At 41.3% G+C, this 56,550-nt stretch carries 61 protein-coding genes, 4 pseudogenes, 1 riboswitch and 1 other annotated feature (2 of these 67 running past the window's edge); of the genes and pseudogenes, 52 read left to right on the forward strand and 13 right to left on the reverse strand.

Going from position 1 to position 56,550, the window contains the following annotated elements; all coding sequences use genetic code 11:
- Positions 1–185, reverse strand: the beginning of a protein-coding gene (locus ACTHRG_RS12855; RefSeq protein ID WP_076260042.1) for a DMT family transporter. It extends 757 nt beyond the left edge of the window; the window shows 185 of its 942 coding nt (coding positions 1–185); its start codon is at positions 183–185; its stop codon lies off the left edge, out of view.
- A 208-nt stretch (positions 186–393) separates the two neighbouring features.
- On the opposite strand from ACTHRG_RS12855, the gene ACTHRG_RS12860 reads away from it, so the two are divergent.
- Together ACTHRG_RS12860 and ACTHRG_RS12865 are read left to right on the forward strand one after the other, a co-directional pair.
- Positions 394–870 carry an Lrp/AsnC family transcriptional regulator gene (locus ACTHRG_RS12860; protein ID WP_076260039.1) on the forward strand — a complete coding sequence of 159 codons (477 nt, stop codon included), beginning with the start codon at positions 394–396 and terminating at the stop codon, positions 868–870.
- A 294-nt stretch (positions 871–1,164) separates the two neighbouring features.
- On the forward strand, positions 1,165–1,368 hold the full coding sequence (locus ACTHRG_RS12865) for a ChaB family protein (protein ID WP_035325486.1): 204 nt from the start codon (positions 1,165–1,167) through the stop codon (positions 1,366–1,368).
- A 36-nt stretch (positions 1,369–1,404) separates the two neighbouring features.
- Here ACTHRG_RS12865 and ACTHRG_RS12870 read toward each other — a convergent pair whose 3' ends face one another.
- Positions 1,405–1,872: an SRPBCC domain-containing protein gene (locus tag ACTHRG_RS12870; RefSeq protein ID WP_076260036.1), complete on the reverse strand. Its 468-nt coding sequence runs from the start codon at positions 1,870–1,872 to the stop codon at positions 1,405–1,407.
- 147 nt (positions 1,873–2,019) lie between these two features.
- Here ACTHRG_RS12870 and ACTHRG_RS12875 point away from each other — a divergent pair, with 147 nt between their 5' ends.
- The 3 genes and pseudogenes from ACTHRG_RS12875 (at position 2,020) to ACTHRG_RS12885 (ending at position 3,372) form a co-directional block, all read left to right on the forward strand.
- Complete coding sequence (locus ACTHRG_RS12875; RefSeq protein ID WP_076260033.1) at positions 2,020–2,211, forward strand: hypothetical protein; 192 nt, start codon at positions 2,020–2,022, stop codon at positions 2,209–2,211.
- Between the two features lie 35 nt (positions 2,212–2,246).
- Complete coding sequence (locus ACTHRG_RS12880; RefSeq protein WP_076260030.1) at positions 2,247–2,702, forward strand: hypothetical protein; 456 nt, start codon at positions 2,247–2,249, stop codon at positions 2,700–2,702.
- Between the two features lie 120 nt (positions 2,703–2,822).
- A pseudogene (locus tag ACTHRG_RS12885) lies at positions 2,823–3,372 on the forward strand (GNAT family N-acetyltransferase).
- 10 nt (positions 3,373–3,382) lie between these two features.
- Here ACTHRG_RS12885 and ACTHRG_RS12890 read toward each other — a convergent pair.
- Together ACTHRG_RS12890 and ACTHRG_RS12895 are read right to left on the reverse strand one after the other, a co-directional pair.
- Complete coding sequence (locus ACTHRG_RS12890) at positions 3,383–3,730, reverse strand: DMT family transporter (RefSeq protein WP_076260027.1); 348 nt, start codon at positions 3,728–3,730, stop codon at positions 3,383–3,385.
- A 1-nt stretch (position 3,731) separates the two neighbouring features.
- Positions 3,732–4,055, reverse strand: coding sequence for a DMT family transporter (locus tag ACTHRG_RS12895; protein WP_076260024.1), 324 nt, complete (start codon positions 4,053–4,055; stop codon positions 3,732–3,734).
- A 151-nt stretch (positions 4,056–4,206) separates the two neighbouring features.
- Here ACTHRG_RS12895 and ACTHRG_RS12900 point away from each other — a divergent pair, with 151 nt between their 5' ends.
- The 17 genes from ACTHRG_RS12900 (at position 4,207) to ACTHRG_RS12980 (ending at position 21,292) form a co-directional block, all read left to right on the forward strand.
- On the forward strand, positions 4,207–5,412 hold the full coding sequence (locus tag ACTHRG_RS12900) for an erythromycin esterase family protein (protein ID WP_076260022.1): 1,206 nt from the start codon (positions 4,207–4,209) through the stop codon (positions 5,410–5,412).
- Positions 5,413–5,442: 30 nt separating this feature from the next.
- Positions 5,443–5,598, forward strand: coding sequence for a hypothetical protein (locus ACTHRG_RS12905; protein WP_175609127.1), 156 nt, complete (start codon positions 5,443–5,445; stop codon positions 5,596–5,598).
- A 58-nt stretch (positions 5,599–5,656) separates the two neighbouring features.
- Positions 5,657–6,514 carry a manganese catalase family protein gene (locus ACTHRG_RS12910; protein ID WP_076260020.1) on the forward strand — a complete coding sequence of 286 codons (858 nt, stop codon included), beginning with the start codon at positions 5,657–5,659 and terminating at the stop codon, positions 6,512–6,514.
- A 133-nt stretch (positions 6,515–6,647) separates the two neighbouring features.
- Complete coding sequence (locus tag ACTHRG_RS12915) at positions 6,648–7,421, forward strand: TerC family protein (RefSeq protein WP_076260017.1); 774 nt, start codon at positions 6,648–6,650, stop codon at positions 7,419–7,421.
- 227 nt (positions 7,422–7,648) lie between these two features.
- Positions 7,649–8,755 carry a sugar ABC transporter substrate-binding protein gene (locus ACTHRG_RS12920; protein ID WP_076260014.1) on the forward strand — a complete coding sequence of 369 codons (1,107 nt, stop codon included), beginning with the start codon at positions 7,649–7,651 and terminating at the stop codon, positions 8,753–8,755.
- Positions 8,756–8,838: 83 nt separating this feature from the next.
- Positions 8,839–10,359, forward strand: coding sequence for a sugar ABC transporter ATP-binding protein (locus ACTHRG_RS12925; RefSeq protein ID WP_076260011.1), 1,521 nt, complete (start codon positions 8,839–8,841; stop codon positions 10,357–10,359).
- A 12-nt stretch (positions 10,360–10,371) separates the two neighbouring features.
- Entirely contained in the window at positions 10,372–11,547 is a 1,176-nt protein-coding gene (locus ACTHRG_RS12930; RefSeq protein WP_076260008.1) for a sugar ABC transporter permease, read from the forward strand.
- A 209-nt stretch (positions 11,548–11,756) separates the two neighbouring features.
- Positions 11,757–12,734: a sugar ABC transporter substrate-binding protein gene (locus ACTHRG_RS12935; RefSeq protein WP_076260005.1), complete on the forward strand. Its 978-nt coding sequence runs from the start codon at positions 11,757–11,759 to the stop codon at positions 12,732–12,734.
- Positions 12,731–14,170 carry a sensor histidine kinase gene (locus tag ACTHRG_RS12940; RefSeq protein ID WP_076260003.1) on the forward strand — a complete coding sequence of 480 codons (1,440 nt, stop codon included), beginning with the start codon at positions 12,731–12,733 and terminating at the stop codon, positions 14,168–14,170. The genes ACTHRG_RS12935 and ACTHRG_RS12940 overlap by 4 nt, the downstream gene beginning before the upstream one ends.
- Positions 14,167–15,708: a response regulator gene (locus ACTHRG_RS12945; protein ID WP_440231284.1), complete on the forward strand. Its 1,542-nt coding sequence runs from the start codon at positions 14,167–14,169 to the stop codon at positions 15,706–15,708. The genes ACTHRG_RS12940 and ACTHRG_RS12945 overlap by 4 nt, the downstream gene beginning before the upstream one ends.
- A complete protein-coding gene (gene xylF / locus ACTHRG_RS12950; protein WP_420485130.1) occupies positions 15,705–16,805 on the forward strand; it encodes a D-xylose ABC transporter substrate-binding protein in 1,101 nt (366 codons plus the stop codon). Before ACTHRG_RS12945 ends, xylF begins: the two co-directional genes overlap by 4 nt.
- 376 nt (positions 16,806–17,181) lie before the next feature.
- Entirely contained in the window at positions 17,182–18,426 is a 1,245-nt protein-coding gene (locus ACTHRG_RS12955) for an MFS transporter (RefSeq protein WP_076259998.1), read from the forward strand.
- A 113-nt stretch (positions 18,427–18,539) separates the two neighbouring features.
- A complete protein-coding gene (locus ACTHRG_RS12960; RefSeq protein WP_076259995.1) occupies positions 18,540–19,235 on the forward strand; it encodes a peptidase E in 696 nt (231 codons plus the stop codon).
- Between the two features lie 54 nt (positions 19,236–19,289).
- Positions 19,290–19,997 (forward strand): DNA alkylation repair protein, encoded by a 708-nt coding sequence (locus tag ACTHRG_RS12965; protein WP_076259993.1) that lies wholly within the window; start codon positions 19,290–19,292, stop codon positions 19,995–19,997.
- Between the two features lie 137 nt (positions 19,998–20,134).
- Entirely contained in the window at positions 20,135–20,344 is a 210-nt protein-coding gene (locus ACTHRG_RS12970; protein WP_035325521.1) for a hypothetical protein, read from the forward strand.
- A gap of 76 nt (positions 20,345–20,420) precedes the next feature.
- Positions 20,421–20,981 (forward strand): sugar O-acetyltransferase, encoded by a 561-nt coding sequence (locus ACTHRG_RS12975; protein ID WP_076259990.1) that lies wholly within the window; start codon positions 20,421–20,423, stop codon positions 20,979–20,981.
- Between the two features lie 146 nt (positions 20,982–21,127).
- The gene (locus ACTHRG_RS12980) at positions 21,128–21,292 is read left to right on the forward strand and encodes a hypothetical protein (protein WP_175609126.1); all 165 of its coding nucleotides are present in this window, start codon (positions 21,128–21,130) and stop codon (positions 21,290–21,292) included.
- 153 nt (positions 21,293–21,445) lie between these two features.
- Here ACTHRG_RS12980 and ACTHRG_RS12985 read toward each other — a convergent pair whose 3' ends face one another.
- Positions 21,446–21,805, reverse strand: coding sequence for a cyclic-phosphate processing receiver domain-containing protein (locus tag ACTHRG_RS12985; RefSeq protein WP_076259987.1), 360 nt, complete (start codon positions 21,803–21,805; stop codon positions 21,446–21,448).
- Between the two features lie 541 nt (positions 21,806–22,346).
- Here ACTHRG_RS12985 and ACTHRG_RS12990 point away from each other — a divergent pair.
- A complete protein-coding gene (locus tag ACTHRG_RS12990) occupies positions 22,347–22,745 on the forward strand; it encodes a cytidine deaminase (RefSeq protein WP_076259982.1) in 399 nt (132 codons plus the stop codon).
- Positions 22,746–22,800: 55 nt separating this feature from the next.
- Here ACTHRG_RS12990 and ACTHRG_RS12995 read toward each other — a convergent pair whose 3' ends face one another.
- Positions 22,801–24,348, reverse strand: a complete 1,548-nt coding sequence (locus ACTHRG_RS12995; protein ID WP_076259979.1) for a sensor domain-containing diguanylate cyclase — start codon at positions 24,346–24,348, stop codon at positions 22,801–22,803.
- Between the two features lie 227 nt (positions 24,349–24,575).
- On the opposite strand from ACTHRG_RS12995, the gene ACTHRG_RS13000 reads away from it, so the two are divergent.
- Positions 24,576–24,698, forward strand: a complete 123-nt coding sequence (locus tag ACTHRG_RS13000; RefSeq protein ID WP_139325635.1) for a CrcB family protein — start codon at positions 24,576–24,578, stop codon at positions 24,696–24,698.
- 91 nt (positions 24,699–24,789) lie between these two features.
- Positions 24,790–24,990, forward strand: coding sequence for a hypothetical protein (locus tag ACTHRG_RS13005; RefSeq protein WP_076259977.1), 201 nt, complete (start codon positions 24,790–24,792; stop codon positions 24,988–24,990).
- Positions 24,991–25,012: 22 nt separating this feature from the next.
- Here ACTHRG_RS13005 and ACTHRG_RS13010 read toward each other — a convergent pair whose 3' ends face one another.
- Entirely contained in the window at positions 25,013–25,429 is a 417-nt protein-coding gene (locus ACTHRG_RS13010) for a DUF1284 domain-containing protein (RefSeq protein WP_076259974.1), read from the reverse strand.
- A gap of 244 nt (positions 25,430–25,673) precedes the next feature.
- Here ACTHRG_RS13010 and ACTHRG_RS13015 point away from each other — a divergent pair, with 244 nt between their 5' ends.
- The 4 genes from ACTHRG_RS13015 to ACTHRG_RS13030 all read left to right on the forward strand — a co-directional run bounded on the left by ACTHRG_RS13015 (position 25,674) and on the right by ACTHRG_RS13030 (position 32,325).
- Positions 25,674–26,276: a TetR/AcrR family transcriptional regulator gene (locus ACTHRG_RS13015; RefSeq protein ID WP_076259971.1), complete on the forward strand. Its 603-nt coding sequence runs from the start codon at positions 25,674–25,676 to the stop codon at positions 26,274–26,276.
- Between the two features lie 373 nt (positions 26,277–26,649).
- Complete coding sequence (locus ACTHRG_RS13020; RefSeq protein ID WP_076259969.1) at positions 26,650–29,724, forward strand: efflux RND transporter permease subunit; 3,075 nt, start codon at positions 26,650–26,652, stop codon at positions 29,722–29,724.
- A gap of 80 nt (positions 29,725–29,804) precedes the next feature.
- Positions 29,805–30,020, forward strand: a binding site (T-box leader).
- Between the two features lie 54 nt (positions 30,021–30,074).
- Positions 30,075–31,511, forward strand: coding sequence for a proline--tRNA ligase (gene proS / locus ACTHRG_RS13025; RefSeq protein ID WP_076259966.1), 1,437 nt, complete (start codon positions 30,075–30,077; stop codon positions 31,509–31,511).
- Between the two features lie 256 nt (positions 31,512–31,767).
- Positions 31,768–32,325 carry an isochorismatase family protein gene (locus ACTHRG_RS13030; protein WP_076260122.1) on the forward strand — a complete coding sequence of 186 codons (558 nt, stop codon included), beginning with the start codon at positions 31,768–31,770 and terminating at the stop codon, positions 32,323–32,325.
- A gap of 132 nt (positions 32,326–32,457) precedes the next feature.
- On the opposite strand, the gene ACTHRG_RS13035 is transcribed toward ACTHRG_RS13030, so the two are convergent.
- On the reverse strand, positions 32,458–33,012 hold the full coding sequence (locus ACTHRG_RS13035; RefSeq protein ID WP_286148875.1) for a restriction endonuclease: 555 nt from the start codon (positions 33,010–33,012) through the stop codon (positions 32,458–32,460).
- Positions 33,013–33,165: 153 nt separating this feature from the next.
- On the opposite strand from ACTHRG_RS13035, the gene ACTHRG_RS13040 reads away from it, so the two are divergent.
- The 8 genes and pseudogenes from ACTHRG_RS13040 to ACTHRG_RS13075 all read left to right on the forward strand — a co-directional run bounded on the left by ACTHRG_RS13040 (position 33,166) and on the right by ACTHRG_RS13075 (position 37,332).
- Positions 33,166–33,729 (forward strand): DUF6434 domain-containing protein, encoded by a 564-nt coding sequence (locus tag ACTHRG_RS13040; RefSeq protein ID WP_076259961.1) that lies wholly within the window; start codon positions 33,166–33,168, stop codon positions 33,727–33,729.
- Between the two features lie 58 nt (positions 33,730–33,787).
- Positions 33,788–34,318 (forward strand): GrpB family protein, encoded by a 531-nt coding sequence (locus ACTHRG_RS13045; RefSeq protein ID WP_076259959.1) that lies wholly within the window; start codon positions 33,788–33,790, stop codon positions 34,316–34,318.
- Between the two features lie 31 nt (positions 34,319–34,349).
- Positions 34,350–34,667: pseudogene (locus ACTHRG_RS13050) on the forward strand (NUDIX hydrolase); the annotation flags it as partial.
- A gap of 112 nt (positions 34,668–34,779) precedes the next feature.
- A complete protein-coding gene (locus tag ACTHRG_RS13055; protein ID WP_286148872.1) occupies positions 34,780–35,076 on the forward strand; it encodes a DUF5316 family protein in 297 nt (98 codons plus the stop codon).
- A gap of 44 nt (positions 35,077–35,120) precedes the next feature.
- Positions 35,121–35,294, forward strand: a complete 174-nt coding sequence (locus ACTHRG_RS13060; protein WP_175609125.1) for a hypothetical protein — start codon at positions 35,121–35,123, stop codon at positions 35,292–35,294.
- A 77-nt stretch (positions 35,295–35,371) separates the two neighbouring features.
- The gene (locus tag ACTHRG_RS13065) at positions 35,372–35,605 is read left to right on the forward strand and encodes a hypothetical protein (protein ID WP_076259954.1); all 234 of its coding nucleotides are present in this window, start codon (positions 35,372–35,374) and stop codon (positions 35,603–35,605) included.
- 163 nt (positions 35,606–35,768) lie between these two features.
- The gene (locus tag ACTHRG_RS13070; protein ID WP_440231286.1) at positions 35,769–36,323 is read left to right on the forward strand and encodes a sigma-70 family RNA polymerase sigma factor; all 555 of its coding nucleotides are present in this window, start codon (positions 35,769–35,771) and stop codon (positions 36,321–36,323) included.
- The gene (locus ACTHRG_RS13075) at positions 36,307–37,332 is read left to right on the forward strand and encodes a hypothetical protein (protein WP_440231287.1); all 1,026 of its coding nucleotides are present in this window, start codon (positions 36,307–36,309) and stop codon (positions 37,330–37,332) included. The genes ACTHRG_RS13070 and ACTHRG_RS13075 overlap by 17 nt, the downstream gene beginning before the upstream one ends.
- 64 nt (positions 37,333–37,396) lie before the next feature.
- On the opposite strand, the gene ACTHRG_RS13080 is transcribed toward ACTHRG_RS13075, so the two are convergent.
- Positions 37,397–37,930 carry a GNAT family N-acetyltransferase gene (locus ACTHRG_RS13080; RefSeq protein ID WP_440231318.1) on the reverse strand — a complete coding sequence of 178 codons (534 nt, stop codon included), beginning with the start codon at positions 37,928–37,930 and terminating at the stop codon, positions 37,397–37,399.
- Positions 37,931–38,188: 258 nt separating this feature from the next.
- Between ACTHRG_RS13080 and ACTHRG_RS13085 the strand changes: the two genes are divergently transcribed.
- The 8 genes from ACTHRG_RS13085 (at position 38,189) to modB (ending at position 46,946) form a co-directional block, all read left to right on the forward strand.
- A complete protein-coding gene (locus tag ACTHRG_RS13085; protein WP_440231288.1) occupies positions 38,189–38,788 on the forward strand; it encodes a hypothetical protein in 600 nt (199 codons plus the stop codon).
- Between the two features lie 474 nt (positions 38,789–39,262).
- Positions 39,263–40,186, forward strand: coding sequence for a nitronate monooxygenase (locus tag ACTHRG_RS13090; protein WP_217695241.1), 924 nt, complete (start codon positions 39,263–39,265; stop codon positions 40,184–40,186).
- A 139-nt stretch (positions 40,187–40,325) separates the two neighbouring features.
- Positions 40,326–40,934: a dienelactone hydrolase family protein gene (locus ACTHRG_RS13095; protein WP_076259933.1), complete on the forward strand. Its 609-nt coding sequence runs from the start codon at positions 40,326–40,328 to the stop codon at positions 40,932–40,934.
- Positions 40,935–41,156: 222 nt separating this feature from the next.
- Positions 41,157–41,307, forward strand: a riboswitch (cyclic di-AMP (ydaO/yuaA leader).
- A 113-nt stretch (positions 41,308–41,420) separates the two neighbouring features.
- On the forward strand, positions 41,421–42,683 hold the full coding sequence (locus ACTHRG_RS13100) for a cation:dicarboxylate symporter family transporter (protein ID WP_048009638.1): 1,263 nt from the start codon (positions 41,421–41,423) through the stop codon (positions 42,681–42,683).
- Between the two features lie 516 nt (positions 42,684–43,199).
- Positions 43,200–43,766 carry a DUF4256 domain-containing protein gene (locus ACTHRG_RS13105; protein ID WP_076259928.1) on the forward strand — a complete coding sequence of 189 codons (567 nt, stop codon included), beginning with the start codon at positions 43,200–43,202 and terminating at the stop codon, positions 43,764–43,766.
- 271 nt (positions 43,767–44,037) lie between these two features.
- Entirely contained in the window at positions 44,038–45,042 is a 1,005-nt protein-coding gene (locus ACTHRG_RS13110; RefSeq protein ID WP_076259926.1) for a DUF3231 family protein, read from the forward strand.
- Positions 45,043–45,487: 445 nt separating this feature from the next.
- A complete protein-coding gene (gene modA, locus ACTHRG_RS13115; RefSeq protein WP_076259924.1) occupies positions 45,488–46,285 on the forward strand; it encodes a molybdate ABC transporter substrate-binding protein in 798 nt (265 codons plus the stop codon).
- 4 nt (positions 46,286–46,289) lie between these two features.
- Positions 46,290–46,946 carry a molybdate ABC transporter permease subunit gene (gene modB / locus ACTHRG_RS13120; RefSeq protein ID WP_048009629.1) on the forward strand — a complete coding sequence of 219 codons (657 nt, stop codon included), beginning with the start codon at positions 46,290–46,292 and terminating at the stop codon, positions 46,944–46,946.
- A gap of 106 nt (positions 46,947–47,052) precedes the next feature.
- On the opposite strand, the gene ACTHRG_RS13125 is transcribed toward modB, so the two are convergent.
- Entirely contained in the window at positions 47,053–48,699 is a 1,647-nt protein-coding gene (locus ACTHRG_RS13125) for a hypothetical protein (protein WP_440231290.1), read from the reverse strand.
- A 2-nt stretch (positions 48,700–48,701) separates the two neighbouring features.
- Positions 48,702–49,481: an ABC transporter ATP-binding protein gene (locus ACTHRG_RS13130; protein WP_440231320.1), complete on the reverse strand. Its 780-nt coding sequence runs from the start codon at positions 49,479–49,481 to the stop codon at positions 48,702–48,704.
- Between the two features lie 176 nt (positions 49,482–49,657).
- Between ACTHRG_RS13130 and ACTHRG_RS13135 the strand changes: the two genes are divergently transcribed.
- Together ACTHRG_RS13135 and ACTHRG_RS13140 are read left to right on the forward strand one after the other, a co-directional pair.
- A complete protein-coding gene (locus ACTHRG_RS13135; protein WP_440231291.1) occupies positions 49,658–50,137 on the forward strand; it encodes a GNAT family N-acetyltransferase in 480 nt (159 codons plus the stop codon).
- A gap of 152 nt (positions 50,138–50,289) precedes the next feature.
- The gene (locus tag ACTHRG_RS13140; RefSeq protein WP_440231292.1) at positions 50,290–51,909 is read left to right on the forward strand and encodes a metal ABC transporter solute-binding protein, Zn/Mn family; all 1,620 of its coding nucleotides are present in this window, start codon (positions 50,290–50,292) and stop codon (positions 51,907–51,909) included.
- 2 nt (positions 51,910–51,911) lie between these two features.
- Here ACTHRG_RS13140 and ACTHRG_RS13145 read toward each other — a convergent pair.
- Positions 51,912–52,136: pseudogene (locus tag ACTHRG_RS13145) on the reverse strand (MerR family transcriptional regulator); the annotation flags it as partial.
- 42 nt (positions 52,137–52,178) lie between these two features.
- On the opposite strand from ACTHRG_RS13145, the pseudogene ACTHRG_RS13150 reads away from it, so the two are divergent.
- Positions 52,179–52,432 (forward strand): annotated as a pseudogene (locus tag ACTHRG_RS13150) (FAS1-like dehydratase domain-containing protein); the annotation flags it as partial.
- A gap of 228 nt (positions 52,433–52,660) precedes the next feature.
- Here ACTHRG_RS13150 and ACTHRG_RS13155 read toward each other — a convergent pair.
- Positions 52,661–53,665 carry a DUF3231 family protein gene (locus ACTHRG_RS13155; RefSeq protein ID WP_440231293.1) on the reverse strand — a complete coding sequence of 335 codons (1,005 nt, stop codon included), beginning with the start codon at positions 53,663–53,665 and terminating at the stop codon, positions 52,661–52,663.
- Between the two features lie 177 nt (positions 53,666–53,842).
- On the opposite strand from ACTHRG_RS13155, the gene ACTHRG_RS13160 reads away from it, so the two are divergent.
- The 4 genes from ACTHRG_RS13160 to ACTHRG_RS13175 all read left to right on the forward strand — a co-directional run.
- Positions 53,843–54,121: an ArsR/SmtB family transcription factor gene (locus ACTHRG_RS13160; RefSeq protein ID WP_440231322.1), complete on the forward strand. Its 279-nt coding sequence runs from the start codon at positions 53,843–53,845 to the stop codon at positions 54,119–54,121.
- Between the two features lie 89 nt (positions 54,122–54,210).
- Complete coding sequence (locus tag ACTHRG_RS13165) at positions 54,211–54,594, forward strand: VOC family protein (protein ID WP_440231324.1); 384 nt, start codon at positions 54,211–54,213, stop codon at positions 54,592–54,594.
- A gap of 338 nt (positions 54,595–54,932) precedes the next feature.
- Positions 54,933–55,733: a peptidoglycan-binding protein gene (locus ACTHRG_RS13170; protein WP_440231295.1), complete on the forward strand. Its 801-nt coding sequence runs from the start codon at positions 54,933–54,935 to the stop codon at positions 55,731–55,733.
- Between the two features lie 587 nt (positions 55,734–56,320).
- Positions 56,321–56,550: the 5' portion of a Fe(3+) ABC transporter substrate-binding protein gene (locus tag ACTHRG_RS13175; RefSeq protein WP_440231296.1), read on the forward strand. Its footprint extends 850 nt past the window's final position; the window shows 230 of its 1,080 coding nt (coding positions 1–230); the start codon lies at positions 56,321–56,323; its stop codon lies off the right edge, out of view.

Consider the following 56,550-nt stretch of genomic DNA (forward strand, 5'->3'; position numbering starts at 1 on the left):
GCATTTTTCGGCGGCAGGAGCCGTTTTTCTTTATGCCAGACAAGAGGAACAAGACAGATAATGGCGATGGTCCATCTTAAAATGGTTAAGGTAATAGGAGATGCGTGGTCCACAAGCGTTTTTCCAACAATAAAATTTCCGCCCCAAAGTAAGCTTGTTAATAAAAGGAGAAGATAATATTTCACGTCATTTAGCCCCTTTTCAGAGCCATTGTGCACAATGACATTGTTTATATGAATAATTTTAACATTTTTTATATTAAACAAAAGATAATTTTGTATAATGAAGTTAATTTAAAATAATTAATAGTATATTGGATAATAATTAAGAAAAATTCAGTTTTGGTATGTAATTTGAAAAGGATTTGGAATAATTGAAAAGGGTGGATGGACAGTGGAATCGATTGTAAGTAAAGTATTGGATCACCTGGATATAAAAATCTTGGATTTACTTCAAAAGGATGCGCGGACTAGCAATCTGGAACTGTCGAAAAGGGTGAACCTGTCAGCTCCGGCTGTTCATGCAAGAATTAAGCGACTGGAAGCGGAAGGGTATATCCAGGAGCATGTCGCTATTCTAAGTCATGAGAAGCTGGGCTTTGACTTATTATGCTTCGTGTTTATGAGCACCAATATGCACCAGGCGGAAAAACTGGAATCTCTTGAAAAGACGCTGGAATCCATGAAGGAAGTTTTGGAATGTCATTGTTTAACAGGAGAGTATGATTATCTTTTGAAAGTGGCGTGCAAGGATCGCAAGGGGCTGGAGATGTTTATCAGGAAGCTGAATGAATTGGGGATTACGAAAATACAGACCAGCCTGGCGCTGAGGGAGATAAAAGATTCGACGGTGCTGCCGATTCAAGATTAGCATTTTTATGGTAAAATTGAAACATTTTCCAGAAAAAACGTAGAATCTAGAAACAAATTTTAGGAGGGATCAGGTTGACGAAAAAGCTCGCGCAGCTCCAAACCCGTTATTATGTGCTTTTTGGCGCAGCAATTGGTTCTGTGGTCGGATTAGTGGCTTATGTGAAAGATTGGATTTAAACGATGGACGGGCAGCCGATTAGCTTTTCTGTATGAGGGGTATGCTTGTCTGTGTTTAAAACAAACATAATCAGGAAAAATACATATAAGTACTTGTGCAGGGGAGGAAACAAAAATGCCATACGATAAACTAAGCGATCTGCCAGACTCCGTTAAAGACAATCTTCCGCATCATGCCCAGGAAATCTTTAAGGAAGCTTTTAATTCTGCAAGTGAAGAGTATGACGAAGAAGAAACGGCCTTTAAGGTAGCCTGGAGTGCAGTGAAGAAGAAATATGAGAAGAATGATGATGATAAATGGGTTGAAAAGGAAGAGTAAATAGGTAAAAGGTGTCCCGTTTGAGGACACCTTTTTTCAATCTTCTTCCGCTTCATTCTCAACATATTTCTTCAATTTCTGGTATTGCTCTTCAAACACAAATTTAGCCGTCCAGCCTAAAAGTTTGGTTGTCAGCTTATAAAAGAGGCTGCTTGGAATCAGGCTGGCTTCTACAATCAGGCGTGTCCCGTCATGTTCCCTTGATAAGAGATACCTTGAAATGCTTAATCCCTCTTTGGAATGGGAGTGCATAACCACTTTATAGGGAGCCTCATATTCGATCAGCTCGGAATCGATTTTGAGTATTTTTTTATCCAATTTCTGAACGGTAACAAATTTAGTCCCAGGCTGCGGGATTGGTTTATTTTCCTCATTGTCATATATGTTTTCGATCAGCATGGTATTCCAGAGCTTTATTTTTTCATCATCATCCACGTATTTAAAAACCAGATCAATGGGGGCGTGAATGACATCCTCATATCTGTAAACCAGTATTTCTTTCATTTTAGAATCCTCATTTTCTACTTAATCAAAAGCATCTTACTAGTTTTTTCGGCAAAGCCCGCTGGAAATTAATAAAGCTTACTAATTTGTAAATTTTCTGAAACTAAACAATCCCTCATCCGTATATAGAAATAAGGGGTGATGGACATGACAGGAATAATTATTATGGGTTTGCTTCTTATTATTGTAATTGGTATTAGTGGTTCCAAACCATCAAAACGTACTTATGATAGCGGGGATTCATCCTCCCATCATTATATAGGAGATTATAGCAGCAGTTCGGATAACTGTGATAGTTTCGGAGGAGATGGCGGCGGCTGCGGAGGCGGCGGTGACTGATTCCAAGCCATATTATTAAAAAAAAGAGGTGCTAAATGAAGTGTTTTTGGAAACTGGCTGCCGGGTTATGGCTGGTTATGGCATTGACGGGCTGCATAGCGGAAGAATATGATTTCACTCCGCCAGCTGTAACTCTCTCCAACACCGATAGTGTACAGTCAGCAGAATTAAAGGAAGCAAATGTTGATTGGATAGGAGAAAATAACAAGCAGATCAAGAAAGAGACAGATGATATAAAATCATTTGCGAAGAAACAGAAAGCACTGACCTATAATGCCGGGCAAAAAATAGATCTGCTGTTTGACAGTGAGGATTTTATGGTGGAAGAATTATCAGTTTCCCTTTGGAAAAATGATAAGGAGATTCAATTGGCCTTAAATGACCATCGTTCTTTTTCTCTTCCTGAAGAAAAAGGTGAATATGTAATAGAAGTGTATCTTCGTTCTGATAGTGGAAGTGCACAATATGCAGGGAATGTGGTCATTCAGTAATTGGAGGATTTCCAAATTTGGATATAGAGAGTTTATCTGCATAGAGTGCCCCCTAAATTAAGGGGGCTTTTTAATTATGCAAGCAAGACACAGGAACAGGTATGAAAGGGAGAGTGTATAATGCTTAGAGTTCTGATAAGAAGACCAAAGGCAGGGGATAAGGCGGAGCTGAACAATTTCTTCAGGGCAGTGATCACCGATACATTTCATAAAGAAGGTATAGGAGAGCTGAAGGAAGACATGGAAGATGAGATAGAAGCCAAGAATGAATATCTGCATTGCGATCTGTTAAGCGGCGGCAAAAATAGATTTTTTTTTAATTGCTTTAGCTGGTGATAAGATCATCGGCACCATTGAATACGGCCCGGCAAGTGAGCTTATAAACAAAAGTACAGAGGGGGCGCTAAGTGATATATATGAAATGGGTACAGTATTTGTGCATCCTGACTATCAGAAATCAGGCATTGGCAATCAATTGCTAAATGAAATGTACGTGACTCTAAAGAATAAAGGGGTGGAAGAGTTCTGTCTGGATTCGGGCTATAAACAATCACAAAAGATCTGGAAAAAGAAGTTTGGTGAACCGGAATATCTGTTAAAGGATTATTGGGGTAAAGGGGCTCATCATATGATTTGGCGGGTCAGGATTAAAGATATTGAGCCAAACTAAAAAAAGAGCCTCAGCGTGAAGGCTCTTTTGCCGTTCCTGTACTGTGAGATGAATTCAATAGAAAAATCCCGCCTATAATCAGCAAAATTCCGGCTATCTTAAGGGTGCTAAAAGCTTCTTCCCAAATAATGGCGCCTATCAAAGCAGTTAACGCAGTTCCTGCCCCAGACCAAATGGCGTAAGCCAGGCTTAATGGAACAGTTTTAAGACATAATGATAAGCAATAAAATGAGAGTGCATACCCAAACACGACTCCTGCAGTCGGAAGCAGCACGGTTAATCCATCCGACAATTTGAGCATGGTAGTGGCAAAGATCTCTCCAGCGATTGAAATTGTTAAGAATACATAGCCCCTCATATTAATGGCCTCCGCTGCTATTCAACAAGATGACTCCGCCGACTATTAAAGCCAACCCCAGCAGTTTTTTGCCATTTGCATTCTCTTTGTAGATAAAGATCCCGACTAAGGCTGTCAGCACAGTCCCGAGGCCGGCCCAGACCGCATAGGCTACGCCGAGAGGCAGCGATTTTAATGATAAAGATAGCGCGTAAAAAGCGACACTGTATCCAATGATTACACCAATGGATGGCAGGAGCTTTTTAAATCCGTCTGCTGCTTTAAGCAAGGAGCTGCCAGCCACTTCACTTACAATGGCTAATGCTAAAAGAAAATAGGCATTCATATAGTCTCCCCGTTTCTTCTGCGAATGGTTTCAATCTATTTTACCTTTTCGAAGGCTCCTTTTGCCAAGTATATGAATAGGTGAAACCAATTTATTTCCAAATCGTATTAATAGGCATAGTCATATTGGGACCCAGGTTGGAGGCTTGTTAATGAACTTCATAACTCGAAAAACAAAATCACTTTGGATAGATCAAATAGCCGGCAAGAGCTGTGAAATAACGGATCCGCTTGATTTCTCCTGTATGGATCGATATGTTGAGGGGAAAAGGATTGTGCTGCTGGGAGAGAGCAGCCATGGAATCGGAGATTACTATAGAACCAAAGTGAATATGATTAAATATTTGCATGAGGTCCATGGATTTAATGCTGTTGTATTGGAGAGTGGCCTGCTTGAAGCGGTATTAAGCAGAAGACTGCTGAAAGGCCTGCCTGCTAAAGAACAAATTCAGCACAGTCTTCTTGATATTTTTCATAACGAAGAGATGCTTCCTTTATTTCAGGAGTCCTGGGCAGATGGCCTTCATATTGCAGGAATGGATATTCAGCCTGCAAATCAGCAGGTCTCTCATCAGATGCTGGACTGGCTCGAACTCCACACTGACAAAGAAATGGTTTCTTCAATCAATCGGGCAGAAACCGTATTCTTTGAAATCGATGAGGAGATTAGAGGACAAGCCAAAATACCAAAAGTGGTCAAAGAAAAGATACGAATGTGCATGGGTTTATATCAATCGTGCCTGGAGCTTTTTGCTAGAAGAGTAAGTGAAGCTGATCTGGAAAGAGAAGAGATCCTGAAGGTTATTGGAGAGGGGCTGAAAAACCGTCTGAAGTGGCTGGAAATCAATACAAAAAGCTTGATGGCATCTGGTGTTATGCGGGGAGCGAATATGTTCAACAATCTGCAGTGGTTATTAGAAGAGCATTTCAAGGGTGAAAAGGTCATTGTCTGGGCTCATAATTTTCATATTAGAAAAAGCAAAACACTGACCTCAAGCCTTTTGGGAATTACGACTGTCGGACAGCTCCTGTCCAGCAGCAGATATAGTAATCAAGTTTATTCAGTAGGGTTTTATGCAGGAGAGGGTGAGTTTGCTTCCCTGATAAGGGTTCACTTTTCCATTAATGCCTCCAAAAATAAGCACCTGGAAAGTTTGCTTCTGGACGCTTGCCGGCATGACAGCTTTGTGCCTTTATGTGACAAGGAGCTGCCGGAGCGCAATTGGATGAAGCGGAGATGGCAGCTCCTTGAAGCAGGAATGATGGGACAGCTGCCGATTTCCATTTATCCTCAAAAGCATTATGACGGCATCTTTTTTTGCAGAGTGGTGCAGCCGCCCGTTTATTTAGAGCGATGAAGGAATGAGAGCAGGAAAGGGTATGTGGTCATGGGTACTATGAATCCGACAAGTGAATACATATTAAATGAAGAGTACTCGGCGATTGCGGGCTGGTCTACTGTTCCTTTGTTTTTCCACGGGACTTTAATGCAAGGTCTTACTTCTCCAAAAAAGTGTACTGAAACATCAATCCGGGATGAATAATGGACCGCCGGTCAGGCATTCTAATTTAGAATGCTTAGTCAAAGGAGATTGATGATCCATGTACTTTTATAAAGAAGATTTAATCAATATGATTGTACCTGATAAGCCGGATCCGCATGCGGCGAGAGTGCTGCAGGAGGCATTGGGCGGACAGTTTGGCGAAATGCGGACCATGATGCAGTTCTCATTCCAAAGTGCGAATTTCAGAGGAAAGGCGAAGCAATACCGCGATCTGATAAGAGGCGTATTTTTGGAAGAGCTGAGCCATGTGGAGCTTGTCCAATCCACGATTAATCAGCTTCTGAATGAAGCTGGAGGCGAAATGCCCGGCAACCAGGCAGCAGATGGGGCTCCTTTGGATGATGTCATCCAGGGTGGAGCGAATCCGCATCATTTCATAATTGGGGCAAAGGCTTCACTTCCAGTCGATGCTGGCGGCAACCCGTGGAATGGCTCCTGGGTATATGACCATGGCAACCTGGTGGCGAACCTCCTGAATAATGTGGTTCTTGAATCCACCGGAGTTCTTCAAAAATCAAGGATTTACGAGATGAGCAGCAATAAGACGCTGAGGGAAACGATTGCCTTTCTGATAGTGCGGGATAATGCCCATCAAAATGCCTTCGCAAAAGCACTGGAAACGCTGGGAGTGGATTGGGGTAAAATATTCCCGATTCCTAATTACGATCTAAATAAATACCCGGAATGCCGTAAATATGTGGAAATGGGCTTTCATAATGCCCAGTTTAATTTCAGGCTGGATGATACCAGGATCGGTGAGGTCTTCCAGGGTAAAACTCCAAGCAGAAATGGCGGAGATCTTGCTGTAGTAGAACCGCCAAAAGGTTATCCAGTTCCAGAAATGCCTGATATGCCGAATGAGCATGCTCCGGGGCTTTTTGATTTGAATAATTAGCTTTTTCTAATGGCGTCCTGAATATAGGACGCCATTTTTCTATATATTTTTAAGGTTTCCTTTAGCATTTTTGGGGAATCTATAGTTATCGAATTAAAGAAGAACTTGTTTGTTCCTGAAAGGAGTGTCGCGGATGGAGTCTATTTGGCTCGAGTATGCCTGGGCATTATTGATATTAATTGGACTGGAAGGATTGCTTTCGGCTGACAATGCTCTCGTATTAGCCGTCATTGCGAAGCATTTACCAGAAGATCAGAAGAAAAGAGCGATAAATTACGGAATCATTATGGCATTTGTTTTCCGGTTTGGAGCACTGTTTGCCATCTCATTTATCGCAAACGTCTGGCAGATCCAGGCGATTGGAGCCGCCTATCTATTGTACCTTGGTTTAAAACATGTGATTAAAGCCAAGTTCGGGAAAGAAAACAAAAATATTCGCGAGGATGTGAAGGAAGAAGCGGCCGGGAAAGGATTTTGGCCTACAGTAGGAAAGATTGCATTAGCCGATCTTGCCTTTGCCATCGATTCGATTCTTGCTGCTGTTGCACTGGCACTTGGTTTGCCGGATTCACCGCTTGATGATTTCGGAGGCATGGATGGCGGGCAGTTTATCGTAGTCGTGCTTGGCGGGATTGCCGGTCTGATCCTGATTAAGTTCGCGGCAACCTGGTTTGTGAAACTGCTTGGCAAACGGCCTGCATTGGAAACAACGGCTTATGCGATTGTCGCCTGGGTTGGTGTCAAGCTTGCTGTTATCACACTTGCCCATGAGGATATTGGTGTCCTTGATCATCATTTTCCTCATAGTACAGGCTGGACTATCGTCTTCTATGGTGTATTGGTGGCCATTGCACTGCTTGGGTGGTTTGCTCCGGGTAAGAAACAAACGGAGGGTGAAGCTTTATAAAGAGAAATGCGTTGATCTTAGGATTAACGCATTTTTTTTATGGGCAGCTTTTGCGGACTGTCTTTTTTGATTGGGTGAATAAAACTGCTGCAGCATTCGATTAAAGTATAAAAAATTACAGGTGATATTAAAAGAGTGCTAGTGATAACGCTTTCATGAACTGGGAATAAAGTTATAATTTTTCCTGTAGACAGGTAATTCTTATCCATTATAAAGGGGGAAAAAGAATGAAAAGAAAGTGGAAAGTCGTTTCTCTTATGCTGTTGATATTTGCATTTATTGCAGCAGGGTGCAGCCAGGGAACCGGCGGCGGAAGCAGTGAAGTAAGTGTCGGGATTGTTTTGCCAACGAAAGATGAGCCTAGGTGGGTTCAGGATGAGCAAAGATTTAAAGATGCGTTAAAAGGAACGGAATACACAACTGAAATTTTATTTAGCCAGGGATCTTCGGCTAAGGAAAAAGAAAATGTAGAGACTTTGCTGAACAAAGGGATTGATGTACTGATCATCTGTCCTCAAGATGGTGATGCAGCTGCAGCGGCGGTTGAAGCCGCAAAGAAGGATGGCGTAAAAGTCATTTCCTATGATCGTTTAATTACTAACACAGATGCAATTGATTATTATGTAACATTTGACAGCCTTGCAGTAGGAGCTGCACAGGCACAATATTTAGTTGACAACGCAAAGGGCAAGGACGTGCCACTGTACCTATATGCCGGCGCTGCTTCTGATAATAATGCCTTCTTATTCTTCCAGGGAGCATGGAGCGTGCTTCAGCCTAAAATTTCAGATGGCACATTCAAGATTGCTAACTCAAGCGAAGCCGAAGCTTTGAAAGATACAGCTGATCTGTCCCGTGACCAGCTAAGCAAAATTATTGGTCAGGTAACAACCAACTGGGATCCTAACGAAGCAAAGAACAAAGCGCAAACCCATTTGACAGCAGCCTCTGACGATCTGAAGGGCGATGTGGCTATTCTTGCTCCGAATGACGGAACTGCCCGTTCCATTGCAGATGTATTTGGAACTGACAGCGCAGTATCCAGCTATCTTGTGACAGGTCAGGATGCAGAGAAAGCTTCCATTCAATACGTTATTGATGAAAAGCAATCCATGACAGTATTCAAGGATGTTCGTACTCTCGTAAAAGATGCAATGGGCATGGCGATTGATATCCTTGAAGACAAAGACCCTGAGACAACTGGATCTTACGATAACGGCAAGATTGAAGTTAAAGCAAAGCAAACAGATGTAATCGTTGTCGACAAAGATAACGTAAAAAATGAACTGATCGATTCTGAATACTATAAAGCAGATGAATTTACAGGGCTTTAATCAATAAAGGACGAGAAGTAGTGATAGATGCGTCTATCACTATTTCTCCTTCTGAATAGCTGTTTGGCTAAGGGGGAGTCATAATGAGCGAAAATATTTTGGAAATGCACGGAATTTCCAAAGAGTTTACAGGTGTTAAAGCGCTCAGCAATGTCAATTTCAAGGTGGAGAAAGGTGAGATACACTGCTTAATCGGTGAAAATGGAGCGGGCAAATCCACTCTGATGAAGGTGCTCAGCGGCGTATATCCTTATGGCACATATGAGGGTGATATTGTATTTGAGGGCAGTGTGCAGCAATTCAACAAGATTAGTGACAGTGTAAAGGCAGGAATCGTCATTATCTACCAGGAGCTTGCCTTGTTTCCTGATCTCACAGTCTATGAAAATATTTTTGCGGGCAATGAAATCAAGCAAGGGGGAATCGTCGATTGGAACCGGACCATTGCTGAAGCTAAAAAAATGCTGGATAAGGTTAAGCTCGATGTGAACCCTGAGACACTCGTTAAAGACCTGAGCGTTGGAAAACAGCAGTTGGTCGAAATAGCCAAAGCTTTAAGCAAGGATGTGAAACTGCTTATCCTGGATGAACCGACTGCAGCATTGAATGAAGATGACAGCGAAAATCTGCTGGATTTGTTAGGTGAGCTGAAAAAGCAGGGAATTACCTGCATTATGATCTCCCATAAGCTGAAGGAAGTCATTTCCATTGCAGATAAGGCGACGGTGCTTCGTGATGGCCAAACCATTTGTACCCTGGACGCAGCAAAAGGTGAAATCTCTGAAAATGTCATTATCAAAAACATGGTTGGCAGGGAGATTGAAGATATTTATCCGAAGAGGCCGAACAAGACGTTTGGTGATCCTGTTCTCGAGCTTCGCAGCTGGTCTGCGTATGCTGTGCATTTGGGCAGGCAGGTTGTAAAAGATGTAAATTTTCATGTTAAAAAAGGAGAAATTGTCGGGATTGCTGGCTTGATGGGGTCAGGCAGGACAGAACTTGCCCTGAGTATTTTCGGAAATCCAAAATCTTATAAATTGCAAGGCGAGCTCCTGGTGGAGGGAGTTCCAAAGACGCTGAAGCATCCGAGTGACGCCATCAGGTCAGGGATTGCGTATGTGACGGAAGACCGAAAAGGGGACGGCCTGTTTTTAATACAGGACATTAAAAACAACATTTCTGCAGCAAATCTCAAACGGGTTGCAGTAAATGGAGTGATTAACGATAACGAAGAAGTGAAGGAAACAGCGGAATATAAAAAGTCCATGTATATCAAAGCTTCATCACTTGAACAGGTTGTCGGCAACTTAAGCGGAGGAAACCAGCAGAAAGTATCCCTGGGCAAATGGCTATTTGTCGGGCCGAAATTGCTGATTCTGGACGAGCCGACGCGTGGCATTGATGTGGGAGCTAAGTTCGAGATTTATACGATTATGAACCAATTGATTGAGGAAGGCATGAGCATCATTATGATTTCTTCGGAACTGGGTGAAGTTCTTGGGATGAGCGATCGTGTCTATGTCATGGCGGAAGGCCAAATGAAAGGTGAGCTGTCGATTGAAGAAGCCAATCAGGAAAGTATTATGCAGCTTGCTACGCAATAGGAGGTTAATCTAATGGAATTTATTAACGAAGCGAAGACGCTATTTAAAGATAATATCCGTGACTACGGCATGTACATTGCCTTATTCGTTATTATGCTCACTTTCACCATTATGACTGACGGGCTGTTTATGTCTTCACGGAATATAAGCAACATGCTTGATTCAACGGGGTACATCGCTGTCCTGGCAGTGGGGATGACGCTGGTTATCGTGATTCGCCATATTGACCTCTCAGTCGGATTTGTTGCCGGCTTTTTGGGGGCCATTGCTGCAATTCTCCTGACGGGAATGGGAGTGCCTTTTTATATCACTATTCCGGTTATTCTGGCGCTGGGTATTTTTGTCGGACTGTTCAACGGTCTTCTAGTTGCAAAATTTGGTATCCCATCCTTTGTTGCTACACTTGCAGGAATGCTGATCTTCAGAGGAGCCCTTCTTCAGGTAACAGAGAAAACAGGGACCATTATCATCAAGGATGCCGGATTTAACGCAATCGGGAACGGATTTATTCCTTCCGTTATGCAAGTGAATGGACTGCACCTGCTTACACTGATTCTGGGATTACTAGCGATATTGCTGTATATATACAGTGAAATTTCCACCCGGACAAAAAAGATCAACTATCAATTCGAGGTAGTGTCTAAAGGGATTTTTATTGTCAAATTAGTTTTCGTTTCAGCTATCATTTCCTATATTACATGGATCCTCGCAGGCTACAACGGATTTTCCTGGACAGTTGTCATCATGCTTTTAGTGGTTGTCGTCTATCATTTCCTGACAACGAAAACCGTGCTCGGAAGACATATATATGCAGTAGGAAGCAATCCGGAAGCGGCACATCTGAGCGGAATCAATGTAAATAAAATTACGTATATAGTCTTCGGTTCAATGGGGATGCTGGCAGCCCTTTCAGGTATATTATTTACCTCCCGGCTTCAGTCAGCGACTACTACTGCCGGGACATTATTTGAACTTGATGCCATTGCAGCTGCTTATGTTGGCGGGGTTTCATCAGCAGGGGGCGTGGGCAAAATCACCGGTGCTATTATTGGTGCTGTGGTCATGGCTTCTTTATCCAGCGGCATGAATCTGCTCGGAGTAGGGGTTTCCCTCCAGTATATGATCCGTGGAGGCGTACTGGCGGGTGCTGTGATCTTTGATGTCATGACTCGGAAGAAGAGAGGCTAGATTACCAGTTTCCTGCATTCATAGTTTTGAAAATGGGGCATCCGGGAAGGGTGCCTTTATGATGCAGATGGGCAGCATTCCATAAAGCGCTGATTATCCTCTTGTTAACACCAAACAATCCTCTCACTTTCTAACTCTTCTATCAGCCTTAAAAAGGTGATAGAATTAAAATTATTTAACTATTCATACTTAGAAACGGAGATACAGCCTTGCGTAAAACGGGTATTTTAATATTTTGTCTAACATGTATCGTCCTTGGTTATTTCACATTCACGCTTTATAAGAAAGCGTTTACATCCGAACGGGATCTTCCGGCAGCATCGGATGGAAAGGAAGTGAAATACCGGCTGGTTCTGATAACGCAGGAATTAGAGACCCCTTTTTGGGATAAGGCAGGTATTGCTGCACAGGAACAAGCACGGAAGGATGGGGCAAGTCTGGAAGTCTGGGGAAGCTATGGAAAGAATCAAGAGGAATTTTTAAAAAAGCTGGAGATAGCCATTCAATCAAAAGTGGACGGCATCATTGTTCAGGGTCTGGACACTCAGGAATTCAAAGATTTAGCAAAGATAAAAGCAGCTTTTTATGGAATTCCGATTATTACAGTGGCCAATGACGTGCCCAAATCTGAAAGTTTGAGAAAAACGTACGTCGGCTCTGATCAATATCTGGCCGGGCAGTTAATTGCAGAACAGCTTCTTGACGATATGGGCCATGAGGGAAAAGTCATCCTTATGGGCGACAAGCATAAAGAGTATTATCAGCAGCAGCGCCTCGATGGGATCCATGAAGTACTGAAGGATTACCCAAATATCCAGACAGTCTATGCGGAAACGACTGATGTTAGGGAGGAAATTATTGCTTCCACTCAGAACATGCTGAATCAAAACCCGGATACTGATAGTTTTGTAGCTATTAAGGCCAATATAGCCGGAGCGATGATTCATGAAATTGGCAGGCGATCACTGGTTGAACCTTATTATATTTATTCTTTTGACGATGGTCCGGATTCAATTTCTTTGCTTACTCAGGGAAAACTTGATGGAATCATCGAACAATCCCCTGAGAAAATGGGAAGCCTCAGTGCAGAACTGATTTTAAAATGGCTCAGGGATGAAGAAGTGCCGCTGAAATCTGATGGCTACCTGACCGATATCAGGATATTAAAGACGATGGAAAAGAAATGAACAAAATACATAAGAAAATCTGGACACTTACGACTGTAATTCTTTTGATCATGGCAGCCATTTGGATCACACTTACTTATTATAATCAGAAAACTCAGAATCAATATAACGATATCCTTCAGCGGTACCTTCGGATGAATGAGGTTACAAGGACAAGCCAGCAGATGATTGCAGACTTGAATAACTATTTTATCACCCCCATTCCGGAGAATTTGGACAAATTAAACACTAGCAAGGAAAAAATGATAAAGGTGAGAAGTGAAGTTTCATATCTGCGAAATTCAGAAAATGATTTCGCACTGACAAATTATATGAATCTAATTGATAGCCTGGTTGAGACAACGGACCGCTCCCTTCTTTTCTTTAAAGAAAAGGAGACAGAGGACTCGGCCAAGGAATTCTCGGAAGCAACGCGCATCTCCATGTATATATCTGAGATGACGCTGACACTGGTCGATAGTGAACTGAATACATATGAACGGTTTTACCGGGGGATCATTGAACAATCCGAAGAAATTAAAAAACTGGGGATTTGGCTCATGCTGATGATCACATGCCTTTTAATGTTCTTGACCTATGGCTTTTCCTTGAGCATCACGAAGCCTGTACAGAAGCTGACCAAGGCAGCCAATGATTTATCAAGGGGAAGATTTCATTTGCCGATAAAGGTAGATTCGAATGATGAAATTGCTTTCCTTGCGCAGACTTTTGACCGGATGCGGGTTAATATCAATAATCTGATTTCAGAAATCCAGCATAAGGCACAGCTGGAGCATGAGCTGCAGGAAAGCAAGCTGCTGCTGAAGGAAAGCCAGCTCTTGAACCTGCAAAGCCAAATTAACCCTCATTTTTTATTTAACACATTAAATACCCTTTCCAAGAAAGCCTATCTGGAAGGTTCTCTTGAAACAAGTGACTTGCTTGTAAGTGTTGCCGGCCTGCTCCGCTATAACTTAAAAAGGCTTGATAGGCCCGTGACACTTGGTGAAGAAGTGATGGTCCTGCAGCAGTACATGGATATTCAAAAAGCCAGATTTACAGATCGTCTGCATTTGAAAATGTCTATAGATGAAACGTGTCTGAATGTGGACATTCCGGGTCTCACGCTGCAGCCAATCATCGAGAATGCCGTTAATTATGCAGTCGAGCCCAGAGAAGATGGCGGGAAAATCTGGTTTCGCATTCAGGACGGAAATGACTGTGTAATTATAGAAGTGGAAGACGATGGTCCAGGAATTGAGGAATTTAAAATTAAACAGATTCTTCAAGGGCAGTTCATTCAGAAAGATGGAAATTCAACAGGCATTGGTTTTACCAATGTAGTCAGGCGTTTGCGCCTTTTTTACGGCAGTGACGATGTCATGAGCATTGAGAGCAGTGCTGCAGGCACAAAAGTAGTTATGAAAATACCGAAAGATAGGAGGGGGGCTGCATGACAAAACTTCTGATCGCGGATGATGAACAAATTGAGCGGGAAGGACTGGAAATGATTCTGCAGAAAGCCTTTCCTGGTGTTGAAATCATCCAGGCGAAAAATGGAAAGATGTCCGTTCAGCTGGCTAAAGAGTTTATGCCTGAATTAATCCTGATGGACATCCAAATGCCAGGGATGAATGGCCTGGAAGCTATAAAGCAAATCAGTGAAGAGATTCCGCATATTAAATTTATCATGATTACAGCTTTCGATACTTTCGATTATGCACGCCAGGCGATAAAGCTTGGGGTAAAGGATTATTTACTGAAGCCAAGCAAGATCACGGAAATTGAAGCAACAATTGGGAGGGTGCTTGAACAGATTGAGGAAGAGCGGAGGTTCCGTGAAATGACAAAGCTCCAGCAGGATGCGCTGCAAAGGGCTCTTCCGGTCATTGAGACAGATGTCGTGACACAGCTGCTGTTCGATCATGTCCATGAAGTTCATCTGGATATGCTGGTTGAAATGCTCGATATTCGCTCAACAGATGAACAGTTTGTCATGAGCATTCTGCTTCCTGATGGACAGGGACACCTCTATACCGCAGTCAAAGAGAAGGTCAGACAAGCAGGCAGTGCATGGGTAGGTGCACTATATGGCCGTCAGCTTCCCATCATTGTTTTTCGGGAAAAGCAGCATTCATTCCGTTTGCAGGCTATATCCATGGCCGGCGAAATTCTTTCTCTTGCAAAAAAAGGGTCATCAGAAGGCTGGTTCGTCGGGATCGGGAATGCTTGCGGTTCCCTGCAATCCATCCGTCAATCCTATCAGGAATCTCTTATTGCCACTTTGGATTCAACTCTTCCTGTTAAATACCGTTTTTATTCTGATGTGCCAGTACTTAGTGCAGGGGAGGATCTGCAACTGACCAAAGAACGGGAAAAACAGTTTTTCGATCAAGTCAGGCTTGGAAAATGGCAGCAAATCAGCTTGCGTGTAATGGAGATGATTCAGCGTTGTGAAACGGAAAGAGCAGGGGTGATTCAAGCTCAGCAGCGGGTGCTGCAAATGCTTTGGATTGCTTCACGCGTAATGAGTGAGATTGGGGTTGAAGCTCCCGCACCATTTTTTGCCTATCAAACGCAGGATTTCCGGCAGCTTCGCTCTGAAACAGATGAATTGTTAGGACAAATGAGGAAATCGTTTATGGAGCATTACGACAGGCTGGAAGCGGATACTGTCCATCAGCTGAAACAATATATAACCGAACATTCCCATGAAGATATTTCTCTTGAAGCATTGGGAAGGAAAGTGGGGTTAAGCCCGATTTATATCAGTAAAATGTTCAAGGAGAAGCTAGGGGTTAACTATATTGACTTCCTGACTGAATGCCGTATTGAAAGAGCAAAGAAGCTGATGGCAGATCAGGGGAAAAGTCTGAAGGAAATTACCTTTGAGGTGGGTTATCATGAACCGAACTATTTCAGCAAGGTTTTCAAAAAGATGTGCGGCCGCTCACCGACGGAATTCCGCAAAACCCTTCTGGGCAAAAGAGACTGATGGAAGGAAAAGGGGCAAGACAGATGGATAGGATTCAAAGGAAGCTGACTCTGGCTGCACTGTTTCTGGTTTGCCTCCTGTCAGCCTGCCAAATGGATACAGCAATCGAAAAAAATCCCGGGAAAGCAATACCTGCAGGCAAAGTGCAAGGAGAAGAGGATGGGAAGAAACCCATTAAAATCGGCTTTTCAATGGATACTTTATTGGAAGAACGCTGGCTGAAGGATCGAGATCTGTTCAAAGAGGCTATAGAAGAGCTTGGAGCGGAAGTGGAGATCATGGCTGCGAATGGGAATGATGCGGTTCAAATATCACAGGCAGAAACATTAATAAAACAAAGGGTGGACCTGCTGGTTGTTGTTCCCCATAATGCTGAAGCCACCGCTTCGATCGTCAAAAAAGCACATGAGGCAGGCATTAAGGTCATCTCATATGACCGGCTTGTGAAAAATGCTGATATCGACTTATACATATCCTTTGATAATGAAAAGGTTGGTGAGCTGCAGGCAAAGGCCATCACCAAACTGGTACCTAAAGGGAAGTATGTGTATATAGGCGGAGCAATCACTGACCATAACGCCCATTTATTCAAACGAGGAGTCTTTAACGTGCTTCAGCCTTTAATTGATAAAGGAGATATTCAGATTGTTTATGATCAGTGGTCCAGAGATTGGACACCGGCGAATGCATTTGTGAATATGGAAGAGGCTCTTAAAGCCAATCAAAATCAAATTGATGCCGTGATCGCGGCAAACGATGCAACTGCAGGCGGTGCCATCCAGGCATTGGCGGTGCAAGGGCTGGCAGGAAAAATCCCTGTAGCCGGGCAGGATGCCGAGCTTGCCGCTGCCCAGCGGATCATCAGAGGCACGCAGACGATGACAGTATACAAACCTATCGGCACACTGACCAAAGAAGCTGCTGAACTTGCGGTCAGAATAGCAAAGGGTGAACAGGTAGAAACAACCCGAAAAATTAATAATGGCAAAATTGAAGTGCCTTCAGTCCTTCTTTCGCCTATTGCTGTTGATAAACACAACATGGATAGCACCATTATTGCAGATGGGTTTCATTCCAGAGATGAAGTTTATAAGTAGGGACGCGGGGACAGACACCCACGCCGCCGACTGGGACTTGGAACCTGTCCCTGAGTCCCTATTGCCTGAACGGTTCTCTGCTGGTATGATAAATGTAATTATAATGAAATGGAGGTTTTCCTTTTGACAGCATCAATTAGACTAAGAAGCCCGCTTTTCAATCGTTAATTGAATACGTTTGAAGGCTCTGCCTATGTTCAGAGCAAAGGGATTGGTCTGTCTATTTAAGGAAACCTATATTTAACGGTATTTTTTAAAGAGGGGATGAATTTCTCCTCTTTTTTGCTGTCTTCAGAAATAGAATGTATAGAACGGATTGATCAGCTGAATATAGGCAAAGCTTGTTTTTATTAAATATAGAAATGAGTGATTAGCAATGAATACAATAAATTCTAATCTGCAGGAGAATTGGCTGAAGAATATTATTCTATTTTTAAGCAGTCAGACGATCTCGCTTTTTGGATCGTCCCTTGTTCAATACGCCATTATGTGGCATATTACGTTAACGACAGAATCCGGTTTGATGATGACTCTCTACATTATTTGCGGGTTCATTCCGACCTTCTTTTTATCACCGGTTGCGGGTGTTTGGGCAGACCGGTACAACCGGAAAATGCTGATTATTTTAGCAGATGGCCTCATTGCCTTTTCCACACTGATACTCGCCATCCTCTTCTTAATGGGATATGAGTCCATCTGGCTGCTGTTTGTCATGGCAGGAATTCGTGCCCTTGGAACAGGAATCCAGACTCCTGCTGTCGGGGCGATTCTGCCTCAGATTGTCCCGAAGGAGAAGCTGACAAAGGTGAATGGAGTAAATGGGAGCATACAGGCTGTCATTATGTTTGTTTCACCGATGGTCAGTGCCGCTTTAATTGCTATGGCATCGCTTGAGGTCATCTTCTTCATCGATGTCATCACAGCAGCGGTTGCAATTGTTACACTGATGACGTTTGTCAAAATTGCTGTGCACAAAAAAGCAGCAGCGGAACAGACAGCGAGTTACTTGAGCGACTTTAAACAAGGGCTGCAATATGTGAACAGTAATCCTTTCCTGAAGAAGTTTTTCTTGTTCTTTGCCGTATTCATCGTATTAATGGCGCCTGCGGCATTTCTGACGCCGCTGCAGGTTACCCGCACCTTTGGAGGAGATGTGTGGGAACTGACTGCCATTGAAATTGCCTTTTCAGTCGGCATGATGGCAGGGGGCGGAATTATTGCTTCCTGGGGTGGATATCCAAATAAAATTACAACCATGACCCTTGCCAGTCTCATTATGGGGATCTGCACCCTGGCACTCGGCATCGTGCCGATTTTCTGGATTTATTTATTGTTCATGGCATTCTTCGGGATTGCCATGCCAATTTTCAATACACCGGTAACCGTATTGCTTCAGGAAAAAATTGATGAGAATTATTTAGGCAGAGTGTTTGGTGTCATGGGAATGATCTCCACCTCCATGATGCCGATTGGCATGCTGATATTTGGCCCGGTTGCAGATGTCGTTGCCATCGAATGGCTTCTTGTGGGAACAGGGGCATTCATTATCCTGTTAGCTGTTATTTTAGGCCGGGATCAGGTGCTTCTGGAAGCGGGGAAGCCCGCGCTGAGTGAATCGTAAGTTTTGTGAAATGGAGCTGTCATATTGGCAGCTCTATTTTTTTGTGAAAACAGGGAACAACAGCACTGAAGGAGAATAGTTATTCGTAACGTCATTTGAGGGGAAGTAGAAAGATGAGGCAAATTATCGCACTCGGAGGAGGAGGGTTCTCCATGGAACCGGAGAATCCATTATTGGATGAATACATTTTACGTCAGTCAGGTAATGAAAAGCCTAAAGTCTGTTATGTGCCGACTGCAACAGGAGATTCCGATATTTGCATTAAATGGTTTTATGACTTTTTTGAAAAGCAGAATTGCCAGCCTTCCCATTTATCTTTATTTAAACCGCCAACAAGAGATATAGAGGGATTTATACTGGACAAAGATATCATTTATGTTGGAGGCGGAAATACGAAGAATTTATTGGCTTTATGGAAAGAATGGGGATTAGATAAGATTTTACGAAAGGCATGGGACCAAGGGATCGTATTAGCCGGCATCAGTGCGGGCTCCATTTGCTGGTTTGAAGAAGGGGTTACGGATTCTTATGGCGATAAACTGGAGCCATTAACATGCCTCGGCTTTTTGAAAGGAAGCAATTGCCCTCATTACGACGGAGAAGCGGAAAGAAGGCCTGCCTATCATGAGCTTTTGGCTTCTGATAAAATAAAGCCTGGAATTGCAGCGGATGATGGAGTGGCTATCCACTTCATTGAGGAGGAGGTCAGCCGAATCGTAAGCTCTAGACCGGATGCCAAGGCCTTTAAGGTCTATTTCGATAAAGAAGTTAAAGAGATTGAACTGAAAACCGAATATTTGGGTTCTTGAAGCGAATCAGTCTTTTGCTGTTAACTTTATTAAAATAGAAGGAAGTGCTTAAAAATGGATTTACAGACGGTTATGCAGGAACTGGAGGCTCTTGGCAAGGAACGGACCAAGAAAATATACATATCAAACGGCGCACACGAGCCGCTTTTTGGCGTTGCAACAGGTGCGATGAAACCGATAGCTAAGAAAATAAAAAGAAATCAGCCTTTGGCGGAGGAGCTATACGCCACAGGGAACTATGATGCCATGTACTTTGCAGGCGTCATTGCAGATCCTGAGGTGATGACCGAGGCGGGTTTTGATCGCTGGATGGATGCTGCTTATTTTTACATGCTGTCCGATTATGTGGTGGCCGTTACATTAGCTGAAGCAGAAATTGCACAGGATGTTGCCGACAAATGGATCGAAAGCGGGGAAGAACTGCGAATGTCAGGCGGATGGAGCTGCTATTGCTGGCTTTTGGGAAATCGTCCGGACGCTGAATTTTCCGAAGAGAAGCTGGCCAAAATGCTTGATAGAGTGAAAGACACCATCCACGATTCTCCGGAGCGTACGAAATCCGCTATGAATAACTTTGTCTATACCGTTGGTGTCTCCTATTTGCCGCTCCATGAAAAAGCGCTTTCGACTGCAAAAGCCATTGGTCCGGTCGAAATGAATCGGGAAAAGAAAAAAAGCACCTTCCTGCACGCCACAGAAAATATCCAAAAGGAAGTGGATAGGGGAAGGATTGGATTTAAACGGAAATATGTAAGATGTTAAACCTTAGGGGCCGGATGGGACAATGAACCTGTCCCATTGTGTTATAATGGGGAACTTAGGAATTATGAGTTGTGCTCATAGTGGAACGGATGCCCAGAAAGCCTCCGCCCAGCGATTAAATATGGAGGGATAAGGTAATGAATAAACGGTGGACCATCAGTAAAATCAACGAATTTGTTGAAAAGAACTCGGATAGTAAGCTGCTATCAACGGAATATCATGGGTTTTCTCAAAAACTGCTTTTTCAATGTGCATGCGGCAGCCAGTTTGAAAAAACATTTACGAAATTCAAAAATAATCACCAGCGCAAATGTGACGTTTGCCAGCCGCCTAAAGCGTCACGCTAAAGGGACACGGGGACAGGTACACTGTCCTTTTTTCAGTTCTGCATTTGGAAAATATACTTGAAAGCAGGTCTTAAAAATGAAAACAGAAAAAGAAAAAATGCTGGCCGGAGAAATGTATGATCCTGCCGATCCGGTTTTATTAAAGGAACGAGAAGAAGCAAGACGAAAGGTCAGAATGTACAATCAGACTCTGGAGACAGAAGGAGAAAAGCGGACAAATTTATTAAAGGAGCTACTTGGGTCAACCGGAGAAAACGTATATATGGAGCCTAATATCCGGTTTGATTATGGCTATAATACGCATGTAGGAGAAAACTTTTTTGCGAACTTCGACTGCACAATCTTAGATGTCTGTGAAGTTCGTTTTGGAGATAACTGCATGCTTGCACCCGGTGTACATATCTATACGGCAACGCATCCGCTCCATCCTGCTGAACGCAATTCGGGCAGGGAATATGCAAAGCCGATTACGATTGGAAACAATGTATGGATTGGGGGAAGTGCAGTCATTAATCCAGGTGTAACAATAGGGGACAATGCGGTAATCGCATCAGGTGCAGTCGTTACCAAAGATGTGCCTGATAATGTAGTAGTTGGCGGAAATCCGGCGAAAATCATTAAACAGATTGAGTTCTAGACCTTTATAAGATTCCTTGTGTAAATTCACCTAATAAGAAAAGAGTTGGAATATAGTGCTGCAGTTCATATCCCAGGAATACCCACCACATGAATAACATGATTCCTCTAAGTGAAAACTTTTATAAAAAGGCCGGAGGGAAACTCATGAGAGAAAATAAAGAAGGAATGAACAAGGTCTTTAAAAGCACCATAAATGATCAAGGTATGAAGGATGTCAGCAGTACAGAATATGGACTTGAATCAGTTGCAGAAGGCTGCGATTTTGCTGAGGGAGAAAAGGAAAAGCCTCCTGAGTGTGGCGGAATGTGATGACAAATGTTCTAAAGATTTGATGCGGGAGCGGATTTATTTTAACTATTAAAGACATAAAAAAAGGAAGCAGTCAATTAACTCTGCTCCCTGTACACTATTGATTTGTATAATTCCTGTGACTAAGGAGAAAAGGTGGTTGTCATTGGTTCTCTAGAAGCTGTGCAGATAGTTTGGCGGAATGTAGTTGAGGGGCAGTGGACGTAAAATTACTTTAATGTCAGTGGGCATTTCAAAATCCTGCTGTGCTTGTTTTAAATAATGATACATGGCTTTCCCGCCGACTGAATTGGCAGAGTGAACAGTTATTCGATCCGCAAATAACTGTTTTTGAACCATTATATGAACAAGCATAAGACCATTTCTCGATTTGCTTACTAAGTCATGGTCTAAAGACAAGTGGTCAATTTCATAGGTCTGAAGCAAAAGGATACATTCATCAATGGTCTCAACTAATACATGACCATCCGGCGCTCTCCGATAATCATCCAGAAATACGCTTATTTTCTCCATTTTTTTAATCCCCTTTCGAAGGGGTGACTAAGAAAAGTCAAGTTGACCCTAAAGTTTGATACTCATTTCATTGTAACATAGATATGTAAGCAAAGATACCGAAGAGGGATGGGACTAAAGTAATTAATATGGGATCTGTTTCCTTTTTTAGAGTTTGCATTCTGGAACGAGCTTTGGAGGCGGATCTTTGTCGGGGGAGCCGGGATTTGATGCTTGGGACATAGAATGAGGAAATCTGGGCTGCAGAGTCAGAACCTGGAGCAACTACGGACAGAGAAAGCGGAAATTGGCGGTTCAGAGTCAGAACCTGGATCAACTTCGGACAGAGAAAGCAGAAATTGGCGGTTTAGAGTCAGAACCTGGAGCAACTTCGGACGGGGAAAGTGGAAATTGGCGGTTCAGAGTCAGAACTTGGAGTAACTTCGGACAGTCAGTATATTGACAAACATTTCAAAAAATTATATGATAAAAATCCTGCCAATTTCACATTGGCCTAAGGGGACTGTGAAAAGTTCATTCTTCTTTGAAAAGGATGGGTATGATGAATAAAGAGCAATTGATGGAAAGTGCACGCAGTATGAAGGAGAGAGCTTATGCTCCCTATTCCAAATTTCCGGTTGGAGCTGCATTATTGCTGAAAGACGGCACGGTCATTAATGGTGTGAACGTGGAAAATGTTTCGTTAGGTGCAACGAATTGTGCCGAGAGAACAGCTATTTTCACTGCAATTGCTAATGGTTACAAAAAAGGTGATTTTCAAGCTATAGCTGTAGCTGGTGATACGGCAGATTTTCTTCCGCCGTGCAGCATCTGCAGGCAGGTGTTAGCTGAGTTCTGCATGCCTGATATGCCAGTTTACTTAACTAATGAGAAAAAAGATATACTGGAACTGACATTAAAAGATTTATTGCCGTACGCGTTTACGGATTTAGAGATGTAGCATAAAAAGAGGGCAAGTTTTGAGAGATATTCACTCAAAGCTTGCCCTCTTTATTTTACACGGCGGTAACCACTCTATTTCTTCCCTCTTGTTTAGCCTTGTATAATGCCTGGTCCGTTTTGTTCATTAACTCTGAAAAGCTATCCGCTGCAGCGGGAAAGCTGCTAATTCCCATGGAAACAGTGATTGGTTTTCCGGAGGGGCTTAAGGTGTATTCAGTGATTTTCCTTATCCGTTCTCCAACAGATTTCGTGATGTGAATATCGGTTTCTGGAAGGATGATTAGAAATTCTTCGCCGCCTATGCGGAAGCAAAGATCACTTGCTCTCGTTTCCCTCTTAACTAATTCAGAAAGAAATTTTAATACATCATCTCCCACTTGATGGCCAAACTGGTCGTTTACTGCTTTAAAATGGTCAATATCAAATAAAATGATGGAGTACCTATCGAGCTCCCTTATCTTTTTCTCTAAAAAACGCCGGTTATAGAAACCGGTAAGCGGATCCAGGTTCGACTCACTTTCTGCATTCGTCAGTTTGGTCTGATAAAAATCCACAGCTATTAAAATTGCACGTTTTAATTCCCTTAACTCAAAATACCAGCCGGGAATTTGCGGTGCAGGACGAGATGGTTCGGTCGTCATCTGCTTTGCGTATAAAGCTAGATTTCTGATCGGATTTACAATTTTTTTCAGCATGATCAGGGATAAGGCGAAAACAAACAGCATAAAGAGAATGGCAATCAAGCTTACTTGCCTGGCCATTTCAAAGGTTGGCTCCATTACTGACTCTTTAGGAGTCTGGGATACAATGCCCCATTTGCTTGTTGAGGTAGCTGAGGCATATCCGGCAAGCATGGCTATGCCTTTCGTATTCGTGACTTCCAGATTTCCGTTTCTTCCTTCTAAAACTTGCTGTATCACTTTGTTTTCTTTCACATTATCGTTAATTCTTTTTTTATCCGGATGATAAATAATATTACCTTCAGAATCAACCACATATACATAAGAGTTATTTTCATGCTTTGGATGCTGCCCCAGAATCTGGATGAGGCTGTTATCTTCATGTAAATAGATGGTTCCGGCAAGAAATCCCTCATACGATCCGCTTTTATCAAAAACGGGGACAGAAATAAGCATAATTAATTTTCCGGTTACACCTACATAGGGCTTTGATATTATAGGAACTTTCTTTTCGAGAGATTTTTTTGCACCGACACTAGTTAATTTTGTTCCATTTAAAGCCATATCAGGAGCAGATGCCACGACGCGGCCAGTCTTGTCAGCAAAAAATGTAGAATTGAAATAGGTAGTGGACTGCAGTATGAAATCTAACTCTTTGTGGATTTTTCGGGAATCGTTCGTCAAAAGATCTTCATTTCGTGCTTCCATCGTCAGATTTTTAATCATATTGACAAAAAGAGAATCTGTAACAGCTGCGAGTTTTTGAGCATAATATTGGTTTTCTATTAAATAATTTTTCTCCAGGTTGTTCTTGCTGACCACTACACTAGAAATGACACTCCCTGCATAGGTGCCAAGCATAGCAAAAGCCAGTAAGCCTAAAATTAGCCACTGGATGCGTAATCTGATAGGTTTTTTCATATCTTTTCACCGATAATAAAGTGCTATTATTAGTTCAAATAGCCTACTAAAATATACCATGAGATTTGTATGACTCACAACAAGAAATAAGCAATTTACGGATACTAGAAGGAATTTCCAATTATTAAAAGAATTGAAAATAAATGAATGGAAGTTGAAAATTAATATAAATATTAGTGTTAGGGGATACTGTCTGATTCTTAATCAGCTGTGAGGAGGTGCCGTTCATGATCGAAAAGGATAATAAAGTGAATAAAAAAGCGATTTGGGCAATCGGGGGTTTGCTTTTTGGCGCAGGTGTTGGTGCCATATTAGGGATCATAGCTTACAATCAGCAATGGCTGGGGTGACTGGGGAGTAAAGTGGTTCCCGTTTCTGGATAGTGCGGGAACCTTTTTTATTGATTTCTAATACTATTATATGTGTGAAATGGGGGATACCATGTCAAAGTATATTAGTATTTTCTTCTTAGGCGCGTTGGTAAGTGTCGTATTCTTTTTTATCTTTGGTTCAGTATATATGGACGGAGGCGACCCTGCAGAAGAAGCGGTATACACATTCGGAACAATCATTGTCTTATTTCTGTCTTTTGTTATTTCACAGATATATTATTTAATTGATTTGCTTAAAAAGGACCAGTAATTCACTGGACACATCGGATACTCTACTTTATTTCCTTCAAGCCCTGCCCTTCAAGAATATCTCGAATACCTTCTTCACAAACTCCATAAGACCGCCAGGAACAGGTTTCACAAACAGTTTGTATATCTGAGGGAACGGTATATTTTTGGATGTTGGACTCGATGTCCTGCCAATACAGGATTTGCCCGATTTTAAGCCCTAATTTCTCAAGAATAACGGCATCTCTTTCATAAATATCATCGTGTTCACAATGGTATTCACCTGAATTGGGATACTTTTCACAAAGGTGATCCGGCCCTTTAACAAGCTGTATCCATGTCCTGGGATTGTCTCTCAAGGTTTGATGCATACGGGTCATATTTTCCACATATTCCTGAGAGTAGCCCATTCCCCGATAGCCCAGAAGGCAAAAGAGATGATGGCCACGCAGCTTATACATAAAATCCCCCCATTGTTCGATTAGATAAATGGTTAACTAAAATGATAAATAGGTTAACATAATTATTTATATTATCATATATTTTTGCCTTATGAACAATGATTGAAAAGTGGAGAAATGGGAATATGTAATAGAATCGAATGTTAACTTTATAAATGAGCACATTGATTGTTGACGCAATTCATTTTGGTTTTTATAATCTTATCAAGTGATAGGGTTCGCTTACTTGAAAGGGATTTTGTTTATGTTACTAAATGCAAGCGATACGCATAAAAAAATTGTGAAAGCAGCACATAAGCTTTTTATGGATTTAGGGTATCGGGCGGTTTCCACAAGGAGAATTGCTGAAGCTTGCGGCATTACGCAGCCTACCCTTTATCATCATTTTTCCAATAAAAAGGCCATTTATATGGAAGTGCTTAGGACTGAACTGGTTGATATGCAGAACGCTTTAAGCAGAATTATTAAGCGCTTTGAGGGTGATATTGAAGAATGTTTATTTCAGGTCACTTATTATATTTTAATCAATAAGCCTCCTTCAATGGGCCAGATGTTTCATGATATTCAAAAAGAATTAGATCAGGAGCATCAGGGAATCGTCCGGAAATGGTGGATGGAATCTTATCAGGATCCGATTGCCTCGATCTTTGAAAAAGGGATTAAAGATCATAAGCTGCGCGATCCAGCGGAAATAGGGTCCGACCCGGTTTCATCGGCGTACCTGCTGTTAAGTCTGATTTCATCAAGGAATACTGATTACAAATTGAAAGAAAGCCTGGCGAAAGAACAAGCCAGATTTTATGTCAAAGTAATTCTTTATGGTTTATCGCAGTCTAACTGCCCGTAAAGGCCCGAAATACGAACAAAGACTAAAAACGCCACGTCCTCCCAAAAGCTGCCGCTTTCGGTCGTGCGATGTATCGCTGCCGTAGCTTTCCTTGTCCTGTGGCAACGTCTTTGTGACCCGCTTCCTCCCAAAAGCTGTCGCATTTGGTCGTGCGATGCTCATGCTGACGAAGCCTTCCTTGTCCTGTGGGCCTCAACTAACAATCAGCGGGGATAAAGCCCCCACTGATTGAATCGGCATTAACGGAATAACGATTATTAGCTTTAACAAACTGGCTTGTTAAAGTTTTTTTTTGGAAACAGTCTATCAATTGATAGGTTTGTATGGTTTTTGTATAATTTATTTATAAATTAAATATAAAGGAGATTAAAAGATGAGTTTTTTAACTAAGTTCAGTTTAAAGAATGCCGTTGCGGTCTTTATCATTTCATTTTTATTAATCACTGGCGGTATTTACTCTTTTTCAAAATTAAAAGTGGATCAATTTCCTGATATTGAATTCCCGCAGATATCCATTGAAGCGGTATACCCTGGTGCATCTCCATCTGATGTGGATAAACAGGTAGTTTCAAAGCTTGAAGATCAGCTGGATTCCATTGAGGGTGTAAAAAAGATGACCAGTTCTGCTTATGACAGCATTGGGATCATTAACCTGGAATTTCCGTTTGATACAGATCTCGATAAGGTTGAACAGAAGGTGAATTCGGTTATTGATGAAGCCGGATTGCCTGAAGAGGCTGAAGTGAAATTAAACCGGCTCTCTTTTGGATCTTTTCCCATTTATAATATTTCTTTTTTCAGCAAGGACGGGGAAAGCATAGAAGCTGTCATGAAGGATGGCGTCATTCCTGAATTAAATAAAATAGAAGGAATTAACAGCGTATCTGTTGCAGGGTTAACTGATAATCTTGTTCAAATTACGGTCGATAAAGAGAAAGCAGCAGAAGCAGGATTATCACTCAGCAGCATTAAAGAGCAGATCAATGAAAAATATCTTTCTTTCCCGGCAGGTGAGCTGACGGAAAAGGAAGAGCAAATACCGATCCGTGTAGAAGAAAATCTTGATTCTATTGCAAATCTGGAAAATCTTCAGCTTCAGCCTGCTTTTGGCGGTGCTCCAGCTGAAGGGGCCGGTGCCGGCGGAGAGCAGGGAGCCCGGCAATCTGCTGATATTTTGCTGAAAGATATTGCAGACATTGAGCCAATAACAGATAAAAGTGAATTAGCCCGTTATAATCTGAAAGAATCTTTATCCATGGCGATCACGAAAAAGCAGGAAGCCAACACTGTTGAAGTGGCAGACAAGGTGACGAGTGTACTGGAAAAATACAATGATCAGCTCGACTACGAGATTGGCATCGACTCTGCCAAGGATATTGAAAAGTCTGTCAGCACATTAGTCAAAGAAGGGCTGTTAGGGGCACTATTTGCGTCCATTGCCGTTCTGGTTTTCCTTCGCAATGCCAGAGCGACCATTATCGCAGTCGTTTCCATTCCTTTGTCCATTCTGATTGCAGCGATTTTTCTAAACCAAATGGACATCTCATTAAACATCATGACACTGGGCGGAATGGCTGTAGCTGTAGGGCGTGTGGTGGATGACAGTATTGTCGTCATTGAAAATATCTTCAGGCGGGTCCGCAAATCCAATGAGGGAATGTCCGATAAAATTATTCTGGAATCCACCAAAGAAATATTAAAGGCGATCACCTCATCAACATTAACGACCGTTGTGGTTTTCCTTCCAATCGGCTTTGTTGGCGGGATAACAGGGAAATTCTTTTTGCCTTTTGCTTTAACGATTGTGTTCTCACTGTTAGCATCGCTGCTGGTTTCCATCACGATTGTGCCGATCCTGGCAAAATTTTCGTTCAAGAAAGTGCCGGCTGAAGAAAAAGAGGGAGCCCTTCAGAGGTTTTATGGCCGTTTAATTGAAAAATCGCTCAATCATAAGTTTATTATCTTATTTATTTCTTTCGTATTGCTTGTTGGCTCATTTGCGGTTGTGCCTTCATTAGGATTTACATTTATTCCTAATGAACAGTCGAAAACGCTGACAGCATCGATTGAATTGCCATCATCCGCTTCCCTGGAAAAAACAAATACCATCTCACTGAAGGTGGAAGAGATGCTGGATGAGCAGAAAGAAGCGGCGGATGTTACAGCCGCTATAGGAGCCCGGGATTTTGCCACAGGACTTCGGCTTGAAAACAAAGCAAGCTATTTTGTTAACTTAAAAGATAATGTAAATGTGGAGAAAACGATCAAATCAATTGAAAGTAAAATAGAAGATATCTCAGATGAGGAAAACGCTGATTTGAAGATTAGTGTTCAGGAGCTGGAAACAGGCGGGCCTCCTTCGAATAATAATGTGGATATTGACTTGTTTTCCAATGATTTAGAGGCATTGCAGAAGGCTTCCAAGCAAGTGGAAGAGTATATGAAGGGAAATAAAAACCTGAAATATATTACGAATAATTTCAGCGAAAAGCAAAAGCAATTTTTAGTGGAAATAGATTCTGAGAAAGCTAGTGAATATGGTTTGTCAGGATTCCAGATTCTTGGAACTGTCAGCGATCAGACGAAGCCTGTGAATGTCGGGACGCTGCTGCTGGATGATAAGGAGCAGGAGGTTCAGCTGTCCTTTGATAAAGAGCTCGGGTCAAAAGATGAACTGGAGGAGGTCACCCTATTCTCTCAAAGAGGGCCAGTCCCGCTTTCGGAAGTCGCTGAAGTTAAGGAAATGGATACCTTCACATCGATTCAGAAGCTGGACAGCAAGGTTTATGCCCGTGTTTCAGGCCAGGTAAAGGGAAATGATGTGCAGGCAGTATCATCAGAGATCAAGGCGGGAGTCGAAAAGCTTGATCTTCCGGATGGAGTGTCCTTAACGAGCGGTGGTGGCAATGATGAAACAGTGGAGATTTTCCAATCACTTGGGATTTCCATTCTTGTGGCAATCGGGCTTGTGTATTTAACCATGCTGATTACCTTTGGTAAAGCCCGTATTCCATTTATTATCCTTTCATCACTCATATTTGTTCCGATAGGTTCGCTTGTATCACTTTACCTTATTAATGAGCCTCTTTCTGTAAGTGTAATGATTGGCTTCCTGATGCTGATTGGAATTGTCACAACGAATGCGATTGTGCTTGTCGACCGGATCGGGCAGAACAGAACGAAAGGTTTGCCTATTAGAGAGTCGTTAGTTGAAGCTGGGAAAACAAGGCTACGACCAATTTTAATGACAGCATTTGCGACCATTGCCGCATTGATCCCGCTGGCATTGACCACCTCATCAGGAACCCTTATTTCAAAGGGTCTTGCGGTAACGGTTATTGGCGGTTTAACATCATCCACACTGCTGACATTAATTATTGTTCCTGTTGTGTATGAATTATTTTTCCTGAAGACGTCTAAGATAGAGAGAAGAGCTGAGGGGAAATAGGATGGAGGGGAACACTCCATCAGGAATTTATTTCTGCCTGTATTGAATTACTCATCACAAGTTGGTATATTAACATATATATGTAATCAATGATGTGATCAAGTAAATAAGGATTGTGAAACAGAAAATATAGCCTGGGCTGAGAGCTATATCACCCCTCCTTATTGAAACCTGCCACGGAGATGTTAGGAAAAAGCTAACCGGGTCGTTTCGTTATTAACGATTAGAGGGCTTTAGATTTTGTAAAAGCCGAACTAAGGTGGTACCGCGTCTATTAGCATAAAGACGTCCTTTTGAAGGACTCTTTATGCTTTTTTTATTCTTAAAAATATTTTCAGGAGGAAAACAAGATGTCTCAAAACACCAACAACTTTACAAAATGGTATCTGGATACGATACAAAAAGCAGATTTATTTGATTACACCCCTGTTCGCGGGTGTATCGCCTTTAAGCCTGATGGCTATGAAATTTGGGAGCATATTCAGGCTGAGATGGATAAGCGTTTTAAGGAAACCGGCCACCGCAATGCCTATTTCCCGATGCTGATTCCGGAGAACTTTTTTCAAAAGGAAAAGGATCATATTGAAGGATTTTCGCCGGAGCTTCCATGGATCACAGAAGCGGCAGGAGAGAAGCTTGAGGAGCGTCTGGCACTTCGCCCAACTTCTGAAACAATGATTGGACATTTGTATTCCGATTGGATTAAAAGCTACCGGGATCTGCCGGTCTTAATCAATCAATGGGCGAATGTATTCCGCTGGGAGAAGAAAACTCTTCCTTTCATCCGCACATCAGAATTTTTATGGCAGGAAGGCCATACAGCGCATGTGGACGAAGAAGATGCGCGCAAGGAAACAATGCAGATGCTGGAAATCTATAAAGAAGTGGTAGAAGGCTTGCTTGCGATTCCGGTTTATGATGGGCAAAAAACACCATCCGAGCGCTTTGCCGGTGCAGTTGATACATTCTCCATTGAAGCGATGATGAAGGATGGAAAAGCGGTACAGGCGGGAACTTCCCATTACTTGGGCACAAAGTTTGCGGAAGCTTTTGATATCAAATATTTGAACAAAGAAAATAAACATACTTTTGTCCATACAACATCATGGGGTACATCCACACGGTTAATCGGCTCTGTCATCATGGTTCATGGTGATGAACAAGGCCTTGTTCTCCCTCCAAGAGTAGCACCGACTCAAGTCGTGCTGATTCCAGTCGGACCATGGAAAAAGAACCCTGCGATTATGGAGAAATTAGATGAAGTGTTTGCTGCATTGAAGGCAGAAGGAATCCGCGTACGCCTTGATGATTCCGATCAATCACCAGGCTATAAATTTAATGAGTGGGAGCTAAAAGGCGTGCCTGTCCGCATAGAGCTTGGACCTCGTGATTTAGACCAAAATCAATGCTTAATGAAGGCGCGTGATCTTGGGGATAAAGTGGCCGTACCGCTTGATTCGATTATTGAAAGCATCAAAAAAGAGCTTGAAACGATGCAGACTCGTCTTTTAGAAAAAGCAAAAGAATTCCGCGCTGAGAATTCGCACACACATATCGATACTATCGAGCAATTAGAACAGCACATTGCCCAATCTGAACAAAATGATGCCATCCCAGGCTGGATCTTAGCCGGATGGTGCGGTGAAGATGCATGTGAAGAAAGTGTAAAAGAAAAAACGAAATTCACGACACGGAACATCCCGTTCAACCCGCCGTCCACCAAGGATACTTGCATCCATTGTGGAAAAGAAGCGAAGCATACGGTTTGGTTTGCCCGGGCTTATTAATCTGGGAATGTGGAATATTGATCTTAGGCCGCCTCACTCAGGCGGCCTTTTTCTTATGGTTTCAAAAGCATTATGGATTAACAATATTAAATTTTTTTCTTTAGATATTCTGTTATAATTAAATATATCTAAAAATTTAGATAAATAATTGACTCCATTTTAGGATACAGATATTATGACAAACAAATATACTGGCGAAAAAAACATAGAGGAATATATCCGAAAAATTTTAAAGGTGTTGAAAGGGGAAAACGATTTGAATCAAACCTTATTAATTATTGATGCCCAGCAGGAGTTAATCGATGGGAACCTGGAAGAAACGGCTATTTTTAATAAAGAGCGCCTTATTGGGAATATCAATTTAGTGATTGAAAAAGCAAAACAATCAGGTGTTCCAGTTGTCGTTGTAAGGGATTTAGATGTTGCGGAAGGAAAAGGGAAAGGATTTCAGGTTCATGAAGATATTAAAGTGCCTGCAGAATCAAAGTATTTTGATAAAACGGCAACCAATTCTTTTCATGGAACAGGACTGCTGGATCACCTTAAATCCCAAACGGTCAAGCATGTTGTGATAATGGGATGCAAAACCCAGCACTGTATAGACAGTGCAGTTAGAACCGCAACGATTAGCGGATTGGATGTCACATTAGTAGGTGATGGACATTCAACAACGGACAGCAATGCTTTATGTGCAGAGCAAATTATTAAGCATCATAATGAAACGCTTCACGGCCATTACAATGTGGAACACTTTTCAGTTGTCAGAAATGCAGAGGAAGATCTGTTCCATCCGATACATGATTCTTATAGGTAAAGTGAAATGATAATTAGCATTAACAATAGAGTCCCAATTTCATATTAGAAATTGGGACGTTTAGGTGAGAACTTCAAAAACCTATATCCCTAAAGTAGGAGCGTGAAGGAATCTTTCGAAAAATCAAGGTTCCTATCCCCGGACTTTCTCCCCTTTTTTCGCTTTTAGTATCCAGTCTATGAATTGTTCCCGATCGCATAAGAGGGTATTGTTTGCTTTAGCATATTCAATTGCTTGCGGGGTGAAACGCTCGTTTGTGATAACCCAACATTCACCAGCCTCATAAATATCCAATTGTTTTAAAGTTTTCTGAACAAGGCGAATTCCTATCTCTCTTTTATGGCTTTTGACTTTTACAATCGCTTGATTGCCTGTTGGATGGGTCAGTAAAAAACTTATATCCGGATTTTCATCATCCGGCTTTGTTATTGTATACCCTAATTTAGTTAAAAGGGGGATGGTGAAATCCTCTAATTGCTCATCCGAAAGTTTGCTGATTTTCCAGATTTCCGAATCCACTTCCCTTTTCTGAATTCGGCGGAACCAAAACAATCCGTAAAGAAGATAAAAAATTACTCCTCCCAAAAAAGCCATAATCGCATTTTCCCAATTGTTCGTTTTTATAAATACAATTATCGGCACCAGAATGATTATAATCCAAAGTAAATTATGATAACGATAGTTCAAGCTAATCCACATCCTCCATTTTAAATCTGCTAATCTTGTTATAACATATGGGATAAACAAAATTGGAAGAATAGGAGAAAAATTTCTGGGTAAAATTTACAATAACGAACATGTGTTTTATAATATCATTATCAGAATGGGGAGGTAGAATACTTGAGGCCGGAACTAAAAAGGGATTTGGATGTGCAAGCTTTCCACAGCTTTTATTGGTTGAAAAAAGAGCTGCAAAATTTTTGCAGAGAAAACGGAATGAGTGCTGCTGGATCTAAAATGGAAATTACGGATCGAATAGCTGCATTTCTTCAAACAGGAGAAATAAAAAAACCGGTAAAGAAAAAAAGTCTTCTGGCTAAAGAAGTAAAATTATTAGAATTAACTTTAGATACCGTTATTACAGAAAACCACCGTTGCAGTCAGAATGTAAGAGTTTTCTTCAAATCGGTTATTCCTAGATTTCATTTCTCGACTTATATTCAAAATTATTTTAAAGAAAATACCGGAAAAACATATCGTGATGTTGTTCATGCTTGGCACGAAGAGGAAGAAAGGAAAAAAGACCCTTCTTATACGAAACAAATAGGCTCTCAATTTGAATATAATCAGTTCATCAGAGATTATTTTGCAGACCCGAAAAACAAAGGCAATAATCGTGAAAACGCCATAAAAGCCTGGAATGAATTAAAAAAACAGCCTGGCAGCAATAGATACAGAGGCTAGTCTTTGTGAGGCAACCCTAATTGTGAATCCATGTAAGTTTCATAAGGGAGGTTCTTGAATGAAGATTCGACTTACTGCATTTAGCGATGATTGGGCCCTAATGTATCAAAATGAAGTTCAATTTTTAAAATCCATCTTTAAGGATGAAATCATTAAGTGTGAACATTTTGGGAGCACTTCAGTCCGGGGGATGAAGGCAAAGCCTGTAATCGATATGATGTGTATTGTGAGAAACATCGAGAAGATAGATGAATTTACTGAAAAGATGAAGAAGCTTGGATACGAATCTGCAGGGGAATGGGGCATTACAGAGAGAAGATTATTTCGTAAAGGCGGGGAAAATCGAACTCATCATATACATTTCTATCAATCTGATAACCCCCAAATAGAACGGCATCTTATCTTTAGAGACTATCTGCGGACCCATCCTGATGAAGCGGAAAGGTATACGAATTTTAAGGAAGAATTGGCACAAAGGTTTGATGACACGACTGATTATAGCCAGGCGAAAAAGGTGTTTGTGAAAGAGATGGAGCAAAAGGCGCTTGATTGGTTTGCAGGTGTAAGAGACTTCACTGCCGATAAATAGCGGTTTACTTACATTCCTTTTCCAGTAGGCATTGGCGGGAGGTTCTCTGGAGCCTGGAGAGACATTGGAAGAGGTGGCTAAGAGAGAGCTGTTTGAAGAAACTGGGTTAACAGCAAATGAACTGATGTTGTTTAATATCTATTCAGGAGAAGAATTTTACTATAAATATCCTCACGGTGATGAAGTGTATAATGTCATTACAGCCTATATCTGCAGCAACTATGATGGAGAACTTACAGTGGATACCGAAGAGGTAAAAGATTTACGTTTTTTTCATGTCCATGAGATTCCCTCGAATATAAGTCCTCCAGATCGTAAAGTGATTAAGGATTATATTAATTCAATTTAGAAAGGAGTTCCGAAGAGGAGCTCCCTTTTTTCTTCATTGGTCCTCATAAAAAATTAAAAATTGAAACAATTTAAGATTTCAGCCGTATAGTTAGTAATAAAGGAGGTTTGGTGTGTTGAAGCATCTAACTATCGGGATCGTTTTCTCAATAACTGGTGTATTATTATCACTTGGTTTTTGGGAATTAAGTAAGGCTTACTTAGTGACAGGAGCCATTGGATTATTTTTTATAGCCATCTCTGTTCTTATGTCAGGTTCTATAGCTGGTCCCCATCGGATGAGGGCAGGCTTGGAAGCACAAGATTCTCCTGACGAAAGACGAAAGCGGAAAAGAACAAGCATCGGCTCAGTTTTAATTGGCCTGCCAAATATTATGATTGCGCTGCTTCTGTATCTTTTCTTAAGCTAAAGTTTAACTATAAAGGCGGCCTTTCAAACCAGGGGAGTGAACCTATGTGGTGGTTAGTGATTTTTATTGCTGGAATTATACTATTTGCTATATTTATTGATTGGAGACGCAGGAAAAATAATAATAACCCTCTTACCCCAACAAATCCGAACACAAAGCCAGGGGAAAGTTCAAATTATTTAATGGGAGATAATAAGGACACAGGAGGATTTCAATAATTTCATAAACTAATTGTTCGTGGCTCCAGTTAACTGCAGTTGAAAAAGCAAGTCAAGAAAAGTTTAGGGGTGAATTTATGGAGAAAATCATAGTGAAAACAGGAATCTATTCATTTATTGTTTCCTTTTTCTTATTGGTCGCCTTTATGAAGCGAATCGAAAGTACAAAAGATGTTGATGGTATGACTTCAAGTATTATCACACCATTTCCTGAGTTCTTTTTTACTATTTTTCGATATTCTGTAATCACTTCCATTATTGCCGTTATCATTGCAATTCTTTATTTGTTTTCAATGAGGGAAAATGATTAACAAACGAAGCTGCCAATCCAGGGCGGCTTCTTCTTTTTAAACAAATAGGTCTTTGAAGAGGCAAATAGGATGGGGTTCAAAGGAAGGTGCCTTTTCAAAATAAATGAAACTTATATCCGACTCATTCGTCTTAGCATTAAAGTGATAATGGGGTGGGGAGTGTGTGAGAAAGATCAGGGATGATGATTCATTAGAAGATCGTGAAGTTTGGCTTGAGATGATTATGGGTGATTACGGTGAACGGCTCACAAAGCTTGCTTATAACTATTTGAAGGATTGGAAGCTGGCGGAAGATATTGTTCAGGATGTATTCATCACATGTTACCAAAATTATGACAAAATCGATGAAGTGACCTCGTTTAAATCATGGATTTATCGATTGGCTATTAATAGATCAAAGGATGTCCTGAAGAGTCATGCGTTTCGGAAAGTGGTTCTGAATTCGAGCCTGTTTTCTTTATTTTCATCAAAGGAATTGCCGCCGGAAAAGGAACTGCTGAAGCGCAGCGAGGAAGAATTTCTTTCCTTGTGTGTTTTGTCTTTGCCTGTGAAGTACCGGGAAGTTGTTACTCTCTATTATTATGAAGAATGTACGATTGAAGAGATCCAGGGACTAATAGGAGTAAACCAAAATACGATTAAAACGAGATTGAGCAGAGGCAGGAGGAAGCTGAAAAAAATGATGGAGAGGCGGGGATATAATGGAGAGCAAGCTTAGGCAGCTGCGGCGGGCCATGGACTCGACAACTCACAAGGGCGAGCACTTTACGGAATTTCAAAAAATAAATATTAGAAAAGCGCTCCATTCCGATAGAAGAGAGATGCCAACAAAAAAGCCTCATAAATTCGTTATATTAGTCATATCCACTTTTGCCATCTGCCTCTTAGCTTTCTTAGTTTCAACTGAGACATGGGTCAGGCAGGATCAAAACCAGATACATGGCGGTACAGCTGGTGAATGGAACATCCGGCATGAATATAAGGTGAATCAAAAGATGAGATTCAGCATATTACCCGATCCTTATCTGAAAGCTGGAACGCCTTATGGCTATATCTTTAGTTTCCAGGAGCCTTTTAACACGTATAAAGGAAAAGAGCTTTCCATTTCTGCCTTTCATAAAGAAACTAGTGAAAGAATACAAGTCTTACCTCAGCAACAAATAATAGCACCTTCTCCCGGGTACCAAAGTTTGCAGCGGTTCACGACGACATTCACCCTTCCTTACGAAGGCCTGTGGAAGTTTGAAGTGTACCTGGATGGCATATCCTATGGGGATGTAGTGGTCAGTGTGGCAGAAAAAGCTAAGGATGACCCTATTACACTGCCTCAGGATATACCTGATTTTGTTCAGGTGAGCGATTTTGACACTATTGATTGGAAGAGAAAAGCTGTGGAGTTCGGCAGCAGGGGCATAATTGGAAATGAAAACAAGTCCGGGGTGATTGGCGCTGGCATGCCCAGTTTAAACGGCCAAAAGTGGATGTGGCATTTGTGGGGCGTTGAGAATGTTGATCTGACAATCGTTGGCTTTCATAAAGAATCGCAGACAGTTCATCCCATTTTAACAAATGGAATGGGATGGACCATTCACGCTTATGGTCCAAACAACGGGGCGGATGCCCATACACCATCTTCTGTTAAGATTCCTAAAAAGGGAGAATGGGCTATTTTGCTTTATGTGGATGGGGAGTTATTTGATGAATTGATTTTTGATATAAGAGAATGAAGAAGCAAATAGAAAGCTATCTCTGGATAATGATAGAGATAGCTTTTGTTTGAACTCTGGCCTCTTATTCTGAAAAAGCTTTTGAATAATGAACAACCCCGGCAACATTTTTAAGAGCATTCTCTGTTAACTCCAGAGCCATGAATATTTCGTCAGGCACTTCAAAAGGGGCATGAATATTCCAAAGACTGGCTGGCTTAAAGCCGAACTTTGGATAGTAATTTTTATGGCCTAAAACGATTACGGAATGATAACCGATTTCTTTGGCCTTGTTAAGTACAGTACGTATCAATTGGCTCCCGATGCCTTTCCCCTGATAACCGGGACGAACAGAAAGTGGGGCAAGTGCAAGAGAATCTCCCGCTTTCTCACCATCCGATATTTTGATTTTAGATAAAAGAATATGGCCCACAATCTCTTTAGATTGAGTTAACGCCACTAAAGAAAGCTCTGGAATAAAAGCATCTGATTTTCTGAGCCTTTTGACAAGAAAATGTTCTGTTTTGTCGCTGTATTCTTCATGTAAAAAAGCCTCTTTTACCATTTCTTCAGTCGAATCATAGTCTGCAGGGAGTTCTTGCCGAATTAAGATATCCATTTGTAGTCTCCTGTTCTTTAAGTGATGATAAAGTTTCAATATAAATGGCACTTTCTCATGGAGAAAGTGTTACTTCACCAGCTCTAAACATAAGTTCAACAAACAAAAACCTCCAATTTGGGATGATTTCATTTTATTTACATATGCTGCAGCGGTCAACTGTATCAGGAACTTGTGAATAGTCAGGAATAGTCTGAAAGGAGAAATTACGTTTTTATTGAATATGTTAGTAACGAGCTTATTAAAGAGGTGATATCTGTGCTTTTTCATTATCATTATTGGACTCCACACGTGGAAGAAACAGAAAGGTTTTACGTGAATGCAGGCTTTCAGATATATCAGCGTATCGGTAAATACCTGGGGGGATTCCAGAACTTTGATCCTCCCTTAGTATGGGATAACTTTCGGACGAAGAATATTATTTTTCGTATTATCGAAGCAAGAAAAGGGAGCGTAAATATCACATTTGGATATGGAAAGAAGAGTAAATTTGACCATATAGGTTTTTTGGTATCTGAAAAAGAACAAGAGCTTATCTGTCAGAATGCAGATAATATGAATTGGATTGTGGACAAGGGGGAAAGAAGAACGTTTATTACAACCCCTTATTCTTTTAGGATAGAACTCCAAACAAACAAAGAAATAGTAGATTCGGTGACTGATAACCTAAAAATAGAAGAATTAAGATTAGAAACAAGAAAAGAAGGGCTAGAAAATGACTTATCCATTTTGTTCGGTAAGCCTATCAGTTCAATTAAATCGGTGTTTGGTGAAACAGTTACAATTAATGAAGCAGTTATAAAGGACCTCTCTTCGAAGATATTAGTGGACCCTAATGGTGTAAGGATTGTGAATTGAATTTGTTTTTCTAAATGAGGAGAGCTTATGAAATTATATTGGTTATTGGTGTTATGTTTCTTATGCATTTGGATTATGGTATCTGTCTTTTTTCCTGAACCAAGTTGGTGGTCTATTTTTTCATCGGAGCGATCAACGCACACCTCTCTGATGAAACAGCTTTCAATTAATAAAATCTTTTTTATCACGATCATTTGTTTTGGTTTAGCATACCTTTACAGCGTATATTTCAAAGAGGCAGATAAAAATTTTTTATGTGAGTAAGGTCAGCTGCAGGGATGATGCCTGATAAGTCTCTACGTTGGCAATTCTTGAACATTCTGTGAATATGGCGAAAATATAACCTGTTTTTAGTACCAGGTATTATATTTATCACTATTCAATCGCCCTCATTCGCTCAATAATGGAGAAGAAATAAATTGGCGATGAAATGAGGTAGTTCTTTTGAAATTTCCACAATTAAAAATCGGTCATATGACGCCTGAGTTTCCCATCATGCAGGGTGGAATGGGCGTTGGTATTTCGTTAAGCGGCCTGGCATCAGCTGTTGCGAATGCCGGGGGGATTGGAATTATTTCAGGGACAGGAATTAGCATAGAAGAGTTAAGGCTGCATATACGAAAGGCCAGGGCAGCTATCAAGGGTGAGGGCTATATTGGGGTGAATGTTCTATTTGCCATGAATGATTTTGCTGAAAAAATGAAGGCCGCTATAGAGGAAAAGGTGGATTTCATTATTTCAGGTGCAGGAATATCAAGGGATATGTACAATTGGGGCAAAGAATCCGGCACACCGGTGATTTCGATTGTGTCATCTGCAAGGCTTGCCAAAATGTCAGAGCGGCTGGGTGCTTCTGCGGTTGTCGTAGAGGGCAATGAGGCAGGAGGGCATTTAGGGACCGAAAGACCGTTATTCGATATTTTACCGGAAGTGGTGCAAGCTGTTAAGATTCCTGTCATAGCTGCAGGGGGAATCCTGACAGGAAAAGATATTGCGCATGCCATTCGTGTCGGGGCTTCCGGTGTTCAAATGGGAACCAGATTTGTCGCAAGTCACGAATGTGATGCCCCCCTATCCTTCAAGGAAAAATATGTACATGCCAAACAGGAAGATATCGTTATGGTGAAAACCACCGTAGGTTTGGAGGGGCGTGCCATTAAGAATAACTTTACTGAACAAATATCTGACAATAAAAAGGTGAAAATCAAGAAGTGCATCGATTGTCTGAAAAACTGCTCCTACCGCTTTTGTACATTGGATTCTCTGGTCACATCCATGGAGGGGGACTGTGAGAATGGTCTCGTATTTGCGGGGGCAAGAGTCCATGAAATTAACGAAATTTTGCCTGTTCAGACGATCATTCATAATATCAAAAGAGAATATGAAGCTTGTGTTTAATGTCAAGATGGTTCATTGCTTCACGTCCGGCTGCCAATTAGGCGGCTCTTTTTGGATTTAAAAAGGGTGTTTTGAGACTGGAGGAATAATTCATATTAATATAGAATACCTTTTGATGGAATATAGCGGGTGAAGAAATATGGAGAATAAGCGACATAGTTATGATAGAAATTCAAATTCTTTAATCATCGTAATCCACGAAATATATGGAATAAATCAACATATAAAGAGTTTTTGCGAATTATTAATAAAGCAGAATTTTGAAGTGATATGCCCCAATTTACTAGAGCGAGAGATGCCTTTTGATTATTCTCAAGGGGAAGCCGCTTATCGTCACTTTATGGAACATGTCGGTTTCGATATAGCGGCACGTAAAATCAAAGATTTATTATTGGATGTTAAAGATGAATACGAAACAATAGTAATCATTGGATTTAGTATAGGTGCCACTGTTGCCTGGCTATGCAGTGAGGAAGATTGTGTTGATGGAATAGTTGGATATTACGGTTCAAGGATTAGGGACTATTTAGAGCTAACACCCCGGAGTCCTGCCATGCTATTTTTTCCACAGGAAGAGCAGTCTTTTAATGTTGATGAGTTAGTATTGGCTTTGGAAAAAAAGAAAATTAAAGCATATAAATTTACTGGGAAACACGGATTCAGTGATCCTTATTCCTCTAAGTATGATGCAAAATCAGAACAAGAAGCCTTTAGCAAAATGCTGAATTTTTTATTGCATACTGATTGAGGTAGTATGAAGCACTAACGGTGACTGTTATCACCGAGGAATTTTAATAAAAGTTTACAAGCGCGTTCAATATACTTAATACTAAGATGCTAATTTAGATGTAGCGGGGATAGCATGTGTGGCTATCATGGCATTTGGCGCAGGTGGAGCCAAATGCTTTTTTGTTTTATACAGGGAATACTTAACTATTTACAAAAATTATCTTGGGATAATATAATGATTTAGTGTTCTATGCTTAATCTTATTTTAAGAACGGGGGACCCATTATTTACGGCGGAGTTTCCGCACGGGGTGAATCCGAAAGATGGAAGGGCTTACTGTTTCCACAGTCCTAACCCGAAAGCTAACCTCGTCAGCGTTTAAGGAAACATAAGAGAATATGAATCAGGGTGAATTGACAATTGTCGATTTTCTTTTTTTTGAGATCAGCTTTGTTTCCCTTGCCTGAGCAGCACGTTAAAACTAAACAAGAAGGTAGGGTAATTGATGAAAAGAATTAAATTAAGTTTAGCCACTCAAATTTTTATCGGTCTTGTCCTGGGGATTGTGGTTGGCGGTATCTTTTACGGTAATGAAGCAGCGCAAAGTGCCTTACAGCCATTTGGCGATCTGTTCATTCGTTTAATTAAAATGATTGTGGTTCCTATTGTATTATCAACGATAATCGTTGCCATTGCTGGTGTAGGTGATTTAAAATCCGTGGGTAAGCTTGGCGGTAAATCATTGACCTACTTTATCGGCATGACATTGGTTGCCATTGTGGTTGGCTTAATCGCCGGGAATGTATTTCAGCCAGGTGCCGGCCTGAATATGGACAGCCTGCAGCAAAGTGATATCTCAAGCTATGTCGAAACCAATAAAGAGCAGGAAGGCAAGTCGGTAGCGGATACATTCTTGCATATTGTGCCTACTAATCCGGTACAAGCCATGGTTGAAGGCGATATGCTGGCGATTATCTTCTTTGCGGTTGTATTTGGACTCGGAATTGCAGCAATTGGAGATGTCGGAAAGCCAGTTCTGAGGTTTTTTGAAGGTACGGCCAAGGCGATGTTCTATGTAACGAACCTGTTTATGAAGTATGCGCCGATCGGGGTATTTGCCTTAATTGGTGTTACGATTTCCAAGTATGGCTTCGCCTCACTGATTCCATTAGGCAAGCTGGCGCTTACTGTATATGGATCCATGATTTTCTTTGTTCTTGTTGTTCTGGGAGTTATGGCCAAAATTGTCGGGTTCAGCATCTTTAAATTATTGAAGATGATCAAAGAGGAATTGATTTTGGCATTTTCAACAGCAAGCTCGGAAACAGTTCTTCCAAGAATTATGGATAAAATGGAGAAAGCGGGAAGCCCGAAACATATTTCTTCATTCGTTATTCCGACAGGCTACTCTTTTAACCTGGACGGATCTGTTTTATATCAGGCGATTGCCTCTTTATTTATTGCCCAGATGTTTGGGATTGAATTGAGTATCGGACAGCAAATTACACTAATGTTAGTGCTGATGGTTACATCGAAAGGAATGGCGGGTGTACCTGGTGTATCCTTTGTTGTGCTGCTGGCGACATTCAGCACCATTGGATTGCCTGCAGAAGGCCTTGCCTTTATTGCCGGCATCGACCGTATCCTTGACATGGGACGCACAGCGGTTAATGTGGTGGGGAACTCACTGGCGGCGATTGTTATTGCGAAGTGGGAAGGGCAATTTAACCCTCCAGCTGAAGAAAGATTTGAACAACAAGCTTCATAATAATAGATTTGGAAACACTAACAAATGGCATCGTTTGTTAGTGTTTTTTTGTGGAGCCAGATAGTTCAGGTTCAGACACAGGAAGGGAAAATCATCAGGTCTGAGTCCGAAGTTGGTTCAAGTTCAGACACAGGAAGGGAAAACGTCGGGTCTGAGTCCGAAGTTGGTGCAGGTTTGGACACAGGAAGGGGAAATCATCGGGTCTGAGTCCGAAGTTGGTGCAGGTTCGGACACAGTAAGGGGAAAACGTCGGGTCTGAGTCCGAAGTTGGTTCAAGTTCAGACACAGAAAGGGGAAAACGTCGGGTTTGAGTCGGAAGTAGGTGCAGGTTCAGACACAGGAAGGGAAAATCATCAGGTCTGAGTCCGAAGTTGGTGCAGGTTCGGACACAGGAAGGGGAAATCATCAGGCTTGAGTCCGAAGCCAGTTTCAGGAAGGTTAACCCGGCGCCTGCTTTTATCATCTGCCCTTTAGGGTCATAATTATATTATAATGAAGAAAAAAGGAGGTACTCATATGACACTGGGAAGTAAGGCGCTGTCACCAGAACAGCGGGATGAATTGCTGCAAACATTGAAGGCCCGTTTTGAGAAGAATACGCACAGGCATGAAGGGCTGTTATGGGCAGATGTACAAGCTAAGCTTGAGGCTAATCCTGAGAAATTATGGTCGCTGAATGAAATGGAAGAAACGGCCGGCGAACCGGATGTTGCCGGGTATGATGAAGAGACGGGCGAATACATATTTTATGATTGTGCAGCAGAAAGTCCTAAGGGCCGCAGAAGTTTTTGCTACGATCGTGAAGCGCTGGAGGCAAGGAAAAAACATAAGCCGGAAAACAGTGTGATGGATATGGCAGCTGCCATGGGCGTTGAGCTTTTAACGGAAGAGCAATACCGGGAGCTCCAGGAGCTTGAAGCTTTTGATAAGAAAACATCGAGCTGGGTGCAGACACCCCCTCATATCAGAAAACTTGGCGGGGCTCTCTTCTGTGACCGCCGCTACGACACGGTCTTTGTGTATCACAATGGAGCTGATTCCTACTATGCTGCAAGGGGGTTCCGCGGCTCGCTGAGAGTTTAGGTTCAGGGAGACTCGGATTGTATGAGCGTAAGAAGGATTCGGCGGGTTTTTTGCTAAAACATAGTTTAAAAGGTATACCAGCAGGCGCGTTAGTAAAGGAACGCGTCTCTTTTTATTTACAAAAAGATTGTCTGGCGGCCGGATATTGATGAAAATAACCTACACTCCATTTATCAGGAATAATATCTCCAATCCAGGTTAATTTATGAATGAGAATTATTAATCAATTCGGTACATAGTCAAAATGGGATGATGGAAGGAGGTTGTTTACTTGATATTAACCAATCCGCTAAGTGTTTCTGAAATAGGGACTATATGGCAGACTTACCAGGAAAAAACATTGATAATGAGATTTTTGGAATACTTTATCGAAAAGTCAGATGAACAGGAGGCTAGGAATATTTTAGGAGGGTTATGGCAGGAACTGAACTTTTATGTGAAAGAGATGGAAGAACTTTTCTCCGATCAAGGAATGGTTAAGCCTGAGGGGTTTACTTCAGCTGACGTTAATTTAGAAGCCCCTAAATTATACGATAATGGTTTTGATATCATGTTTCTTCGTGTATTAAAGGAAGTTAGCATGGGGCTTTACACCCTGAATATGAATATGACATACAATAAGAAGGTTTTATCCATTTATGAGGGGCTCACGACTGTAACACAGAAAATCTATAAGCTTTCGACCTTTTATCTGCTGGAAAAAGGAATACTAGCGCTGCCACCAAAAGTGACGATGCCCAAAAATATAGAGTATATCCAGTCAAAAAAGTATAAGGACGGTTTTAGGCTGACAGGAGATAAAAGGGCATTAAATGACCTTGAAATCGGAATTCTGCATCACAATATGGAGGCAAACAATATCGGGATGCAGCTTATTACGGGTTTTGCGCAATGCGCTCAAAACAAAGAGGCCAAAAAATACTTTTTAAAAGGAAAAGAACTTGCCAAGAAACAAATAAAAATGATGGAAGAAATCCTCCTAGAGGGTGATGTTCAATTTTCCGCAACCTCCGGGGCTACGGTAACCACATCGACAGTACCTCCGTTTTCCGACAAACTTATGATGCATTGCATTTACATACTCAATGGGTTTAGCCTTGTAGGATCCGGTACAGGTGCATTCTTTAGCTTGAGAAATGATATAGCGATGAAATCCATGATACTGGCGAAGGATATTTACTTCTATGCCCAAGAGGGAATTAAAATCAAGATTAAAAACGGCTGGTTTGAGGAGCCCCCGCAAATGGAGGACCGTCCGGGACTCATAAGAGAATAAAAACTCCTGCTCAGTCTAACACTAACATTAGTGTCCAGAACACTAAATTTCAGTGTGGGGGGTATTTGTACATGCTTTTCAACTTATTCTCTGCTTTAATCACTTTGGTTATTAAAGTGTCATTCTTTTTTGAAAAGATGGGTGCCAGATTTGACAGGCTGATCAGGACACCATCTTTTTCACATGTATAAGTTGTTGGCGGGCAGATTACATTTCCACATTGTTAACAAAGGTAAGCACTCCAATTTGTGCTTGCCTTTTAGTTTGTTTCATAAATGATTTTTCCTGTCCGGGCTGTATCATAATCGCTTAATGACCTTATGAATTATAAAAAGGCAGGAACAAGGATTTTTTTTAGATGGGGAAGATTATATTCGCCAGTGTCCCTATAAGTAGTTATAATTAATTATTACTAGATATAACTATTCAGAGAAGGAGATACTTAATGAAAAAGAAATCCCTGTTATTTTTTTCATCAATGGTCCTTTTTTTATTATTGGCTGGATGTCAGTCTAAAAATACAGGAGAAGAGCAGCGGGATGCAGCCGGAGAGAGTGTGGAACTGACTATTTCAGCAGCGGCAAGCCTGCAGGACGCCTTAACGGAGATCGAAGCAAGGTTCGAAAAAGAACATCCAAATGTGCTGATCAACTTTAACTTTGGAGCTTCAGGCTCTCTTCAGCAGCAAATCTCCCAGGGAGCACCCGCTGATCTTTTCTTTTCAGCTGCTGAGGATAAATTTGATAAACTGGTAAATGACGGACTGATTGAAGAAAAGAATGGAATTGATTTAGTTGGGAATGAGCTTGTTTTAGTGGTGCCGAAGAAGTCAGCATTGAAAATCAAATCGTTTCCTGATCTCACTAACGCAGATAAATTGTCCATCGGCACACCGGAGTCGGTTCCTGCCGGGAAATATGCGAAGGAATCATTAGAAAAAATGGATATCTGGGACAACATAGAAGAAAAAGTGGTGTATGCCAAAGATGTCCGCCAGGTCCTTACATATGTTGAGACAAATAATGTGGATGCCGGAATTGTTTATAAAACGGATGCGTTAATATCTGAAAAGGTCAACATTGTGGACACGGCAGAGGAGAATACTCATGGTCCTATTATTTATCCTTTGGGTATGATTAAAGATACAAATCATCCATCGGAAGCTAAGCTGTTCTATGATTATCTTCAAAATGAAAAATCTATGGGTATTTTTGAAGAGTATGGATTTAAAGGATTGAAATAATTATATGGCTACTGATTTTTGGTCACCAGTCCTATTATCTGCTGAAGTTGCAGCTGTCTCAGGAGTATTGGCAATCATTCTTGGCGTTATCATAGGGAAAGGTATGGCGAATAAAAGATTTAAAGGGAAAGCCATTGCAGAGACCGCTTTTCTTTTGCCATTAGTATTACCGCCATCTGTTGTAGGGTTTTTGCTGATTGTCATTTTTGGAAGAAACAGTTTTGCAGGCCAATTCATTGAGTTTATTTTTAAACAGCCAGTAATGTTTACATGGTGGGCCGCTGTTATCGCTTCGACGGTTGTTGCATTTCCTCTGATGTATCAGTCTGCCAAGACAGGCTTTGAAGCGATTGATCGTGACATTGAAAATGCGGCTCGTGTAGATGGGGCGAATGATATTCAATTATTTATGAATATCACGATCCCTCTTTCATACAAGGCCATTATTTCAGGCGGCATCCTTAGCTTTGCAAGAGCCCTGGGGGAGTTCGGAGCTACTTTAATGTTTGCCGGTAATATTCCGGGAAAAACACAAACGATTCCAACAGCTATTTATGTAGCCATTGATTCAGGCAATATGGAGATGGCCTGGTTATGGGTAGCGTGTATGATCGGAATATCATTTATCATGTTAGTTTTTGTTCAGCTGATAAAAACATAAGAAGACATCCTTTCGCGGGATGTCTATTTTTCTTGCAGGAAGTCGGTGAAAACGTCACGATAAAAAAAGCTGCCAAAATGGCAGCTTGAGCAAACTCTCGAAGGAATCACCCTTCAATAATCTTCTCCCATGTAACATTGAAAGCCAGCCTCCAAATAGTTACGAGACCAATGCTGCATATCCCCAAATACAGATAGATTCCATATGGCAAGAAAGTGCTCGCGAAATGCAGGCCTGCAAGTAATGCTACAAACAGCATCAATCCAAAGATAATGGCACTATTTCCGTTTTGGTTGTATTCATCGAACGATTCCGAAAAGGGCAGAGCTTTCTTTAAAACCATAAAACAAATGACCGCGTATAGACAGGCGCTGATAAATACGGCGATAAGGTCCGGAAGAATTCCTGCCCCGAACAGGAAAAGGAAGAGTGCACTTAGAATAAAGTAGACCGGCAGATATAATTTAATAATAAATGCCTTGATGGTACCGCTGAACACCGGCTTTAATGATTTGAGAGGGGCAACCCGGTAAATAAAGGCCCCTTTATATTTTCCTGAATACTTTAGAAGAATCATGATGGTCGGAATAATGATCAAGCTAAAGTAAATCGTTATATAGGACTTGCTGTCTGATAGCTGTGCAAAATCTTCACGGAGAGTATTTATGATAAAAATAAACGGAATCACGATGGAAAAACCAAGTGATGGATAGGCCTTCAGTTTAAAGTCCCGTTCATTTTTCATCATCCTGCCTGCAAAGCGGAAAAAGGCTCTCTCCTCCGGTGAGCGGCAAATGATGGTAAGAAGGATTTGCCCCGCTTTACTCCGCTTCGCTTCTTTGGCTTTTCCGTGATAAGCAAGCTTTTGCAGGCTTTGCTCGAAGGTGCCGGTAAATTTCATATAAATCCAGATGGACAGGATCGGAATTAGGAGTGATAATGCTGAAAAAAGGATATAAACCGGATCGAAAGCCCCCTTCAACAGCATTTCCATATTTGCGCCATACCACATTGGGAAAATGAATACCTGCCACCACTTAGGCTGAAAAGAGACCGTTAAGTCAATGAACTCAAAAGACCGTATAAGCAATTGATACCCAACCATGATCATCAGGGACAGCCCGATTTGAACATAGTTGATGATATCTTTCAATTTTTCCCCATCAAAGAATCGCAATATTGATAAATAGATCAATGCGGTTAGACCAACAACCAATAAATCAATCAGGATAATGTTTATGGCAGCAAGGAGGAAAAATAATGGCCCATTTTTGATTAGTCCCACTATCAAAGGGATACCCGCAAGCGCAATGGTAAGGAAAGAAAGATAAATCGTAACATGCATCATTTTTGCCGTGCTGATTGTTTTTCGGCTGACTGGCTTTGGAAACAGGATGTTGCGATCCCGTATATCCAATAAAACCGAAGAGAAATCGGAAATCATGGAGGTCATCACAAAAAAGGTGAAAATCCCATAAAATAGACTCATCTGGAAAAGGTAATTGTCCCCCATAAGAACAAATGGAATCAAGAACAGACCGAACAATACGTAAACCCATAAAGATTTAATGTACTGATTATTCTTTTCTTTGTTTTCTTTTTTTGCATTCTGCGAGAAAATGGTGGGCACGCGCCTTCCATCCATCGTAAGCTTTACCTGCAGGAGTCTCCTCATAACCTTGTAATCTACGTCAAAGCTATTAAAAACCCGCTCAAAACGATCCAATAGTTTAAGAGTGCGATAGTCCTGCATCCCTACATCTCCCTTACAGCCGAAACAAACCGGGCACCAATTTCCTTATGTTCACTGAATCCTGTAAGCTGGTTAAAGATCTGTTCGAGTGAACCTTCCGTATTTTGCTGCCTTAGTTCGTCAAAGGTGCCGTCTGCTGCGATTCTCCCGTCATGCAGGAGAATAATGCGGCTGCTTATTTTTTCAACCACATCCATGATATGTGAAGAATAAAAAATCGTTTTTCCCTGTTCGGCAAGCTGTGCCATGATTTCTTTGAATATTATGACACTATTTGCATCCAGGCCATTGATGGGTTCATCGAAAAAGAGAAGTTCCGGATCATGTAGCAGGCTCGAGATAATGAGAAGCTTTTGGCGCATTCCTTTTGAAAAAGAAGCGATTCGGGAATGATAGACTTCCCCTATGCCGAATAGCTCCATCAGGCTTTTTGCCTTATTACTGGCAAGGTCGGAATCAAGACCATACAATTCGCCAACAAAGGTTAAGTATTCCTGGCCGGTCAAGTTATCATACACTTCAGCAATTTCCGGCACATATCCGATTTTTCTCTTATACTCGATATCTCCATCCGAAATATCCTGGCCAAAGATGTTGACCTGTCCTGAATAGTCATCTTCAATGCCAAGCATGATCTTGACAGTGGTGCTTTTCCCAGCGCCGTTCGGGCCGATATATCCGATGATTTCTTTGCGTTTCACCCCAAAAGAGACACCGTTGAGCACTGACTTCGGACCATAGCTCTTTCTCAAATTATTAATTTCTAATATAACGTCCTCCATCATCTAACTCCTCATTTCTAAAATATTCCATTAATTACATTGTAACATTAGGGCTGCTGTTTGCTAAAGAGGATTTTGGGTTTGTTCTTCCAATTGAGATGGAATAATTAGGTTGTTAATTGGATGACTATTTAAGATAATTAAATTAGACTTTAAAAAATTTAGGGTGGCTAATAATGAATATTTACCAAGTTGAGGATTTACCGAAAGATAAAATAATAGAATTTTTTAAGCTGCATTGGGGGAGCCCGGAAATGGTAATTTCCAGTGGGGTTTATGATTGCAGTGCATTAGATGGGTTTGCTGTTCTAAATGAAGAGTACAAAATCATTGGTCTAATTACTTACATAATTAAAAATACGGAATGTGAAATTATATCTTTAGATAGTACGGAAGAAGGTAAGGGGATAGGTACATCGTTAGTGGAGGAAGTCGAAAATCTTGCTAAAAAGAAAAATTGCAGGATCGTGAAGCTAATAACAACAAATGATAATTTATTAGCATTGAAGTTTTATCAGAAACGAGGGTTTATCCTGTCTCAAATTATTCTTAATGCGGTTGAGGAAGCAAGGAAGGTGAAACCTGAGATACCCTTAATTGGAAATGAGGGTATTCCGATTAGAGATGAAATTGTATTGATGAAGGTATTGAACTAATGGGGCTTATGTACAAAATTAGCTGCTAATATAGCAGCTTTTTCTTTTTAAACAGAGGAGTTGAAAGGGTACAATTCATAAATCGTAATGATTACTATTTACAAATCGTAATCATTACGATAAAATGTTCCCTAAGTAAAGGGGGAATAAAAATGTTAAAAAGATTCGCAGGTTTACTTAGTTTATTTATAGTCATCTTCACGCTGGCTGCATGTGGAGGAAAAGCTGCAAACAGCAGTGAAAGTGATGGGGAACCAAAAGGATCCAGCAAAGAGTTAAAGATATATACAACTGTATATCCGTTACAGTATTTTGCTGAACAAATTGCAGGAGATCAAGCTTCTGTGGAGTCTATTCTGCCATCGGGATCAGACTCGCATACATATGAACCAACCACCGGCGATATGATAAAAATATCTGAATCCGATGCTTTTATTTATAATGGGGCAGGCTTAGAATCATACGCAAACAAAATCTCGGAAACTATTCAATCTAATGACGTTAAGATACTTGAAGCATCTAAAGGAATTAACTTGGAAAAGCATGTACATGACCATGAAGGAGAGGATGGCGGCCATGAGCATGAAGAAGAGAGCAGTCATGAGGATGAACATGCTGGACATAATCATGGGGATCAGGATCCTCACGTTTGGCTGGATCCTATTCGTTCTATTCAGCAGGCAGAGCATATAAAAGATTTATTAGTTGAATTAAAACCTGAGCAAGAAGAGATTTTCAACCAAAACTTTGAGAAGCTGAAAGGAAAGCTGGAAAACTTAGCCCAGGACTTTCGTACACAACTTGGAAATTTGCCTGAAAATAAAATTATTGTTTCTCATGCTGCTTATGGCTATTGGGAGAAATCCTATGGGATCGAGCAAATCGCAGTATCCGGCTTGAGCCCTGCTAATGAGCCCTCACATAAAGAGGTGCAAAACATCATTAAGACTGCTGAAAAGCATGGATTGAAGCATGTATTTTTTGAACAGAATATAACTCCGAAAGTGGCAGACATAGTCAGGAAGGAAATTGATGCAGAGGCTTTACGTATACACAATTTATCGGTTTTAACAGAAGAAGATATAAAGAATAATGAGGACTACTTTACGCTCATGCAGCACAACTTAGCGGAACTGACAAAAGCATTATCGGAACCTTCAGCCGAGGGAGACTCTGAGACAAATGAGCAGGGTGAACACGATCATGGCCATACTCATTCACATAATGAAGAAACAGCAAAAATTTATGAAGGATATTTTGAAAACAGTCAAGTGAAGGATCGATCCTTATCCGACTGGGAAGGTGACTGGCAGTCAGTATACCCATTTCTTCAAGATGGCACCCTTGACGAAGTATTTGCACATAAAGCAGAACATGGGGGTGAGATGACAGCTAAAGAATATAAGGAATATTATGATGAAGGATACCAAACAAATGTTGAACGAATTCAGATACAGGGGAATAAGGTAACGTTTGTCAAAAACGGAGAAGAATATACCGGGGAGTATATCTACGATGGATATGAAATTCTGACATATGATGCGGGAAATAGAGGGGTTAGATATGTATTTAAGCTAGAAGCAAAAGCTGAAGGTCTTCCTCAATATATTCAGTTTAGTGATCATAGTATCTATCCGACAGAAGCTAGTCACTACCACCTTTATTGGGGTGACGACCGGGAAAAATTGCTGGATGAAGTTACCCATTGGCCTACGTACTATCCATCTGACATGTATGGCCATGACATTGCCAATGAAATGATGGAGCACTAAGCCAGTGTGGCATCCCCTTCAGAACACCAATCAATGAAATTTTTAATCTCTTTAATAGGCATTCCGGTGGCTTTCAGGCATTCAATCACTTTTAGATCACTAAGATCGGATTCTTTAAATAAACGGTTTCCACTGGGGGTCCGTTCTACAAAGGGCATCAGACCCTCCATATCGTAGTAGCGTAGGGTTGGGGAAAATTCAGTGGTTGCGGCAGGAGCTGATGTCACTAGGGAGCTTCCTGAAAATACTGTTGCTGCAGGAGTTCTCCTGGGAAAGTTGTGGTTCAAGGGTTATTAACGGCCACTTTGCCGACCAAAATAGGCGGTGATGCAAATGTGCTGGCCCGTACGATGAACTTTGAGTTTTTGAAACCAGTTTTTACAGGAGATACAATTCTCTGCGAAGTAACGATCGATAGATATGAAGAGAAAGATCAATGGCTATTGCCGCCTCTTTCGTTTGTACGAACCAGAATGGGAAACATGTACTAAGAGGAAATTTTGCCGGTGTGATTTTATCTTAAATGGTACTTAAATTGAGCAGCTGCCGAGTAAGGCAGCTTTTCCAGTTACATGAAAAGCAGTAGCATGATTTCAACAAGCTGTACAAGCTGCGGGTCGGGCAGCTCCTGCTCGTGTGGGAGGAGATTAATAAAAAAAAGAGAGCCGAGCCCAATCGATTGGCCAAGCACGGCTCAGCTGCCGGTAATACATTGACAGCGGGAAAACTCTAACACAAATGAGGGGATAACTTATTTATCCTGTGCAAGTTCTTTTCTATTGGGAGCAAGAGGAGGCTGTTCTAACCACTTGTTCCTCACCATAATACCGAACCATTTTCGGGTGATTCCCAATGATTTCAGGATTGCTTTTTCATAAGCTAAGGCCAGGTCTGTCCGCATGGATCCGGCTAGGCCTGTCCCGTAATATACTTGTGCAGTTTGAACCAGGAAACCCATATGATACAGCATTAATTTATCGGAAAATGGAGATTCCTTTGATGTGGTAATCTCTGATTCCAATGAAGTTGGGACTGGCAAGTTATCCTTGTGCAATATTTTTGAAAGAGCCTGCAGGTTTTCATCGGCGGCTTTTTCCAGCTCCTCAAAAAACTTCCTAATCTCTTTCGACTCTGTGACTTGGCTAAACCCGATGGAAATTGCTTTTGCCATAATCCCCTTTTTAATGTTAAGGGAGATACTGATTATTTCTGTAGAAGATAAACGTCTCCCTTTTCCGAAAAATCCATCCGTAAAATCTGTTGCAGTAATAATTTCAGGGCTTTCGGAGGGATAAAAATAGGGATCTCTCTGAAAAACTCCTTTTTTCAGGAGCAGCTCAATGGTTAAATCGTACATATTTTTTGCATCATCTACACATGAGTTGTAAAACTCCCGTATGTCCTCTCTGACCGAAACACTTAAAGCGGTTGTATGACCTAACAAACCATGGATAGTCATAATATGTAAATAATTCAGGCAGAATATGTCTGAAAACAATCTCCCTGCACCTTTATTGAGGTCGGACTCCGAAAAACCAATTGGAATTGGAAATCCATCCTTCTCAATGAAGGAAACAAGCTGTTTCTTTTGCTTTTCCCCTGTCTTAATAGCTATTTCAAAAACTTGTTTTATTTCTGCATCTTCTATAATTGAAATCATATACCTATTTACGATTTCGGTCATTGTTCCGTTTACATATTCCCCCCATAATGTTCCTATTTCGGAAGATGTAAGCTTTAAATTTTCATTTTCCAATTGTTCTCACCTCTTCCGTATTTTTTACCAATATAGAATGATGTATGCAGTTCTTTGGCTTAAACCTCTTAGACTTGTTCTCGGTGCTTACTGCCAAGATTGAAACGGCACCTTTAATAGGCAACTTGGAGATTGCTTGTGTTGACAAGTAACCGGATGGTTGCTTATAATCATAATATGAATTGGGACAAAGACGCGATATTCAAAGCACTTAGTGATTCGACCCGGCGGCTTATATTGGACGAGTTGTCTGAGCGCAAAGAGATGACGCTGTATGAACTGACGGCCCGTCTCATTATGAAGCACGACCTTTCCATTTCGCGGCAGGCAATAGCTAAGCATCTTTCTGTATTGGAGGATGCACAGCTCATTAGATCCGAACGAAAGGGAAAATATCGGGTAATTATTTTTAATAACCAGCCACTTAAGAATCTGCTGGAAGGATGGCTGGAGTAACTTACTAAAAGCGGAATAGGGATTCATACAGAGGTACGTGCCGGCTTTGCTGGAAGCCCGTTACAATTATCAAAGGAGGCAAATACATGTTGAAAGTTATTGTTACCAGTATCTTCGTCCAGGATCAGGATAAGGCATTGAAATTCTATACAGAAACGCTGGGGTTTGTTAAAAAGCATGATATTCCAGTCGGAGAACACAGGTGGATCGCCCTTGTTTCTCCCGAAGATCAAGACGGTACGGAGCTTTTGCTCGAGCCGAATGTACATCCGGCGGCCAAAGAATATCAAAAGAAGATTTTTGCAGAGGGAATTCCAGCCACAATGTTTGGTGTTGCTGATGTTCACGCAGAGTATAAGCGATTAATAAACCACGGAGTGAAGTTTACTATGGAACCGACAGTAATGGGTGATGTCACATTGGCTGTATTCGATGATACGTGCGGGAATCTTATTCAAATAGCGCAGAGATAGCTTTATAAGGAAAAAGAAATTTTTTCATATAAATAAGGCTTTGGTGGAATGAAGTGTTATCTGAATGATGAGGCAATCTCTTGATTTAATTTGCTGTTGATGACACAAAATACAAGAAATGCACATGGATATTTGGAAATAGCTCAAATTGCTGAAGATAAAGGTCTTCAGCTTCTTCATATAAAATTGGGTAATATATACGCAGACAGATTAGAACACATTATTGCAATATAATGGATGATAGAGGGACGAACGTTGTGATTCTGTTTGCTACACTCGAATAATGTCATTTCCTCCCGAATTCTTTTATATCAAAAGAAATTGGGGAGGATTTTTTAATGTTAATGAGATTTAGAAACATGCTGATGGCCCTCGTGGCAGTGGTTCTCATGCTGGCTGTCCCTTCGTTTACAGAAGCGGCGCTTGGGGATCGGACACTTGCCAATGGATCATCAGGGTCAGATGTGGCCGAATTGCAGGATTACCTGATCACAAAAGGGGTATTCCCATACCATACTTCGACAGGATACTATGGTTCTATCACGGTGGAAGCCGTCAAGGATTTTCAGCGTAAGCGCAATCTGAAGGCTGATGGGATTGCCGGACCGCAAACGAATCACGCACTAAAAGTGCTGCGATATGGGGACATTGGAAAGCAGGTCATCCAAATTCAATATCAATTAAAACAAACAGGTCACTACAAATCTAATTTAGATGGTATTTATGGAAATGGTACAGTGAGTGCTCTTAAGAGCTTTCAAAAACAGCAAGGCTTGACGGCGGACGGAATTGCCGGTCCTCAGACGAGAGCTGCACTTGATCGAAAGGCGAAGCGCGGCACAGCGGCAGGTAAAACATTGACTGTGGAAAGCACAGCATATACAGCGAGTTGTGAGGGCTGTTCAGGTGTGACAAGGATGGGTCTGGATTTAAAAAAGTACCCTGATGCGAAAGTGATTGCAGTCGATCCAAGTGTGATTCCGCTAGGCTCCATCGTGAAAGTAGAAGGCTATGGAACTGCAATAGCAGCGGACATAGGCGGCGGTATAAATGGAAGTTCAATCGATGTGTTCATTCCTAACCAGGGCGATGCCCTTCAGTGGGGGAGAAAAAGCGTACGTGTGGAAATAATCGAATAGGTATGGGCTGTCCCGCACTCATAATAGTGCGGGACAGCTTTTTTTTTAGAAAACTCTAAAGAAAAAATTCCTTATCATACCTATTAAATTTGCAGAGTTTATGGATTTCAATAGATTGTAATACTTTTTGGAAGTTTATTTGGTTAAGTGAAGTACGCATCATCGATAAAGAACAGAATAAGGTCATTGATACAATTGAAGTAAAAGGAGTGCCGAATGGGATAAGCATTACAAAATAAATGTTCGATATGGAAAAGGCGAAAGTGAAAAGATGCAAAACCGGGTTCCATTCAATCAGCAAATCCTGGAAACGACTATGGGCATAGAAGCACAGCGTGAAACCGATGTGCGGTCAGGTAGAAAATAGGGGTTCCGCGAGTGTTGTAGCAACAAGATCCTGATGCGCATCAGGATCTTGTTGTTTTTTACATAGATTTATATGCTTAATCTGAATAAAAACATTTCATTTGACGAATCTAGTATTTTCATGGCAAAAGAATGTTGACGAAATGAAGGATGATAGGTAGAATAAACTTAGTGATAATAATTCTCATTTTCAAATACATATATAAAGGTGGAAACAAAACATGAACTTATCAAAATTACTAAAGCCTTTTATTGCAACAACAGCTTTAACTCTGGCTCTTGCCGGGTGCGGGGGAGAAGGCACATCAGAAGGTGACAAAGAAAAAGACACCGCTTCCAAAAAGGAAGAGCAGGTGGTCAATGTCTATACTGCCAGACATTATGAAGCAGATGAACAAGTATACAAAGATTTCACAGAAGATACAGGCATTAAGGTCAATGTTGTTAAAGG

Origin of the sequence: Cytobacillus sp. SAFR-174, assembly GCF_051964675.1 — a bacterium.
In the GTDB taxonomy this organism is placed as follows: Bacteria; Bacillota; Bacilli; order Bacillales; family Cytobacillaceae; genus Cytobacillus.

Excerpts from the sequence above, each read along its gene's own strand:
- ACTHRG_RS13090 (WP_217695241.1), top strand. The coding sequence starts at position 39,263 with ATGACGCCTGAGTTTCCCATCATGCAGGGTGGAATGGGCGTTGGTATT.
- ACTHRG_RS12955 (WP_076259998.1), top strand. The coding sequence starts at position 17,182 with ATGAATACAATAAATTCTAATCTGCAGGAGAATTGGCTGAAGAATATT.
- ACTHRG_RS13130 (WP_440231320.1), bottom strand. The coding sequence starts at position 49,481 with ATGGAGGACGTTATATTAGAAATTAATAATTTGAGAAAGAGCTATGGT.
- ACTHRG_RS13000 (WP_139325635.1), top strand. The coding sequence starts at position 24,576 with ATGATCGAAAAGGATAATAAAGTGAATAAAAAAGCGATTTGGGCAATC.
- modA (WP_076259924.1), top strand. The coding sequence starts at position 45,488 with ATGAAAAAGAAATCCCTGTTATTTTTTTCATCAATGGTCCTTTTTTTA.
- ACTHRG_RS13100 (WP_048009638.1), top strand. The coding sequence starts at position 41,421 with ATGAAAAGAATTAAATTAAGTTTAGCCACTCAAATTTTTATCGGTCTT.
- ACTHRG_RS12920 (WP_076260014.1), top strand. The coding sequence starts at position 7,649 with ATGAAAAGAAAGTGGAAAGTCGTTTCTCTTATGCTGTTGATATTTGCA.
- ACTHRG_RS13015 (WP_076259971.1), top strand. The coding sequence starts at position 25,674 with ATGTTACTAAATGCAAGCGATACGCATAAAAAAATTGTGAAAGCAGCA.
- ACTHRG_RS13020 (WP_076259969.1), top strand. The coding sequence starts at position 26,650 with ATGAGTTTTTTAACTAAGTTCAGTTTAAAGAATGCCGTTGCGGTCTTT.
- ACTHRG_RS12975 (WP_076259990.1), top strand. The coding sequence starts at position 20,421 with ATGAAAACAGAAAAAGAAAAAATGCTGGCCGGAGAAATGTATGATCCT.
- ACTHRG_RS12995 (WP_076259979.1), bottom strand. The coding sequence starts at position 24,348 with ATGAAAAAACCTATCAGATTACGCATCCAGTGGCTAATTTTAGGCTTA.
- ACTHRG_RS13125 (WP_440231290.1), bottom strand. The coding sequence starts at position 48,699 with ATGCAGGACTATCGCACTCTTAAACTATTGGATCGTTTTGAGCGGGTT.
- ACTHRG_RS13140 (WP_440231292.1), top strand. The coding sequence starts at position 50,290 with ATGTTAAAAAGATTCGCAGGTTTACTTAGTTTATTTATAGTCATCTTC.
- ACTHRG_RS12915 (WP_076260017.1), top strand. The coding sequence starts at position 6,648 with ATGGAGTCTATTTGGCTCGAGTATGCCTGGGCATTATTGATATTAATT.
- ACTHRG_RS12980 (WP_175609126.1), top strand. The coding sequence starts at position 21,128 with ATGAGAGAAAATAAAGAAGGAATGAACAAGGTCTTTAAAAGCACCATA.
- ACTHRG_RS13095 (WP_076259933.1), top strand. The coding sequence starts at position 40,326 with ATGGAGAATAAGCGACATAGTTATGATAGAAATTCAAATTCTTTAATC.
- ACTHRG_RS12930 (WP_076260008.1), top strand. The coding sequence starts at position 10,372 with ATGGAATTTATTAACGAAGCGAAGACGCTATTTAAAGATAATATCCGT.
- ACTHRG_RS13105 (WP_076259928.1), top strand. The coding sequence starts at position 43,200 with ATGACACTGGGAAGTAAGGCGCTGTCACCAGAACAGCGGGATGAATTG.
- ACTHRG_RS12985 (WP_076259987.1), bottom strand. The coding sequence starts at position 21,805 with ATGGAGAAAATAAGCGTATTTCTGGATGATTATCGGAGAGCGCCGGAT.
- ACTHRG_RS12940 (WP_076260003.1), top strand. The coding sequence starts at position 12,731 with ATGAACAAAATACATAAGAAAATCTGGACACTTACGACTGTAATTCTT.
- ACTHRG_RS13135 (WP_440231291.1), top strand. The coding sequence starts at position 49,658 with ATGAATATTTACCAAGTTGAGGATTTACCGAAAGATAAAATAATAGAA.
- ACTHRG_RS12870 (WP_076260036.1), bottom strand. The coding sequence starts at position 1,872 with ATGAAAGAAATACTGGTTTACAGATATGAGGATGTCATTCACGCCCCC.
- ACTHRG_RS12895 (WP_076260024.1), bottom strand. The coding sequence starts at position 4,055 with ATGAATGCCTATTTTCTTTTAGCATTAGCCATTGTAAGTGAAGTGGCT.
- ACTHRG_RS13170 (WP_440231295.1), top strand. The coding sequence starts at position 54,933 with ATGTTAATGAGATTTAGAAACATGCTGATGGCCCTCGTGGCAGTGGTT.
- ACTHRG_RS12990 (WP_076259982.1), top strand. The coding sequence starts at position 22,347 with ATGAATAAAGAGCAATTGATGGAAAGTGCACGCAGTATGAAGGAGAGA.
- ACTHRG_RS12925 (WP_076260011.1), top strand. The coding sequence starts at position 8,839 with ATGAGCGAAAATATTTTGGAAATGCACGGAATTTCCAAAGAGTTTACA.
- ACTHRG_RS13010 (WP_076259974.1), bottom strand. The coding sequence starts at position 25,429 with ATGTATAAGCTGCGTGGCCATCATCTCTTTTGCCTTCTGGGCTATCGG.
- ACTHRG_RS13065 (WP_076259954.1), top strand. The coding sequence starts at position 35,372 with ATGGAGAAAATCATAGTGAAAACAGGAATCTATTCATTTATTGTTTCC.
- ACTHRG_RS13080 (WP_440231318.1), bottom strand. The coding sequence starts at position 37,930 with ATGGATATCTTAATTCGGCAAGAACTCCCTGCAGACTATGATTCGACT.
- ACTHRG_RS12910 (WP_076260020.1), top strand. The coding sequence starts at position 5,657 with ATGTACTTTTATAAAGAAGATTTAATCAATATGATTGTACCTGATAAG.
- ACTHRG_RS12945 (WP_440231284.1), top strand. The coding sequence starts at position 14,167 with ATGACAAAACTTCTGATCGCGGATGATGAACAAATTGAGCGGGAAGGA.
- ACTHRG_RS12905 (WP_175609127.1), top strand. The coding sequence starts at position 5,443 with ATGGGTACTATGAATCCGACAAGTGAATACATATTAAATGAAGAGTAC.
- ACTHRG_RS13075 (WP_440231287.1), top strand. The coding sequence starts at position 36,307 with ATGGAGAGCAAGCTTAGGCAGCTGCGGCGGGCCATGGACTCGACAACT.
- ACTHRG_RS12865 (WP_035325486.1), top strand. The coding sequence starts at position 1,165 with ATGCCATACGATAAACTAAGCGATCTGCCAGACTCCGTTAAAGACAAT.
- ACTHRG_RS13160 (WP_440231322.1), top strand. The coding sequence starts at position 53,843 with ATGAATTGGGACAAAGACGCGATATTCAAAGCACTTAGTGATTCGACC.
- ACTHRG_RS12900 (WP_076260022.1), top strand. The coding sequence starts at position 4,207 with ATGAACTTCATAACTCGAAAAACAAAATCACTTTGGATAGATCAAATA.
- ACTHRG_RS12965 (WP_076259993.1), top strand. The coding sequence starts at position 19,290 with ATGGATTTACAGACGGTTATGCAGGAACTGGAGGCTCTTGGCAAGGAA.
- ACTHRG_RS13045 (WP_076259959.1), top strand. The coding sequence starts at position 33,788 with ATGAAGATTCGACTTACTGCATTTAGCGATGATTGGGCCCTAATGTAT.
- ACTHRG_RS12970 (WP_035325521.1), top strand. The coding sequence starts at position 20,135 with ATGAATAAACGGTGGACCATCAGTAAAATCAACGAATTTGTTGAAAAG.
- ACTHRG_RS12880 (WP_076260030.1), top strand. The coding sequence starts at position 2,247 with ATGAAGTGTTTTTGGAAACTGGCTGCCGGGTTATGGCTGGTTATGGCA.
- ACTHRG_RS13005 (WP_076259977.1), top strand. The coding sequence starts at position 24,790 with ATGTCAAAGTATATTAGTATTTTCTTCTTAGGCGCGTTGGTAAGTGTC.
- ACTHRG_RS12960 (WP_076259995.1), top strand. The coding sequence starts at position 18,540 with ATGAGGCAAATTATCGCACTCGGAGGAGGAGGGTTCTCCATGGAACCG.
- proS (WP_076259966.1), top strand. The coding sequence starts at position 30,075 with ATGTCTCAAAACACCAACAACTTTACAAAATGGTATCTGGATACGATA.
- ACTHRG_RS12890 (WP_076260027.1), bottom strand. The coding sequence starts at position 3,730 with ATGAGGGGCTATGTATTCTTAACAATTTCAATCGCTGGAGAGATCTTT.
- ACTHRG_RS12875 (WP_076260033.1), top strand. The coding sequence starts at position 2,020 with ATGACAGGAATAATTATTATGGGTTTGCTTCTTATTATTGTAATTGGT.
- modB (WP_048009629.1), top strand. The coding sequence starts at position 46,290 with ATGGCTACTGATTTTTGGTCACCAGTCCTATTATCTGCTGAAGTTGCA.
- ACTHRG_RS13060 (WP_175609125.1), top strand. The coding sequence starts at position 35,121 with ATGTGGTGGTTAGTGATTTTTATTGCTGGAATTATACTATTTGCTATA.